This is a genomic window from Sphingomonas sp. R647, from assembly GCF_020177055.1.
Lineage (GTDB): Bacteria > Pseudomonadota > Alphaproteobacteria > Sphingomonadales > Sphingomonadaceae > Sphingomonas.
Genome location: NZ_JAIQXT010000003.1, coordinates 1 through 57671, shown reverse-complemented (window position 1 = coordinate 57671; position 57671 = coordinate 1). Strand labels below are relative to the sequence as shown.

The 57671-nt window shown below is 64.6% G+C and carries 46 protein-coding genes and 1 tRNA gene; 18 read left to right on the top strand and 29 right to left on the bottom strand.

Going from position 1 to position 57671, the window contains the following annotated elements:
- Nucleotides 1-679: 679 nt before the first annotated feature.
- On the top strand, nt 680-883 hold the full coding sequence (locus K9B35_RS07300; RefSeq protein ID WP_224921174.1) for a helix-turn-helix transcriptional regulator: 204 nt from the start codon (nt 680-682) through the stop codon (nt 881-883).
- Between the two features lie 12 nt (nt 884-895).
- On the opposite strand, the gene K9B35_RS07295 is transcribed toward K9B35_RS07300, so the two are convergent.
- Nucleotides 896-1198: a hypothetical protein gene (locus K9B35_RS07295; protein WP_224921173.1), complete on the bottom strand. Its 303-nt coding sequence runs from the start codon at nt 1196-1198 to the stop codon at nt 896-898.
- A gap of 783 nt (nt 1199-1981) precedes the next feature.
- Nucleotides 1982-3199: an MFS transporter gene (locus tag K9B35_RS07290; protein WP_224921172.1), complete on the bottom strand. Its 1218-nt coding sequence runs from the start codon at nt 3197-3199 to the stop codon at nt 1982-1984.
- A gap of 443 nt (nt 3200-3642) precedes the next feature.
- Here K9B35_RS07290 and K9B35_RS07285 point away from each other — a divergent pair, with 443 nt between their 5' ends.
- Together K9B35_RS07285 and K9B35_RS07280 are read left to right on the top strand one after the other, a co-directional pair.
- Entirely contained in the window at nt 3643-4641 is a 999-nt protein-coding gene (locus K9B35_RS07285) for a sugar phosphate isomerase/epimerase family protein (RefSeq protein WP_224921171.1), read from the top strand.
- Entirely contained in the window at nt 4641-5030 is a 390-nt protein-coding gene (locus K9B35_RS07280) for a DUF6379 domain-containing protein (protein ID WP_224921170.1), read from the top strand. Before K9B35_RS07285 ends, K9B35_RS07280 begins: the two co-directional genes overlap by 1 nt.
- Before the next feature lie 102 nt (nt 5031-5132).
- Here K9B35_RS07280 and K9B35_RS07275 read toward each other — a convergent pair whose 3' ends face one another.
- Together K9B35_RS07275 and K9B35_RS07270 are read right to left on the bottom strand one after the other, a co-directional pair.
- On the bottom strand, nt 5133-6590 hold the full coding sequence (locus K9B35_RS07275; RefSeq protein ID WP_224921169.1) for a GH39 family glycosyl hydrolase: 1458 nt from the start codon (nt 6588-6590) through the stop codon (nt 5133-5135).
- Entirely contained in the window at nt 6590-7753 is a 1164-nt protein-coding gene (locus K9B35_RS07270) for an FAD-dependent monooxygenase (protein WP_224921168.1), read from the bottom strand. The genes K9B35_RS07275 and K9B35_RS07270 overlap by 1 nt, the downstream gene beginning before the upstream one ends.
- A 176-nt stretch (nt 7754-7929) precedes the next feature.
- Between K9B35_RS07270 and K9B35_RS07265 the strand changes: the two genes are divergently transcribed.
- Nucleotides 7930-8601 carry a GntR family transcriptional regulator gene (locus K9B35_RS07265; RefSeq protein ID WP_224921167.1) on the top strand — a complete coding sequence of 224 codons (672 nt, stop codon included), beginning with the start codon at nt 7930-7932 and terminating at the stop codon, nt 8599-8601.
- An 85-nt stretch (nt 8602-8686) separates the two neighbouring features.
- Here K9B35_RS07265 and K9B35_RS07260 read toward each other — a convergent pair whose 3' ends face one another.
- The 3 genes from K9B35_RS07260 to K9B35_RS07250 all read right to left on the bottom strand — a co-directional run bounded on the left by K9B35_RS07260 (nt 8687) and on the right by K9B35_RS07250 (nt 11423).
- Nucleotides 8687-9610, bottom strand: a complete 924-nt coding sequence (locus K9B35_RS07260) for a sugar phosphate isomerase/epimerase family protein (RefSeq protein WP_224921166.1) — start codon at nt 9608-9610, stop codon at nt 8687-8689.
- A 19-nt stretch (nt 9611-9629) separates the two neighbouring features.
- Complete coding sequence (locus K9B35_RS07255) at nt 9630-10586, bottom strand: sugar phosphate isomerase/epimerase family protein (protein ID WP_224921165.1); 957 nt, start codon at nt 10584-10586, stop codon at nt 9630-9632.
- Nucleotides 10587-10649: 63 nt separating this feature from the next.
- Complete coding sequence (locus K9B35_RS07250) at nt 10650-11423, bottom strand: sugar phosphate isomerase/epimerase family protein (protein WP_224921164.1); 774 nt, start codon at nt 11421-11423, stop codon at nt 10650-10652.
- A gap of 358 nt (nt 11424-11781) precedes the next feature.
- Here K9B35_RS07250 and K9B35_RS07245 point away from each other — a divergent pair, with 358 nt between their 5' ends.
- Both K9B35_RS07245 and K9B35_RS07240 read left to right on the top strand, forming a co-directional pair.
- Nucleotides 11782-13350: a carboxylesterase/lipase family protein gene (locus K9B35_RS07245; protein ID WP_224921163.1), complete on the top strand. Its 1569-nt coding sequence runs from the start codon at nt 11782-11784 to the stop codon at nt 13348-13350.
- A 63-nt stretch (nt 13351-13413) separates the two neighbouring features.
- Nucleotides 13414-14382 (top strand): hypothetical protein, encoded by a 969-nt coding sequence (locus tag K9B35_RS07240; RefSeq protein ID WP_224921162.1) that lies wholly within the window; start codon nt 13414-13416, stop codon nt 14380-14382.
- 39 nt (nt 14383-14421) lie between these two features.
- On the opposite strand, the gene K9B35_RS07235 is transcribed toward K9B35_RS07240, so the two are convergent.
- Nucleotides 14422-15081: a nuclear transport factor 2 family protein gene (locus K9B35_RS07235; RefSeq protein WP_224921161.1), complete on the bottom strand. Its 660-nt coding sequence runs from the start codon at nt 15079-15081 to the stop codon at nt 14422-14424.
- Between the two features lie 189 nt (nt 15082-15270).
- Here K9B35_RS07235 and K9B35_RS07230 point away from each other — a divergent pair, with 189 nt between their 5' ends.
- Nucleotides 15271-16230 (top strand): helix-turn-helix domain-containing protein, encoded by a 960-nt coding sequence (locus tag K9B35_RS07230; RefSeq protein WP_224921160.1) that lies wholly within the window; start codon nt 15271-15273, stop codon nt 16228-16230.
- Between the two features lie 65 nt (nt 16231-16295).
- Here the strand turns inward: K9B35_RS07230 and K9B35_RS07225 are convergent, their stop codons facing one another.
- The 4 genes from K9B35_RS07225 to K9B35_RS07210 form a co-directional block, all read right to left on the bottom strand.
- Nucleotides 16296-17756 carry a carotenoid oxygenase family protein gene (locus tag K9B35_RS07225; RefSeq protein WP_224921159.1) on the bottom strand — a complete coding sequence of 487 codons (1461 nt, stop codon included), beginning with the start codon at nt 17754-17756 and terminating at the stop codon, nt 16296-16298.
- A gap of 38 nt (nt 17757-17794) precedes the next feature.
- Nucleotides 17795-18061: a hypothetical protein gene (locus K9B35_RS07220; RefSeq protein WP_224921158.1), complete on the bottom strand. Its 267-nt coding sequence runs from the start codon at nt 18059-18061 to the stop codon at nt 17795-17797.
- A gap of 14 nt (nt 18062-18075) precedes the next feature.
- Nucleotides 18076-20949: a TonB-dependent receptor plug domain-containing protein gene (locus K9B35_RS07215; RefSeq protein WP_224921157.1), complete on the bottom strand. Its 2874-nt coding sequence runs from the start codon at nt 20947-20949 to the stop codon at nt 18076-18078.
- 125 nt (nt 20950-21074) lie between these two features.
- Nucleotides 21075-22610, bottom strand: a complete 1536-nt coding sequence (locus K9B35_RS07210) for an MmgE/PrpD family protein (protein ID WP_224921156.1) — start codon at nt 22608-22610, stop codon at nt 21075-21077.
- A gap of 275 nt (nt 22611-22885) precedes the next feature.
- Here K9B35_RS07210 and K9B35_RS07205 point away from each other — a divergent pair, with 275 nt between their 5' ends.
- Nucleotides 22886-24358, top strand: a complete 1473-nt coding sequence (locus tag K9B35_RS07205; RefSeq protein WP_224921155.1) for an aldehyde dehydrogenase — start codon at nt 22886-22888, stop codon at nt 24356-24358.
- Nucleotides 24359-24515: 157 nt separating this feature from the next.
- Here K9B35_RS07205 and K9B35_RS07200 read toward each other — a convergent pair whose 3' ends face one another.
- A complete protein-coding gene (locus K9B35_RS07200) occupies nt 24516-25973 on the bottom strand; it encodes an MFS transporter (protein WP_224921154.1) in 1458 nt (485 codons plus the stop codon).
- 196 nt (nt 25974-26169) lie between these two features.
- Between K9B35_RS07200 and K9B35_RS07195 the strand changes: the two genes are divergently transcribed.
- A complete protein-coding gene (locus K9B35_RS07195) occupies nt 26170-27354 on the top strand; it encodes an MFS transporter (protein ID WP_224921153.1) in 1185 nt (394 codons plus the stop codon).
- Nucleotides 27355-27362: 8 nt separating this feature from the next.
- Nucleotides 27363-28268: an alpha/beta hydrolase gene (locus tag K9B35_RS07190; protein ID WP_224921152.1), complete on the top strand. Its 906-nt coding sequence runs from the start codon at nt 27363-27365 to the stop codon at nt 28266-28268.
- Nucleotides 28269-28285: 17 nt separating this feature from the next.
- Here K9B35_RS07190 and K9B35_RS07185 read toward each other — a convergent pair whose 3' ends face one another.
- Together K9B35_RS07185 and K9B35_RS07180 are read right to left on the bottom strand one after the other, a co-directional pair.
- Nucleotides 28286-29977 carry a GMC oxidoreductase gene (locus K9B35_RS07185; protein ID WP_224921151.1) on the bottom strand — a complete coding sequence of 564 codons (1692 nt, stop codon included), beginning with the start codon at nt 29975-29977 and terminating at the stop codon, nt 28286-28288.
- Nucleotides 29977-30597: a gluconate 2-dehydrogenase subunit 3 family protein gene (locus tag K9B35_RS07180; protein WP_224921150.1), complete on the bottom strand. Its 621-nt coding sequence runs from the start codon at nt 30595-30597 to the stop codon at nt 29977-29979. The genes K9B35_RS07185 and K9B35_RS07180 overlap by 1 nt, the downstream gene beginning before the upstream one ends.
- Nucleotides 30598-30684: 87 nt before the next feature.
- On the opposite strand from K9B35_RS07180, the gene K9B35_RS07175 reads away from it, so the two are divergent.
- Nucleotides 30685-31296, top strand: coding sequence for a thioredoxin family protein (locus K9B35_RS07175; RefSeq protein WP_224921149.1), 612 nt, complete (start codon nt 30685-30687; stop codon nt 31294-31296).
- Complete coding sequence (locus K9B35_RS07170) at nt 31287-31823, top strand: hypothetical protein (protein WP_224921148.1); 537 nt, start codon at nt 31287-31289, stop codon at nt 31821-31823. Before K9B35_RS07175 ends, K9B35_RS07170 begins: the two co-directional genes overlap by 10 nt.
- On the opposite strand, the gene K9B35_RS07165 is transcribed toward K9B35_RS07170, so the two are convergent.
- The 5 genes from K9B35_RS07165 to K9B35_RS07145 all read right to left on the bottom strand — a co-directional run bounded on the left by K9B35_RS07165 (nt 31820) and on the right by K9B35_RS07145 (nt 38426).
- A complete protein-coding gene (locus tag K9B35_RS07165) occupies nt 31820-33289 on the bottom strand; it encodes an MFS transporter (RefSeq protein ID WP_224921147.1) in 1470 nt (489 codons plus the stop codon). The two genes, K9B35_RS07170 and K9B35_RS07165, sit on opposite strands and share 4 nt — an antisense overlap.
- Nucleotides 33289-34344, bottom strand: a complete 1056-nt coding sequence (locus K9B35_RS07160) for a sugar phosphate isomerase/epimerase family protein (protein WP_224921146.1) — start codon at nt 34342-34344, stop codon at nt 33289-33291. Before K9B35_RS07160 ends, K9B35_RS07165 begins: the two co-directional genes overlap by 1 nt.
- A 10-nt stretch (nt 34345-34354) precedes the next feature.
- Nucleotides 34355-35467 (bottom strand): Gfo/Idh/MocA family protein, encoded by a 1113-nt coding sequence (locus K9B35_RS07155; protein WP_224921145.1) that lies wholly within the window; start codon nt 35465-35467, stop codon nt 34355-34357.
- Between the two features lie 13 nt (nt 35468-35480).
- Nucleotides 35481-37871 (bottom strand): glycoside hydrolase family 3 protein, encoded by a 2391-nt coding sequence (locus K9B35_RS07150; RefSeq protein ID WP_224921144.1) that lies wholly within the window; start codon nt 37869-37871, stop codon nt 35481-35483.
- Nucleotides 37872-37949: 78 nt separating this feature from the next.
- Nucleotides 37950-38426, bottom strand: a complete 477-nt coding sequence (locus K9B35_RS07145; RefSeq protein WP_224921143.1) for a DUF6379 domain-containing protein — start codon at nt 38424-38426, stop codon at nt 37950-37952.
- A 143-nt stretch (nt 38427-38569) separates the two neighbouring features.
- Here K9B35_RS07145 and K9B35_RS07140 point away from each other — a divergent pair, with 143 nt between their 5' ends.
- A complete protein-coding gene (locus K9B35_RS07140; protein ID WP_224921142.1) occupies nt 38570-38983 on the top strand; it encodes a DoxX family protein in 414 nt (137 codons plus the stop codon).
- 39 nt (nt 38984-39022) lie between these two features.
- On the opposite strand, the gene K9B35_RS07135 is transcribed toward K9B35_RS07140, so the two are convergent.
- The 6 genes from K9B35_RS07135 to K9B35_RS07110 form a co-directional block, all read right to left on the bottom strand.
- On the bottom strand, nt 39023-40636 hold the full coding sequence (locus tag K9B35_RS07135; RefSeq protein WP_224921141.1) for a family 43 glycosylhydrolase: 1614 nt from the start codon (nt 40634-40636) through the stop codon (nt 39023-39025).
- A 62-nt stretch (nt 40637-40698) separates the two neighbouring features.
- Nucleotides 40699-41118, bottom strand: coding sequence for a ThuA domain-containing protein (locus tag K9B35_RS07130; protein ID WP_224921140.1), 420 nt, complete (start codon nt 41116-41118; stop codon nt 40699-40701).
- Between the two features lie 19 nt (nt 41119-41137).
- Nucleotides 41138-42466, bottom strand: a complete 1329-nt coding sequence (locus K9B35_RS07125; RefSeq protein WP_224921139.1) for an MFS transporter — start codon at nt 42464-42466, stop codon at nt 41138-41140.
- A 121-nt stretch (nt 42467-42587) separates the two neighbouring features.
- The gene (locus K9B35_RS07120) at nt 42588-44945 is read right to left on the bottom strand and encodes a TonB-dependent receptor (protein WP_224921138.1); all 2358 of its coding nucleotides are present in this window, start codon (nt 44943-44945) and stop codon (nt 42588-42590) included.
- Between the two features lie 84 nt (nt 44946-45029).
- On the bottom strand, nt 45030-45596 hold the full coding sequence (locus tag K9B35_RS07115) for an NADPH-dependent FMN reductase (RefSeq protein ID WP_224921137.1): 567 nt from the start codon (nt 45594-45596) through the stop codon (nt 45030-45032).
- Nucleotides 45593-46705, bottom strand: a complete 1113-nt coding sequence (locus tag K9B35_RS07110; protein WP_224921136.1) for an LLM class flavin-dependent oxidoreductase — start codon at nt 46703-46705, stop codon at nt 45593-45595. Before K9B35_RS07110 ends, K9B35_RS07115 begins: the two co-directional genes overlap by 4 nt.
- An 82-nt stretch (nt 46706-46787) precedes the next feature.
- Between K9B35_RS07110 and K9B35_RS07105 the strand changes: the two genes are divergently transcribed.
- The gene (locus K9B35_RS07105) at nt 46788-47459 is read left to right on the top strand and encodes a TetR/AcrR family transcriptional regulator (RefSeq protein WP_224921135.1); all 672 of its coding nucleotides are present in this window, start codon (nt 46788-46790) and stop codon (nt 47457-47459) included.
- 124 nt (nt 47460-47583) lie between these two features.
- On the opposite strand, the gene K9B35_RS07100 is transcribed toward K9B35_RS07105, so the two are convergent.
- The 3 genes from K9B35_RS07100 to K9B35_RS07090 all read right to left on the bottom strand — a co-directional run bounded on the left by K9B35_RS07100 (nt 47584) and on the right by K9B35_RS07090 (nt 49869).
- Nucleotides 47584-47859: a hypothetical protein gene (locus tag K9B35_RS07100; protein ID WP_224921134.1), complete on the bottom strand. Its 276-nt coding sequence runs from the start codon at nt 47857-47859 to the stop codon at nt 47584-47586.
- A 566-nt stretch (nt 47860-48425) separates the two neighbouring features.
- The gene (locus tag K9B35_RS07095; protein ID WP_224921133.1) at nt 48426-49643 is read right to left on the bottom strand and encodes a tyrosine-type recombinase/integrase; all 1218 of its coding nucleotides are present in this window, start codon (nt 49641-49643) and stop codon (nt 48426-48428) included.
- A gap of 150 nt (nt 49644-49793) precedes the next feature.
- Nucleotides 49794-49869 (bottom strand) — tRNA-Thr (locus K9B35_RS07090).
- A 180-nt stretch (nt 49870-50049) separates the two neighbouring features.
- On the opposite strand from K9B35_RS07090, the gene K9B35_RS07085 reads away from it, so the two are divergent.
- From K9B35_RS07085 to K9B35_RS07070, 4 genes are all read left to right on the top strand, one after another.
- Nucleotides 50050-51336 carry a hypothetical protein gene (locus K9B35_RS07085; protein ID WP_412103456.1) on the top strand — a complete coding sequence of 429 codons (1287 nt, stop codon included), beginning with the start codon at nt 50050-50052 and terminating at the stop codon, nt 51334-51336.
- A 177-nt stretch (nt 51337-51513) separates the two neighbouring features.
- Nucleotides 51514-56130 carry an NAD-glutamate dehydrogenase domain-containing protein gene (locus K9B35_RS07080; protein WP_224921131.1) on the top strand — a complete coding sequence of 1539 codons (4617 nt, stop codon included), beginning with the start codon at nt 51514-51516 and terminating at the stop codon, nt 56128-56130.
- Between the two features lie 291 nt (nt 56131-56421).
- Complete coding sequence (locus K9B35_RS07075; RefSeq protein WP_224921130.1) at nt 56422-57069, top strand: PepSY-associated TM helix domain-containing protein; 648 nt, start codon at nt 56422-56424, stop codon at nt 57067-57069.
- A 15-nt stretch (nt 57070-57084) separates the two neighbouring features.
- Nucleotides 57085-57588, top strand: a complete 504-nt coding sequence (locus tag K9B35_RS07070) for a DUF2271 domain-containing protein (protein ID WP_224921129.1) — start codon at nt 57085-57087, stop codon at nt 57586-57588.
- The last annotated feature ends 83 nt before the right edge of the window (nt 57589-57671 follow it).

Genomic DNA, 57671 nt, shown 5'->3' with positions numbered 1-57671 from the left:
GACCGGCGATCCCGCCGACAAAGGCGGGCCGCACCCGGAGGGCCGAAACGAAGAGAAGGACCCCGGCACAGCCGGGGTTGCGGCACGCCGCGGCGGGTTCAAAGAGTAGCGACGCCCACCTCCGCCAGATCGCGCTCGGCGCGCCAACGCCACCGCGCCCAAGCGCGGTGACCGCAACAATCGGCGCGCAGCGCCGCCCAGCTCCAAAGAGCTGCACAAACACGCACTCTCGAATCCGGACGGCCGTCGCGGCGGCGTGCGCGCGCGACTGTGCGCCAGCCGCCGCCGCGCCCTCCGGCCGGATCGAGCGTGCCACGCGGAAAGCAAAGGGCACTGCGGACCCTGGCGGCTTCGCAGAAGTCCGCCAGCGCACGCTCATCGACAATCGCGTTCCGCTGCCGAGCAGCGCCCGGCCCGCGTCACGCGATCCTCACCCGAATGGGCCGAGACGCACAGCGACTCGGCGACGCGCCAGCGGTGTAGAGCGCGGTCACGCCACGCGTGAGACGCCCTGATACTTGCCCCCTCAAACGACCAACTTACGCCAGAGCTCGTGTTTGCACGCTGGCACCGCACAAGACCCTCCTGACACCAGAGAGGATCTGTTCAGAGGCGAGGATTCCCGCCCAAATTGCCTCGGGGGGCACCAGTCAGACGCAGACAGTGCAAGGAAATAGCAATGCAGACCGAAACCCCAGACCGCATCCTGCGGATCAACACCGTCCTAGATCGTACCGGGCTCAGCCGCTCCACAATGTACCGGAAGATGCAGAATGGCACATTCCCGAAGAACGTGCAGATCAGCACGCGCTGCGCCGGTTGGCGGGAGTCCGCGATCGACGCCTGGCTCCGCAACCCGATGTTCTATCGCGTCGAAGATTGAACGCCGGGCCTGTTAGTCAAAGAAGAATAGCAGCGCGATCGCGATCAGCCCAAAGATGGGCAGAGCGCGCTCAAACGGAAGCTGCACATCCGAACGCTTTGTGGCGGAGTCGGGAACACCCCCACCATTGCGCCGCTTCAATTCGTCGCGATGGATCTTCGCCAAGGAGATCCCAGGATCGCCATGTGGTGCAAGGCAGTCAGGCGCACCGTAAAGCTGCGGCACCTCGCTCAGCAGGTCCTTCTCGAGCCCCTTCGCTGCCTCCGCCCGTTGCTTCAGGCTCGCTCGAAACTCATCCGCATTCTTCGGCGACATCACAGCGCTCCCTCTCCGTACAGGCGCGCGATCTTCGAAAATGGCTCAAGGGTGATCGCCGCCCGCATCGCTTGATAAATAGGCTGGGGTGCTTATCGACCTGTGAACACGCGCCCCGCGAACACCCGGCAATCAGCGTTGTAGGACTTTCGGCCGCTTAGCGCCCTAGTACTGGTCATTACGGCCGCACGCCACTTTGCCCAAAACCGGTCACCAGAAACGCAGCTGTAATGTCGGCTTCGGGCATCAGCGAGCGGGCCGCTCTATGGCTGAATGTGAGTGGGAAAGGGTCCCGTCTCGTTTGGGGCGATGACATGGGATAAGCGGCCATTTGTTCACACTGGCCGGCGCCACCTAAATTGAACCGAGACTGTATACCGCCTTCGTTATGTGCAGCTTTCGCGAAATGACGCACTCGAGCAGCGTCGAAAATCAGATATTTGGCGAATACTGATGGGCGCCAATGAATTGTCAGACGATTAGAGGTCACGAGCGTTCAAAGCTGGGAAGCGCCCTAATCTTGGTGACCGACCCACTCTGGGGTCGTATCCGGAAGGGCAAGAAATCGCGGTGCTTGCGGAAAAGCGTCCCTTCAGGTTTCGACCCCTAGGCGGTCGTTCCCGACTAACCGGCAGCTCCCCGATTGCGGACATTCCGCGACCGCCGGTGCCCCAGAAAATTGGGGTTCGGTTTGCGTAAGCGCGCCTGCATTTGTTCGTTTTGCGCCCCTTTATCCGTCGGGTGCAAAGAACGCGAGGACCCGCGCGTTCGGCGGTACCGCAATTATTCCGACGCAAGTGCTTGGGGGGGCTTGCGCAAGGCTAGCGCGATCACAACCCCCACCGCGCCCGCCACGATCCCAACGATTCCAGCGGTCAGGAACGCGCCCTGCATTGATCCCGTGGACTGATCGAGAACGTGGACGAGCCTGGGAGACTGTGACTGCGCGAGGAAGAATGCGGCGGTCCAAATGCCCATGGCCCGGCCGCGATGCGCAAAGTCGAACTTCGAGTGGGTCCATGCCAGCAATGTCGGTACCGCCATGCCAGCCGCCGTCTGCTGGACGATGACGCCAGCTGCCATTGCACTCGGTGTTTCAGCCAGACCGATCGCCGCCAGCCCTGCCCCCAGCAGCGCGAAGAATACCGCAAGCTGGAGCGCATAGCTGCGATTAGCGAGGATACGGAACAGGACCGCGCCGACCAGAAAGAACAGAGTTGGCACGACGATTAGCTGCGCATAGCGATCGGGCTCCGTCACACCAACCTCGGCGAATGCAAGGGCGCCGTTGATGATGAACACGTAATAAAGCATCGCAGCAAAGAATGTGACGAGTGCCGTGAGAGCCGCACTCCGCCACGGAAAGGCCGTCTTCGCGACAGCCTGCTCGGCGGATTGTTCGTCAACCTCCGCTTTCTTGGGTTCGAACAACCACACCATCATTGCCGCCCAGATGGGGATGGCGGCGAGGTAGACGAAAAAGACCGCGTTCCACTGCAGCTTGCTCGCCTCGCCAACGCTCAGCCCGACGAGCCCGCCAAACACGGGGCCGATCAGGCTTTGGAGGAACAGCCAGTTCTTGCGGCCCTTGTCGTCCCAATAGTCTGCAATCAGGGTGTTCACGACGGTGAGGATGACGGCCTCAGAGATGCCGAGCAGCAGGCGGGATACGTAAATCTGGTCAAGGCTTTCGAGGAGCAGAGGGACTGTGCCGAACACGGCGTAGAACGCGGTCGCCACCAGTAGCAATTGCCTGCGCCCGAATTTGTCGACCAGCAGCCCGCTGAAGGGAGCAAGGACGGCCATGGTCAATCCGGGCGCCCCGATCAGCGCCGGAACCTGCGCACGGGCGTCGGGGTCGTTCGCAAAATGCGCGATGAGCGTGGGCACTGCCGGGCCCATCGCGACAATGGCGAGCATCGGCAGGAAGCCGGCAAGGACGACGACGATGCCCTGCGGTTTTAATGGAAGTCCGCGCCAATAGGCCGCCAAGTTCCACATCTCGGCCTCTCCCCAATATCGATCGGCGGGCTCTGTAATATATTAGTGCATCCAGTTCAATTCCGGATGTGAGGGTGCAGACCTTCGGATCCGATGTGACCGGAGTGCTGCGCGGCGTGTGAACCCCGAAGGCGGCGATGGAGCGCGCACAACGATAATTTGACAAAATCAGAATGATGATACTAGTTTCGGTTCATACGCGCTTTGCCGATGGCTTGCTTCGGTGGAAATGCCCGATTTTCGTGGTGCGCCGGTCAGGAGAGGCAGACCGTTGCATCATGGACGATCGAACGGGCTCGCCGTTTCGGAGCGTGGTTGAGCCGCTACGCAGCACGGCGACCGCACTTGCGTCGCGCGAATGCCGGCGACGTGACGGACGCCGATTGCAGCTTCGGCTCGCCAAGCCGACGTTGAGCAATAATATATCAGTGGAGTGAGATTAGATGGCTGCGAGAGTGAAACGGGGCGTCAGCCTCTACAGTTTCCAGGAAGAGATGTTCCTGGGACAGATGACGATCGAGGACTGCGTCGCATTCGCGGCGTCGATCGGCGCCAAGGGGATCGAAATCCTCCCCGAACAGAACATGCCGAGCTTCCCGAACATCGACGACCGGCAGGTCGCATGGTGGAAGGAACTGATGGCCAAGCATGGGACCGAACTCACCTGCTACGACATGTTCCTGGATACCAAGGCCCGCAAGGACCGGTTGATGACAGATGACGAGCAGGTCGCCTCTATTCGCCGCGACCTCGTGCTCTGCAACCGGCTCGGCATCCGCAACATGCGCGTACTGGTTTTCGTCCGTCCCGACATCCTCGAGCGGTGCGTGCCTTATGCCGAGGAGCTCGACGTGCACATGGGCGTGGAGGTTCATTCACCGTGGCACATGGAGCATGCATGGATCCTGCGTACCGTCGAGGTTGCGGACAGGCTTGGCACCAAGCATCTCGGCCTGCTGCCCGACATGGGCATTTTCATGAAGCACTACCCGCCGGTCTACCGCGACCGGTTCATTCGCCAGGGTGCTCGCCCGGAGGTCGCGCAGTTCATCGTCGACCAGCACGAGCAGAAGATCATGGCCGAGTACACGATCTACGAGGTAGCGGTGAAGATGAAGGGCAATCCCGCCGAGGTACGCATGGCCGAGACCCTGCGCCATCATCCTTACGCCAACCCGAAGCGGATCCGGGACTACATCCCCTATTTCCGGCATATCCAGGCCAAGTTCTACGAAATGACGGAAGATGACCGCGACCCCACCCACGCCTATGATGAAGTGATCCGGGAGCTAGTCGCCGGGGGATGGGACGGATACCTCTCCAGCGAATATGAAGGCAACCGCTGGATCCAGGACGTCCAGGTGGTCGACAGCCGAGAGCAGGTGCGACGGCAGCACCGCATGTTTGAACGACTGATTGCTCAAGTCGAGGGAGCCCGCTGATGTTCGACAAGTACCTGATCGTGGACGGCAGTCTGCGCAATGTCGGCCCGGCTGACGCGCCGAGCGGCTTCGCATTCGAGGCGAAGCTCGGCTATTATCGTGGCCTTGGCCTGTCGATGGTGGAAGCGCTGGATGTGACCGTCGACGGTGAGCCGATCCCGCCCGAAGCGATCCGCTTCGATGAAGGCAATGGACCGCTCAGCCTGGACGAAATGGAAACCGCGTTTGACCGGCGCTGGCCGTTTGGCGCTTCGGCGACGATCACCGTTGAGCGCAGTGGCGGCCTTGCGCCGGGAGAACATCAGCTGGGATTCTCTCAGCGGCTTCGCGTCTCCTACATGCCGTTCCCTTCGGTCAATTCGGACGCAAAGACGCTCTCGGTCGCGTGACCATAAGCGGCGGAGCGGGCACCATGACTAAATCTGGAAATGGTGCCCGCCCGTCTTCTAATCCGCTCAAACGCACGCTGTTTCGACGCGCTTTGCCTCGTCTTATGAGGGGATACGCGTTATCTCGATAAGCTCTACGCCGGGCGCCGGCAGACGGTTTTGAATGGTGACAGTGGCGCCCTCGCCCTCCTGCGATCCAAGCATGTCTCCATTGTGCTGTGCATCTGCGCGATAGCGGACCACCCTGTAGCGGCCCTGCCCCCAGGGCAGATCGCTGACATCGAGCGTGTAGCCGGTATATCCCGCACTCCTGGCGTCAACGCGCCTGGGGGGAACGTTCAGCGACATGTTCACCCGTTCAGTGCCGATTGGCACCTGGAACTCGAAGACATCGCGATCACGGGCGATCAGATAGGGGTCCGGGATGGCATAGTTGGCAATCAGGATTCGAACGGTGTTGCCGTCCTCAGTGTGGCCGGCCAGCACCGCAAATCCGTTTTCATCTCCACCCGAAACGGCGAGACGTTCCGTCGCGGCCAACGTTTGCCCGACCAAGCGAAACGCGCCCGTTCGCGCGTTCTCACTGCCATCGGGTTCGAAGATCCCGGCAGGATCCCTGAACTTATAGTGAAAATCAGCCCCGGTATCGGCGCGAAAGAAGATCGCTTGGTCAACCGCCGAGTCCTGCATGTAAACGGCGGCAACCGCGATAAAAGCCGCATTGTCAGCGTCCTCGAACTTCGCCGTCGGAATGCCCGTCATGCTCCAGTAGGAGAGCAGAAGCTTGGTATCGCTGAAGCCGTACTTGTCGGCGACCGCGCGGACCTCTGCTGCAATCGTCCGGAAGTCGAGTGGATCACGCGAGTTGTCGCCGTACCACATCCAGGACAGGAAATCCAAAGGCAGCGACTGTTGTTTGATGAAGTCCAGTAAACCTTCGCGGAACGGGCCTTCATTCAACGGAAATGCGATGCAAGGGCCGCCGAACTTCAGGTCCGCGTCGACACGCTTCACTGCCCGGGCGGCGGCCGCATACATTTGATAGAATTGATCGGACGTGCCGGAGAAGTGCAGGTTCCCGAAATCGGGCTGATCCCCAAATTCCCAATGCGTGACGGCGTTTTCGAAGCCATTGCCCCACCCACATACGTAGTGGCGCACGATATTCTCGACGACTTGGCCATATTTCTCCAGGTCACGGACCGGCTGCTTGTTCGCCGGGATCTCACTGGCGATGGTGAAAAGAATGTCCGCTCCGAGCGAACGCACTTGCCTCACCCAGGAATCGGTCCCGGCGAAATTGTAGTTCGCCGGATCGCTCGGGTCGGCCGACCAGTCGGGAAACAAGCTCGTTGGGTTGTCGACCGTGTCGAGCCTCGACACCCAGTCGTAAGACCGGACGAGCGTTACACAGGCAGCCTTCCACGCATCCAGAATATCGGGAACGCTGTCTGCGCCTGCTGCCGGTGCTGGGATGCCCGTAGTGCCGTGAAGCTTCCGCATGGCACCAATCGAAGCGCCCGCATGGACGGACAGCTTTGCAATATGATCTGCAGCCATCAGTAATCGCTTTCCAGAATGCGGTGGACGTAATCGAGCGCGGCGGGCTCCTCATTCACGAGATGCGCGAGACGTCGGTCGAGAGCATCGGGGGTCGCGGAATCGAATTCCTCGTGCATCATCTGCAGCGAGGTATCCCACACGGTTTTCACGCGCGGATACCGCCTGGCCATGAACTTGGTTTGCACGTCGTAGAGCGTGTCGTCGCTCCGGAGCAGCTGAGCAAACACCACCCCGTCTTCGATCGCCATCGCGGCACCCGATCCGAGATAGGGCGTCATGGCATGCGCGGCGTCGCCCATGATCATGACCCGCCCCCGGTGCCACGGATATGGCACCATGACGGTATCGAGCGGTGTGTAGGCGACGTTGGCGGCAGTGCGCAGCGATTCGATCTCCTCGGCCATGAACACGGAATCGCCCATCATCTCCCTCGCCCTTTGATGCATGAGCTCCGGGAACGCGGCGGGATCGTGACGCGGACGACCTAGCTCGTGATGCGTGACGATCACGTACATCATGCCGCCAGCCAGCGGGACGAAACCGACTTTGCCGCCGAAACCGTGACAGAATATTGCACCCTTCAGCGTTTCGGGGGCACGCACCGGAGCCCGCCAAGCCACGCCGCCGCTGCGCGTCGGGACGTACTTCTCTCCGAACAAATACCGTCGAATACTCGAATTGATGCCGTCAAAGCCGATCACGAGATCATAGCGGCGTGACGATCCGTCGCTCAACTCCACCGTCACGCCGTCGGCGTCTTGCTCGATGTCGACCGCCGTCGTCGACATCATGATCGTGCATCCAGCCTCCAGAGCGTGGGCACTGGCCATCTCCAGGAAGCCCAATCGCGGCAATTGAACGTTGCTGGGCATGCCGTCCAACTGGCGACCATATGGAATATCGACAACATGACGGCCATTCCGGTCGTAATAGGAAAGCGGCGGCGTCGGAAAGCCGAGGGCGAGCGTCGGTTCCAGCAACCCAATCTCGCGCAGAGCCCGCAGCCCATTGGTCCGCAAGCCCCATCCGACGCCAGGGACTGAATTGTCAGGCTTGATTTCAATGACATCGACCTCGACGCCGATCCGGGCAAGCGCGATCGCTGTGCACAGGCCGCCGATGCCCGCGCCGACAATGAGGATCTTTTTTGACCTTGGCATTTCGCCCCCTCCCAAATCTTCGAGGCGTGCAAACAAGGACTGTCAGCAACACCGAACCTTTCGTGATATATCACGGTTGCACGCAGACGCCGTTCCGGTCAAGCGTTGCGATCTTGTCAGTGCGCTCTGGCGGAGGCATGGGTTGCGACGGCACGGCGCCGATTTGGAGCAGCTTGATGACAGAGCGCAGTACGCAAAAACAGTCGCTCTCGGACCAGGCATATGCCATTCTTCGGCAACGGATCGTGTCGTTGAAAATGCCACCCCGAATGCGCTTCACCGAGCGAGAGATATCAGAGGAGACTGGTTTCGGAGCGATGCCCGTGCGTGAGGCATTGGATCGCCTGAACCACGATGGTCTCGTCGAAACGATCCCCCGCCGCGGCTACCGCGTGGCAGGACTTACACTGAAGTCGGTGGATGACTTTTTCACAGTCTGGAGCGCTGTGTCGCCGTTGATCATCCAGCTGGCCCAGGAACGGATGACACCGGAGCAAGCGACTGCATTAACTGCCATCCAGCAGGAGCATAGGCGGGCAGTCGGGAAAGCCAAACTCAACCCGGAAGACTGGATACGGCTCTCCCGGCACCGCTTTGATCTGCTTGCAGAGGCCACTCGCAATCCTCCGCTCCAAGCGATCTACCGTAACCTGTCGGCAGAGATGGACCGGATATTTCACTCGATCAGCCGCCACAAGGAGGACGTCCGCGCGATCTTTGACCTGGCGACGCGGTTCGACAGTGCGATCCCGTCGGTCGAGGACGCGAGTGAGTTCATCCGGATCAGCCGCGAGAAAATCGCGGAGATCATCATCGAGAAGGGATTTGACTACCCGCAGGCTGGCTGATCGCCTCGGCAATACAATGCCGACCAACGGTACGCCTCCGCCCCCCCGACGCCGACCCCTGTCATCGCGGCGCGGCGACCACCCCTCAATCGTAGATCGGGCGCAATTCCTTATCGAGGTGGTAGCGGGTCAGCGCCATCGAGGCGAGGAGATCGGGCGAGCCGTCATACTCGATCGACATCCAGCCCTTGAACCCGTGCTGCTTGAGCAGCCGGTACAGTCCCTTGAGGTCGAGCTCACCCAGCCCCGGCTCCCAGAACCAGCGCGTGCCATCGTCGGCAATCTCGGGATCGCACGCGTATCGGACACTGTCGGGTTGGCGCGCCGAGCCGGTATCCTTCAGGTGAAAAGTGCTGATCCGGTCATGATAGTCATTGTAGAAGGTCAGCAGGTCTTCGCCCATGATCGAAATCTGGGCCGTGTCGATGCAATAATGCACCAGCTTCGGGTCGGTCGATTCGATCAGCTCGCGGTGATTCTCGATATTGATCGCGCAGAAAAACTCATTGTGCAGGCCAATCTTGACGCCGTGATCGGTGGCATAGCGACCGATCTCGTTCATCACTTTCGCACATTGCTGAACCTCGTCGCGGCTCAACGGGCCAGTGCCGCAATAATTCTGTGTCGGACAGGTGTTCATGTACGTGCCGCCGAATTTGACGATCGTGTCCACCGCCTCGCGGCCGGCACGGACAGCTTCGTCGAAATGCCCCGCGTCATGCGAGGCATGGGCGCCATGAAACATGCCGATCACCTCGACCCCGCGCTCCTTGGCGAAGGCGGTGAAGTTCTCGGGCGAGCCGAACAGCGGCAGGATATCCGCCAGATCCCAGGGCGCGATCTCGATCCCGTCGAAACCCAGCGCCGACTGGTATTTTAGGATCGTGTCCCAGTCCGAGTAATAGGCGGTGTTGGTCTTATCCTCATAATAAAATTCGCGAAAATTGTCGATCTGCCGATACGGAATGGTCTTCCAGTGGCACATGTTGGCGTAGCGGATATTGGGCATGGCGAAGGCTCCGTCCGGCTTAGTTCTGTAGTTTGTTAAGAAGGGCACGGGTGCGCAGCAGCGCGCGGAAGGGATCGCGCGTCTGGCGGGCGCTGCACACGACCGGGCCGGCATAACCAAGGCGATCGAGCAGCCCAACGATGCTGGCCAGATCGACATTGCCCGTACCCGGATCGCAGAACACCTGCGTCGCGCGATGTGTCGGGAATTCGGGGTTCGCGCTTTTCCACACATCGCCCGTATCGACGAACTGCGTATCGGTGAGGTGCACACAGCCGATGCGGCTCTGCTGCGCTTTGATGAACGCCGCCGGATCGACACCGGCGATCGTCAGGCTCGCCACATCGACATCAAGCTTCACGCTGTCGGGCAGCGCGTCGAGCAAGGGCAGGATGTCCGCGCCGCGGAACAGGCTCCAATATTCGTTGCGCAGCACCAGCGCGACGCCCGCCGCGTCAGCCTGTTCCGCAAGGCCGCCCAGCAACTGGAGGGTCCGCTTGGTAAAGGTCGCGCGCTTCGCCTCGAGATCGGGGTGATAGTGCGCGACGCGCCCGTAATAGGGCGACGGGCTGATCGCGAAATAGTCCGCCCCCAGATCGGCGGCGTGCGCCAGCGCCTCGCCCGCGAAATGCCCGCTCGCGCCAAAATAGAAGTCGAGATTGTCGTTGCGCATGAACAGGTTGGGGTCGAACGTCACGCCGGTCACCTGTTCGATGCCGCTGTTGGCCAGCACTGCCCGGTAGTTGGCCGCCGACTCGTATTTCGTGATGATGCAATAGCGGTTCATCGGAACGCCGCTGCGCCCGCCGAACTGCCAGACGGGCTCATAGGGGATCTCGATCGCGCCAAACCCGCTCGCGCGGATCAGCGGATAGAGTTCTTCCCAGAAATACCGGCTCTCGAACCGGTTGCGGTTCGGCTCCTGATAGTGGCGGTTGATCAGGTCCAGACTGATCGCAATCCGATCGAGGTTCATCGCGTCATCCATCTCAATGATGCGCCGTCGGCGACGGCGGTTGCAGGCTCGGCCCGGCGGGCGTCAGTCGGCGAGAATCCGCTGCGACAAGGCCAGCGACTCGCCCATCGGCATGGTGGGGAAATACTCAAGGCCGATGGCGCCCGCGTAGCCAAGGTCGCGCAGAGTGCGTGTGACCCGGGGCCAGTCTAGGCTGCCGGTGCCAGGCTCGTTCCGGTCGGGCATGTCGGCGACCTGCACATGCGCGACGAGCTGGATGCGCCCCGCCAGCACCTCCGCCATATCCTCGCCCATCACGGCGCTGTGCCAGACATCGTATAGCAGGCGCAGGTTCGGGCTGCCCACCGCTTCGACCAGATCGAGTCCGAGCTTGGTGCTGACGAGATACATGGTCGCGAACAGCTGCGTGTTGAGCGGCTCGAGCAGCAGCATGACGCCCGCCTCCTCCGCCGCATCCGCCGCCGCGCGCAGGGCGGTGACGGCATTGGCAAAATGCTCTTCCTCACTCATGCCCTCGACCCGGAAGCCGGAGGCGACGATCAGATTTGGCTTGCCGAGGATCGCGGTCGCGGCAATCGTCTCGCGCACGGCGGTGACCATCGCCTCGCGTTCGGCCGGGTCGACGATCGAGCGGCGCGGATCGACGCACAGGCTGGTCAACCGCACGCCAGTTTCATGAAGCGCGGTGGCGAGTGCGTCGATCGGCTTATCGCGCCACAGGTGGAACTCGGCCAGCGCAAAGCCGGCCGCCTTGGCCGCCCGCACGCGCGCATCGAGTTCGCCAGCGTCGACAAACTGCCATTCGATACAGGAGGATAATTGATACGCCGCAGACATAGGATCCCTTCCCATTCCACGGCCCCGTGGTGCGTCACGCACTCGTATGCCTGGCGGGGTTGATCCCGCTATTTTGTAATTCCCCCGATACGGAACTCCGCAAAAAGATCAAGGTCAGAAAGCGGCATAGCCCTGCCGCCGCTTCGCAAGCGCGCCGTGGATATCGCAGATGCGCCCGATTGTGCTCGACCGGTCGAATGCTGGGGCGCGCTGCGACAACCCTTTCGGTTTCACGCCGCACATAATGGCGCAAACGAGCACCCATGATGGCGATGATATTCCTATGCCCGGCGACATTTCTCTCCACCCTACGCGACGTAGTCTGCTTGCTGCGGCGAGCGCGTCAGGCGTCCTGCTGATGGCGGGACAGGCCTTGGCGCAGTCGAGTGAACCGATTGCAGTAACCAGTCATGGACGGCTGCGCGGTCAGCGACTGGCAAATTGCATGGTGTTTCGCGGCATCCGCTACGCCGTCGCCGAACGGTTCCAGCCGCCGCGTGCGTCGGAACCGTGGAGTGGGATTCGCGACGCGCTGGCACCGGGGGCCAGCGCGCCCCAGACCAATGCCAACCCGCCACCCGGCCCACCCTATGTCATCCTCGCCCAGCTCCCGCGTCCGGCCGGCGCGAAGGCGCCGGCTCCGCTGCCGGAGAACGAAGACTGTCTGTTTCTCAACGTCTGGACGTCTGCGCTGAACGACGGTCGCAAGCGGCCGGTGATGGTGTGGTTGCACGGCGGGTTCTTCTACGGCGGAACAGGGTCCACGACGGACGGCAGCGGAATCGCCGGACGGGGCGATGCCGTCGTCGTCAGCCTCAATCACCGCCTTAACGCCTTTGGATATACGCATTTCGGTGATCTGGCCGGCGGCGAATTTGCCGAAGCAGGCAATGTCGGGATGCTCGATATCGTCGCAGCGCTGCGCTGGATTCGCGACAATATCGCAGCGTTCGGTGGCGATCCTGAACGCATCATGGTGTTCGGCACGTCCGGCGGCGGCATGAAGACCAGTTTCCTGATGGCCAGCCCCCCGGCACGCGGCCTGTTCAAGCGCGCCGGGGTGCAAAGCGGGCCCGGCCTGCGCTTTATGGAGCGCGATGCAGCAGCGGCCGTGACCGAAAGGTTGCTCCGCGAAGTGGGCCTGACGTCGGCCAACGCCGCGGATCTCGCCAAGTTGCCCATGGCCAGGTTGCTGGCCGGGTATCACAGCGTAGCCAAGGCGATGAAGCCCAGCCGCTTTATCGACCTGCCCTGCTTCGCCCCGGTCATCGATCCCAAATGGCTGCCGCATCATCCCTTCTCGCCCAAGGCGGCGGCGGGTGCGACTGATGTCGCGATGCTAATCGGCTGCAACGCGCAGGAGATGAGCTTCTTCTGGGGCAATGATCCCGAAGCCTTCACGCTTACGGACGCCGGCTATCGCGACCGCGTCCGCACCTTTGCAGGCCGTCGCACGGATCGGCTGCTGCGCAGCTATGCGCGCGCCTATCCGAATGCGACAGCGGCGCGGCGCTATCTCCAGGCATTTTCCGACTATTCGCTCGCGCTGCCCGTCACGGCGCAGGCCGATCGGCACGCTCATGCTGGCGGAACGACCTATGCCTATCGGCTAGACCTGCAGAGCCCAGCCTTGGGCGGCAAGCTTGGCGCGCTACACACACTCGAAAGCTCACTCCTGTTCAACACGCCGGAGGCGGGTCGAGCGCTGCTCGGGCCGGGCGATACGCCGGTGCGGCTGGCGCGCCAGATGAGCGAGGCTTGGGTACGCTTTGCCGCGACCGGCGACCCCAACGGGACCGACCTCCCACACTGGCCGCGCTACGATGCCAAATCACGGGCGACGATGCTGTTCGATCGCGAGACACGTCTTGCGTATGATCCCAATGCACTGGCGCGACGGAAGATGGCACCGCTGCTCGGCGCTTGAGGAAGCGGCGACAGCACTACGCCGCGATGCATCCGACAGCGAACAAATCATAAGGAGAGAGCGATGAATTTGATGCTGAAGGCTGTACTGGTGCCCCTTGCGGTGGCGAGTCTGACCGGCGCACCGTCCGCGCAGCACCGCGACGCCGGTGCCGGATGCGATCGCGTGTGCCTCGAAAAGATCGGCGACCAGTATCGTGCCGCCTTTCTGGCGCATGATCCGTCCAAGGCTCCGATCTCGCGCCGGGTGCGCTTTGTCGAGAATTTCGTCGAAATGCCGTTCCCAGACGCGACCTGGGACACGGTCACCCAAGAGGTCGGCCCGGCACTCACGCTGTCCGACCCGACCACCGGCAACGTCGGCATCTACACGCGGATCGTCCAGAACGACACACCCGGCTATCTCGCCGTGCGGCTGAAGGTCGAAGGCGAGCAGATCACCGAGATCGAACATCTGATCTCGACCAAGCGCAACCTGTCGGCACCGCCGACTCCAATCGCCGATTTCGACAAGTTCCAGCGGTCGCCACATCTCGACAAGGCAGTGCCGAAAGCGAAGTGCCGGCCGCGTGCGGAACTGGTCCGCCTCGCCGACGGCTATTTCGAGACGTTGGAAAACAATAACGGCGAGATCCGCGGAACGCGGTTTTCACCCGATGCGACGCGCACAGAAAACGGGCTGAACTTCCCCGAGATCGAGAAGGGCTTCAAATCGGGCCGCTATCTGTTCAACGAGCGCGTGCGTGATCGCGATCATTTCCTTGTCGACGAATATCGCTGCATCGTGATGGCGCGGGGGTTCATCGACCACAAGGGCGTGCTGGATCAGTATACGCTGACCGATGGTACGCCTGCGCGCTCCATCTTCCGTGAGCCGCACAGCTGGGGCCTGCTCGAGACTTTCAAGCTGGAGGACGGGATGATCACGGGGGTCGAGGCGGTGTTCATCGCAACGCCTTATAACATGCGGTCGCCTTATACCCAGAACCCCGACGTAATCCGCAATCGCGAGGCGAAATATTCCAAGAAGTGACGCGTTCCGCCCCGGGTCGTACCGGGGCGGCGCAGTGTTTCAGGGCTTGGGCTTGCGCGGGTCGATCTCCCCCAGTTCGGGATAATAGACCGAGCGGTTGGACAGCGATTCGTTATAGACTTCACGCTTGGAATACAGCCACTTGCCGTCTTCCTTGACGTAATATTCGACGACGTGGCCGAAATAGAGCGGCTGCACGTCCTTTTGCGGCGTGCGATTGGTCAAGGCGAACCAGTAAACAATACCCTTCCCCGTCTTGCCGCCCTTGTCGATCGTGACGTTGTGGTTCAGCACGAAATGGTGCGTGCGCTGCCGCGAGGTGGCGTCCGGTGCGATGTTGCTATCGCTCATCCGCACACGCCATGCGGTCAATGCCTTGCGGATCGCCTCACGGCCGTTTTCGACGCCGCCGATCCAGTTCAGCGTCGCATCCGTGGCAAAGCAGTCGGCGTAAGTGTCGGCGTCCAGCGCGTCGAACGCGATCATCAGCCGGCTGGAAAGATTGACGATCTCGGCCCGCGCTACGGCGTATTCCTCCGGGCTGACCTGCGCGGCTGCCGGGGTGGCGATGCAAAGCGCGAAGGCGCTGCTCGCGACAGCGGTGATTTTCATGTCTCTCCCTTTCATCTGACCCGTGTGACCGGCCTGGCATCGGTGCGGCGCTGGCAATGAAACGTGGATGTCCGCCGGTCCGTTCAAGCGGCTGAACCTAAATCGTCGCAGCGCAATCGACCCATCCAGCAGCGCATGGTCATTTGGCTAGCCACGCACCGCGGCAAAGTAAAATTGTGATTACAATTTTATTGACAGGATACCTCTCAGGGTCTTCATAATCGGCCCCAAGCACCCGGCCAAAGCAGCAGGGTGCATTGTCGAGAGGGATGCACGATGGCGGGGCTTAGGGAACACTCGACAGATGTCGTGCGCAAGGCTGAGAGAGCAGCCTATTGGCGCGAACATATTTGGGCGAGCCTCGGCGACTTCGACATCAAACCGAGCGACGAGCAGTTTCGGGCTTCGACGACCATGCGCCACGTCGGCGAATTTACCGTCGCCCGTGTTACCGCACCCGCACATGCGCTGAGCCGCAATCACCAGCAGGCGCGCGGCGATGACCGCCGCCTGTTCAAGCTCGTCGTCCAGCATGAAGGAACAATTTTCCTGGAGCAGCGCGATAAGAGGGTGGCGCTGAAGCCGGGCGACTGGACGCTCTACGACATGACGCGGCCGTTCAAGTTTCATTCGACCGAACTGACGCGCCAGTCCGCCGTGCTGGTTCGCGCCGAGGATCTGAACCTCGCCGATCTCACGCCCTACTCGCTGCGCCTCTATTCCGGTGCCAGCGGCTATTCGAGCATGCTGCGGTCGGCATTGACCACTGCAGCGTCCGATAATAGCCGCGCTTGTAGCGAGGGCGATATCGGGGTGATGATCGCGCGTCTCGCACGGCTTGCGCTGCTCGAACATGGCAGCCACGAAGTGCGTCGGACGAGCCGGGAGGTGATGCGCGAGCGGATCGAGGGATATCTTGACCTCCATCTGCGCCGCTACGATCTGTCGATCGACACGGTGGCGCGGGGTCTGAATTGTTCGAAGCGCTACTTGCACAAGATCTTTCTCGATAGCGGGTGCACGCTATCCGAGCATATCCTTCAGCGCAGGCTGGAGGCGTGTCGGCGCGATCTGACCGATCCGGACAAGGCCGAGCAGTCAGTGACCGATATCGCCTATGCGTGCGGTTTTAGCAGCCTCGCCTATTTCAGCCGGGTCTTTAAACTGGCCTATGGCGAGAGTCCGCGCGACTATCGCGCCATTCACGGCGGGATGCCGATCAGAACCGTTCAGTAGAACGAATGACAAAAAAAGGAGCCGCGGCGACACGGGTGTCGCCGCGGCCCCTTTCCCCCTTTTTTTTAGGCGAACGGCAGCTCGCCGTTTTCGACCCAGGTGCCGTGAACCTGTGGCGCGGCGCGGAAGGGCAGCAGCACCCGCCCGATCGGCCCGTCGGCCAGGCGCTCCGCATCGGCGATGAGCAACTCAGACCGCATTTCGGCAAAGTTCGACGCGACACCGATCAGCCAGCCTGACCCTTCGTCACCGCCCTTGCGCGGAATGAAACACGCTTCGGCGAGGCTGTGCGTTTCGCCGGCAAACATCGATACCATCTGGCCCGCCTTGACGTCGAACCGCCCATAGCAGTTCGTAACACGTCCTTGCAGGTTACCGCCCTGCGCGACGTTGAACGGCTTGGACGGGTCCGTGAAGCCGGTGAAGACATAACGCTGGTCCCGGGTGAGATAGCGACGGTCGATCGCGCCGATGTCCATAATCGGCGTCGGGAACAGGATTTCCTCGGTCCACCCGTCATGCTTGGACGAAAGGTCGAACGTCAGGCGGCGGAGATAACCCTTGGCTTTAGTGCGGTCCCACGGGCTGTTGTCGACATTGGTGAAGAACGGGAAGAAGTTGCCGTCGTAGAACGGCGCTTCCATGATCACCTTGTTTCCAACAGTGCGCGCGTGGAACGTGTGCATCATGCATCGCAGCGGTCCGCGGAACCAGCGAATGTCCTTGCCCTCCGCGCCGCGCGGAAGGATGCCGATGTAGCTTTCCTTGCTGTTGTCCCAACCCCAGTGGATCTTGCCGGCCTTCAGCCTTTCCGGACTGGTGACATAGCCAGCGAACGGGAAGATGATGTGCTTCTCGGTCAACGCGATGTCGTGCATGATGCTGACATAGGGCACCGTGAAGCGGGTATCGTGGGTCACGCGGCCCTTTTTGTCGATCGTCGCGACGTAGACCTCGTCGCCGGCCAGCCCGTTCGCCTCATTGCCATAGGCGATCATCTCGCCGGTGTCGGAATCGACCTTGGGATGTGCGGTGAAATGCGGCCCCTTGTACTTGCCGCCGAAGTTCCAGCGGCCGACTGTCGCCAGCGTGTTGGGATCGATCAGGTGAGGCAGCCCGTCTTCCTTAAGTGCCATCAGACGCCCGGCAAAGGCGAAGGGCGTGGTGTTGGCGACGGTCCGGTCGAGCCCCTGCACGGCGGGGTCGTCGGTATAGGGGTTGCGGTAAAAGCCGAACTGCTGGCCGCCCGCCTTCAGGTTCGCCTCGAACCGGGGGGTGCGCACGAAGCGGCTCTTGTAGCTGACCCGGCCATTCTTGAACCGGAAGCTGCTGATATGGCCATCGCTGTTGAGAATCGCGTCATTGTCGAACTTCGGCGGATAATACCATTCACCGCCCAGTCGGACAAAAGCGCCGTCGAGTTCCGTCGGGATCGATCCCGACGTTTCGCAGTCGAGGACATCGGCCTCGAAGCGTTGCGGGGCAAAGAAGCCCTGCGCGGCCTTCATCTTGGAAAAATCAACCATGGTGAACTCCTAGCCCGCCCGACGGGGACGGCGATCCGTCAAAGGAAATGGCCCAGCCGCATCAGGCTTTCCGTGTCGGGCGCGAAGCGTCCGGTTGCGGTTGGGGGGTGGTAGGGCTTGTCGCGCCCGGTCGGATCGAGCCAGGGCGCGTCGGCGTGAAAGCCCACCACAGGCGCGCCGCCGAGACGCGGGAGCGCCGCGGCCTTCACCGGGAGCGCAAGGGCGGCGGCGCCCCCCATCGCCGCGTGGGCGAGCGCGCGGCGGGAGATTGGCAGAGCGCCAACAGGTGCATTGGGATCGTTCATCACTATCCTCCTTGTCAGAACCGTACGCGCGCGCCGAAGCGATAGCTGCGCCCGATCATGTCATAGAATGCTGGCACCGTGGGGTAGCCGAAATTCTGCGGGATCAGCGGCGGATCGCGATCGGTGAGGTTGTTGACGACGCCGAAGAATTCGAAGCGATCGGTCGCGCGGATGGTTGCCGACAAGTTGAAATACTGGCGCGCGGGCACGTCGTTATCGTTGATCTGCACCCCTTCGACGAACAGGTTGTTGTAGTTGGCCTTGCTGATCGTGCGCATCTGCAGCTGAAGCGTCAGAAGCGAGTCATCGTAGGTCAGCGAGCTGTTCGTCAGGAAGCGCGGGGTGCCGATGACGTCGCCGGCACGCTCGATGAAGCCAGTCCCGGTGATATCCTCACCGAACTTATCATACAGCGTTCCCGAGAAGCGCGCGGTGAGCGACCCGCCCAGCTTGCCCGACAGCTTGTCGAGCGGCAGCCGGTACGAAGCCTCGAAGTCGAAGCCCCGGCGCTCGACATAGCCCAGATTCAAATAGGGATTGTCCACCGTATAGACCGTGGTGCCCCCAGCGGGCGTACGTGTGATGAACGAGCAATAATATGCCTGATCCGGCGTTGGCGTCGTCCCGGTGCAGAAGTTGATGACCAGATTGGCGTCGATGAACGCGATCGCGTCGTCGACGCGAATGTCGAAATAATCGACCGACAGTTTCAGCCCGGGGATGAACGGCGGGGCGTAGGATACGCCGAGCGTCTTGGTCTCCGACGTTTCGGCCTGAAGGCCCGCATTGCCGCGCACCAGATTGGCCGTTGCCACCTGGCCGGTCGGACCGCCGGCGACCCCGGCGGAGAAGTTGCGGGTCTGCACCGTGGTGACGGCGGGGGTGAACAACTCGAAAATGTTGGGCGCGCGAATGTCGCGGGACAAGGTCCCACGCACCATCAGCCCTTCAATCGGTTCCCAGGTTCCGCCGAGCTTCCACGTCGTCACCCCGCCGCTGGAGCTATAGTCGGTGAAGCGCACCGCGCCCTGCAGATCGAGCGCGCGCAGCAGGGGCAGGTCGCGCGCCAGCGGCACGACCGCTTCGAGATACGCTTCCTTGACGTCGAAGCTGCCGCGCAGCGCACGGGCGTTCGAGCTTTCATAGCCGGCCGCTTCGGCAATCGCGTCGACCGAGGTGTTCTGGTCTTCGCGACGATACTCGGCGCCCAGCGCGACCGAGACCGGGCCGGCCCAGGTGCTGAACGGCTCACCCGACAGGTTCAGGTTGGTGGCGAATTGCTTGTAGAAGGTCTGGGTGAGGGTGGTCCCGGTGACATAGGCAATTGCCGCCGCCGAAGGCGAACCTTCACCGAATACGTTGAGCGGGACACACCCGGCCGCAGCCGCATTCCCCGCGACGACGGCGCGGCACGCCGGGCCATTTGCGGTCTGTACCACGTCCGCAGCAAAGCGGAAATTGGCCTGGATGCGGTTACCGTATACCTGCTGGGTGTAGAGATTTTCGCCATAGGTAGCCGCGCCGTTCAGCTTCCACGACCCGCCCAGGCGCGCGTCGAACCCGACGACGCCGCGCTTCGTCTCGACCTCGACCCGCGTGCGCTGATAACCGATATCCACGCTGTTGCGGCCCAGGTTGAAGCTGGTGATCTGGTTGGCGGCGTTCGCGGGCAGCGCGTTGAGCCGGTCGATTTCGGCCCGCAGTGCGGCCGGGATGAACGGGTTCTGCGTCGAAATGACGATCGGCGTCGCTTGTTCGTTGCGCGGCGGCAGCGTCTGTCCGCGCCCAACAGTGTCGGCGTAGGACGCCTCGGCATAAAACGTGACGTCGTCCGCCACTTCATAGCTGGCACGGCCGTAGCCGGTCCAGCGGCGGACCTTTGGCGCCACCGAGACGCCGGTGTTGAAGTTGATGCCGGCATTGCTGCCGCCGCCCTGCATGAAGCTGGACCCGACGAAATTGCCGTACTGGAAACGCCCGATCGACCCGTCGGGATTGATGAAGATGCCGCGCAGCTGCGCCGCGGGCCCGGTGGTGCTGTTGATCAGGCCGCCATTGGTCATGGTGGAATAGCGCACGTCCGGCAGCAACAACTGTGAGGCGAGGCCGTTGGTGGCGCGGCTGGGGTTGGCAACGAGGCCATAGCCCAGCCTGCCCCAGTCGCGTGTGAAGACGTCGCCCATGCCGTCATTCGTGACATGATCGAACGCGAGGGTGATATGCCCGCGCTCGCCGAGCTTCAGGCCGCCGACCGCACCGATGCGATATTCGGCATTGTCGCCCTGTTCGGATACGCCGGCCTGCGCCTCGGCACGTAGCCCTTCGAAGTCCTTGCGCAGGATCAGGTTGACGACCCCGGCGACCGCGTCGGAGCCCCATTGTGCCGACGCACCGCCCGTAACGACTTCGGCCCGTTCGAGCAGCAGTGCGGGAATTTGGTTGAGATCGACCTGATAGGTGCCGATGCCGGTCACGATCTGGGGCACGAACCGGTTGCCATCGACGAGCACGAGCGTACGCGACGGCCCAAGGCCACGCAGATCGGCGAAATAGGAGCCGGCAAACGCCGCGCGCACGCCGGTCGTGGTCGGCGATTGGGAAGCCTTGAACGCGGGAATTTCGTTGAGCACGGTCGCAACGTTGGTCGCGCCGCGTGCTTCCAGCGCCTCGGTGCCGACGATGGTGGTAGGGGTCGGCGCGGTGAAGCCGTCGCGCTGAACGCGGCTGGCGGTCACGACGACTTCGTCGGCGGCCTTTGCCTCAGTCTCGCCGGCGGTCTTATCCTCCTGTGCCGCGGCGATCGCCGGAAAGGCAAGGCTCAGCGCGATGGCGGCGGTCGTCGTGGCGCTGCGCATGAGTCGGCTGATCGAATGCGTTGAGCGGTTCATCTGTTTCTCCCCTCCTGTATCGGTACCCTTCCCGGGCATTCCATGAGCGTCCTGATAGGCGACCCGCGCGCCAGCCGTTTATGCAGGGACGCATGCGGCTTTACCCGGCAGTGCACGCGCCGGAGTCAGCCTGCGAACAGACGACCGACCGCCGCCATGTCGGTCGCCCGGTCGAGCGAGCGCACCGCATCCAGTGCGCGTCGCGCCGCCGCCGCCGACATCCGGGTGCGCGCATTGTCGATGAACTTCGCGTCGAGTGCGGCATCGTCGAGGCGCATGTCGGGGACCGACCCCATTCCGCGCACATACATGACCTCATGCGTGTAGCGCTGCCCTGATGCGGTCACTTCGACGCTGGCGATGAAGCTGCGCGGATCGGCGCGCTTGGTTTCCACTGTGCGCGGATGGGTGGACCATTGGATTCGGGCCATCATCGCCTTCACCGCCGGATCGGCAAGCTGCTCGGCCGACTGGCAGCGCGCGTCGAGCGGCCGACCGAGCGCGACCAGCGCCAGCATATAAGGGACGCTGAACTGCGCATCCTCTTGCGTGCGCACGTTCATTGGGTCCGGGTTGGCGCCGAAGGGCGGCCCCCAGGATTGAATTCGCTCGATCGCGGCGGGGTCGAACCGCTGGCGCGCCAGTAGGGCCACCAGCGCGTCGATCCGGCTGTGGACGTAGCGGCAGCAGGCATAGGGCTTGTAATCGGCGTTGACGATCGTCCAGCGCTCGCCCAGCCCACGCGTTGCGGCGGGGATGTCCCATTTGCTGAAGCCATAGAAACGGGCAAAGCCCGCCGGGCCGTCCAGCACGCGGGGATTGCCGGTGAACCCGCTTTCGGCAAGCAGTGCCGCCGTCACGGCACCCTGATTCACCCAGCCGACCGGCGTGTATTTCACGTTCGATTTGGGACTGCCCGTTTCCCAGTCATGCGCGGCCTGTGGCGGGCAGTAATAGCCGGCCAGCCCGATCGCGTTCGCCGTTGCCGCTGTTGGCAATCCCAGCAGTCGCGCCGCGCCAGCAGCGGCGGCGAGCATCGATTCCTGATTGATCGCGAACACCTCTGGCGTGGTGCCCGTCTCGAGGATCGCGGCACCCATCGGGCTGGTGGCCGAACTCAACCGCGCGGCCAGCTCATAGGCAACGACCAACGCCAGAATGAAATCGCGCCCGGATGTCCGGCGCGCTTCCGCCAAAGCCATCAAAGCGGGAACCACCACCGGCGGGATATGCGGGATCGCGTCGTAATCCAGGCCATTCATCAGCTCGGCATTGGCAAACGCGGCGTTGGTGGTCGCGAGGCGCGCCTTGCCACCCCAAAGTTGCGCCTCGCCAGCTCCCCCAAGCTTGGCCATCGCGGTCGCGGCGAGGCGGCCCTTGTTGCTTTCCCAACCGGCAACGCCGCACCCCAGCGCATCGACCATGCAGCGTTTCGCGGCATCGATTACGGCAGGCGGCAGATCCTCATAGCGCAGCGTGCTCGCGAAATTGACCAGCGTGGCGGTCGTGGTGCCGTCAGGGTCCGTGGTCGCGCGCCCTTCGGCGGCGGCGGGATGGCGGGGCGCGACCGGCGCCGTTTGGGGGCTGGCTGGCCGCGCAGAGGCCATGCCGGAAATGGGCAAGGCCGCGCTTCCGATGAGCAGATGACGACGATCGACCATGGTGCGCCCTCTCCCGGTCCTTGTGAGTCTTCCGCGCAGACACCGGCTCGGGTCGGGCGCTGCGATGCTAGCTTGATCGGGTAGCCCCTTGGGCTGCACCCCGCCATGTCCCGCCGCGCTCGACCGCTTTGGCGCGAGCGCACTGAATTGCGTAAGCTTTTGTTTGTAATAGGTTAGTTCCGCGTCGGGGTCGCTTGCATCACCGCCATGGGTCACCCTACGCGTGCCGAATGCGGTCGCGCGCCGCACGACAACAAGATGTGGAGATAAGCCAGGTGGAAGCGCTGAGAGCAACATTGGTAGGCATCGAAGCACGCGCCAACGCACCATTCTTTATCGGTGGCAACTGGCAGGAAGGCGCGCAGGCCGCCACGCTCGACGTGATCGCGCCGCACAGCGAGGAACTGCTGATGCGCCATGCCGAGGCAACGCATGGGGAAGTCGATCGGGCGGTGACCGCGGCGCGCCGGGCGTTCGATCACGGCCCATGGCCGCGCATAGCACCGGCAGAACGCGGCGCTGCGCTGAAACGGGTGGCGGCGTTACTCGCCGAACGGCTTCCCGAACTGGCCGAGGCATGGACCGGGCAGGTCGGCGCCATCATTGGATTCACCCGCAATGCCTCGCGCCAGGTGCCGGGTCTGTTCGACTTTTACGGCGACCTTGCGACCCGTTATCCGTTTGTCGATCATCGCACGCGCTCGTCGGGTGGACGGGTGCAGGTGATCAGCGAGCCGGCGGGCGTGTGCGCCGCGATCACGCCGTGGAACGCGCCGCTGGTCCTGTTGTGCTACAAAGTGGCGGCTGGATTGGCCGCGGGCTGCACCTTCGTCGTTAAGCCGTCGCCGGAGACGCCGATCGACGCGCATATCCTGGCCGAATGCATCGCGGGCGCGGGGCTACCGGACGGGGTGTTCAACATGATCCAGGGCGGGCGGGAGATCGGCGACTATCTCGTCCGCCACCCGGGGATCGACAAGGTCAGCTTCACCGGCTCGACCGTCGCGGGCAAGGCGATTGCATCGGCCTGCGCCGCGCGCCTGACGCGCTTCAGCCTTGAACTGGGCGGCAAGTCGGCCGCGATCATTCTCGATGATGCGGACCTGTCCAAGGTGCTGCCCACGCTTGTTCCCTACTCGATGCCGATCACCGGTCAGGTGTGCTTTTCGTTGACGCGCATACTCGTGCCCGCCGCACGCTATGACGAGGTACTCGACGGCTATGTGTCGGCGGTCCGCAAGGTGAACGTAGGAAATCCCTTCGAAGACGGCGTGCAGATGGGACCGCTCAGCCTGTCGCGCCAGCGCGACCGGGTTGAACGCTATGTTGCACAGGGGATTGCGGAAGGGGCGCGTCTGGTGACCGGCGGCGGGCGGCCCACCGTCCAGAAGCGCGGATGGTTTTTCGAGCCCACCGTGTTTGGCGATGTGACCCAGGATATGACGATCGCGCGCGAGGAGATCTTCGGACCGGTGGTCTCGCTGATCCGCTATGACGACGAAACCGAACTGATCGCACTGGCCAACGCCACCGATTATGGACTGCATGGCGCAGTCTATTCGGCCGACGAACATCGCGCACTGGCGATCGCGCGGCGGGTCGACGCTGGCTCCCTCGCCATCAACGGTATGGCCGTCGATATCGAGATGCCGTTTGGGGGATTCAAACAGTCCGGCATCGGTCGAGAAGGCGGACTGGAAGGGCTGCAAAACTATCTCGAGCTGAAGACGATTTATCTGCCCGGCTGACGGTTGCGGGTGGCGCACCACTGAACAGCTTTGCGATCGCGCGCGCGATGGGCGGCACGGCGCCTGATTTTCAATCGTCTGCCAGACCGGAGTACCCGCAGATAGCGGCAATCCGCATTCCCGTTCTCGTCCAAATGATCAAACTGGGCACTGTCGATCAGCGGACCTGGCCGCCGCGCACCCCGAAGATGTCCGCCGGCAATCGCCACGCCGCGAGGATGGCGAGCAGGAGCAGCGCGATGAATAGCGCGCCTGCCACCGGCAAGCCCGCAAGCGCGCCACTCGTCCGGGCCGCAGCCGCGAAATAGGCAGAGCCGATCACCGCAATGCCGATCGCGCCGCCCAGCTGCTGTGCGGTACGCAGCGTCGCGCTGGCCGTCCCCGCGAACGCGCGGTCGACATCGGCGACCACGATCGGGGGTAGTGGCCCGGCCAGCATCCCCATGCCGACCCCTGCCAGCGCAAGCAGCGCAAAGAATCCGACACCGCCGCCGGTTCCGCCCGCGATCAGCGTCAAGGCACCGCTGGCACCCGTCATCATCACCAGCGCGCCACCGATCAGCAGCCAGCGACCGAGGCGCGGCAGATACTTTTTCCCGATAAAGCTGATGCCCGCCATCACGCCCATGCCAAAGGGGACATGCGCCAGCGCGGTATCGAGCGGGGACTTGCCCAGCCCCTGTTGCAACGCGACCGCGAGCACCAGCAGGAAGCCCGCCGCGCCGGCCGAGAAGGCCAGCACCGCGACCAGTCCCCAGCGGAAGGTCGCCAGGCGGAACAACGCAGGTTCGATGATCGCTGCCCGCCCCGCGCGCCGCCGTGCCAATGCCCGGATCCAGCCCACGATGACCAAGGCGACTCCGACGAGCGCGCACGGAATCGCCCAGGCGGGCCAGCCCCGCTCCGACCCGTCGATCAGCGCGAACAGCAGCGCCGCAAAGCCCGCCGCAAACAGCGCCGCGCCGAACAGATCGATCTGCAGCGGGCGTCCGGCGTCGCGCTGCGGAATCGTCCGCAACCCCAGCCACAGCGCGATCAACCCGATCGGCAGGTTGATCAGGAAGATCAGCCGCCAGCCAAGGCCAAACCAGTTCCATTCGATCAGCAAGCCACCCAGGATCGGTCCCAGGATCGCGGCGAGCCCCCCGATCACGCCGAACCAGGCGAGCCGCGCAACGCGTTCGAGCGGGGAGAACAGCGTCTGCACGATCGCCATCACCTGCGGCCCCATCATCGCGCCGGCGGCCCCTTGGAGCAGGCGGCCGATGACCAGCTGCTCGGGCGTTTGCGCCAGCCCGCACAGGGCCGAGGTCGCGATGAAGCCCGCAACCCCGATCAGAAACATGCGGCGATAGCCAAACGCGTCGCCCAGCCGTCCGCCCAGCAGCAACAGCGCACCCAGCACGAGCAAATAGCCCGCAACGATCCACTGCATCGCCGCCGACGAGGCATCCAGCGCGCGGCGGATCTCGGGCAAGGCGGTGTTGACGATGGTTGTATCGGCGACTTCGAGCACGAAGGCGATCAGCACAGTGAGGAAGGCGAGCGTGCGCTGACGATCAGTCAACTGCTGTGCCGCGCCGCCGTCGTGCGGCGCGCCTGCCCCTCGATCCATATGACTGCCGCCCCGAAAATTCCGGGCATTGCACCCGCGGCACAGCCCTAATTAAAATGATGCTTCTATTATGAGCCTGTTTCGCTTAGCGTCAAGCCAATGCGGCGATTCACGACCGCGATGTTGAGGTGGCGGATGTGGTCGCGCGTCCGTCCGGAGGGGAGTGAAGGCGTTGCACAAGTCAGACTCGTCGCGGGTGCCCGGGCCCGCCCAAGGGTTCACCGTCATCATCGCGGGGTTCCTGCCGATCATGGCAATCGTGTCGATGTTCCCGGCGGTGCCGGCGATGATCGCGCATTTCGGTGCAGACCCCAATGCCAGCTGGAAGGTGCCGGCGATGGTGTCGGCCCCCGGCCTGACCATTGCGATCACCGCGCTGTTCGTCGGCCTGATGGTCGATCGCTTCGGGCGCCGTCGCCTGCTGCTCGGATCGACCCTGCTCTACGGGATCTTCGGCTCCGCACCGTTCCTGCTCGAATCGCTCGACGCCATTTATGCCTCGCGCCTGCTGCTCGGCCTGAGTGAGGCCGCGATCCTGACGACGCTCAACACGCTGATCGCCGATTATTGGGACGAAAAGAGCCGCCGCAACTGGCTGACGATGCAGGGCTTGATCGGCCCGGCGCTGTCGTCGGTGATGATCTTCTTTGCCGGGGCGCTGACCGCGTGGCGCTGGAACGGCATCTTCTTGCTCTATCTGGTCGCCTTCCCGATCTTCCTCGCCATGCTGCGCTACATGTACGAGCCGCAGCGTGAGGTCGCACCCGCGCGGGTCGAGGGCGAGACCGCCGATGGCGGCATCCCCTGGACCGTCCTCGCAACGATCGGCAGCGTGACCCTGTTCGTTTCGGTCCTCTATTATGTCTTCATCATCAATGGTGGACTGGTCTGGCAGGAGCTGGGGGTCAAGGATCCGGGCAAGATCGGTCGGATCACGGCATTGCCCAGCCTGTTCATCCTGGTCGGCGCGGGCGTGTTCTGGCTGCTCGGCCGCTGGCAGGTCAGCTCGCGCGCCCAGCTCTTCGCTCTGCTCGCCACGCTCGGCACCGGCCTCGCCATCATCGGCCTCGCCAGCGACTGGCGGATGATGATCCTCGGCATGATGGTGCAACAGACGGGCGCGGGCATGGGGGTGGTCACGCTGATCGCCTGGGCACAGCGCAAGCTGCCCTATGCCCATCGCGGACGCGGCATGGGCTTGTGGACCGCCTGCTTTTTCTTCGGCCAGTTCGTCTCGCCGCTGCTGGTCAGCCTGGTGCGCGCGCAGGTGGGTTCGATGCAGGCCGCGTTCCTGGTCGCGGGGATCGTCGGGATCGTCGGGGCAGTCGTCGTCTGGCTGGTGGTCGACCGCCGCCCGACGCTTCAGCCCGCTGCAGCATGAGACTTGCGATGATCCGCGCTTGTCTGAGCGCCATTGCCGCGCTCCTCGCCCTCTCGTCGGCCACCGCGCAGGAGCCGCCGCGCTTCCGCTACGACGTGATCGAAGCACCGCTCCAACCGGGCGCGGTTACGCTGCCGACTGCGCCGAAGGACGCGCCGGATCGCGAGCAATGGATGACTCAGAACGGGTCGATCGGGGTGCGCAACGTCTCGCACGCCACGCTGATTCCGGTGCTGCCCGCCGGCCCATCGACCGGCGCCGCGGTGATCGTCGCGCCCGGCGGCGGTTTCCTCGGTCTGTCGATGGATGCCGAGGGGTGGCAGGTCGCGCGCTGGCTCGCCAACCACGGCATCGCCGCCTTTGTCCTCAAATATCACGTGCTGCCCACCCCGCGCGACAATGCGGAGTGGCAGGACAAGTTCAACCGGATGATCGGGGGCGAAAGCGTCGGCTTCGCGCCGCCCAAGGATACCCCGCCCGAAGCGCTTGCCGACGGCCTCGCCGCGCTGGCGCATGTCCGCGACAACGCCGCGCGCTATGGCGTCGACGCGAAGCGGATCGGGTTCATGGGCTTCTCCGCCGGTGGCTTCCTGACCCGGTCCGTGATCGAAAAAGGCGGCGCGGCGATGCCGGCCTTTGCCGCGCCGATCTATCCCAACATGGCGGCGATGAGCGTACCCGCGAACGCACCGCCGATGTTCGTCACGATCGCGGCGGACGATTTCCTGCTGACCCGCGAAACGGGCCTGCCGCTGCTCGAAAGCTACCGCGTGGCGGGCAAGCCGATCGAGTTTCACCTACTCGCCAATGGCGGCCATGGCTTCGGCTTGGGGCGCGAGGGCACCGCGTCGGCGGGGTGGATTGAGACGTTCCACCGCTGGCTGGGCGCGATCGGGATGCTCAAGGCTAGGTAAGGTCTGATGGGGGTGACCTAAATCACCCCCTCCTTCAACAGCTCGACCGCATGTCCCGCCGCGCGTGCGGTCAGCGCCATATAGGTCAGCGACGGATTCTGGCAGGCGGACGAGCTCATCTGGGCGCCATCGGTGACGAACAGATTGGCGACGCCATGCGCCTGGCTCCATTTGTTGAGCACCGAGGTCGCTGGGTCCGCGCCCATCCGCGCACCGCCCATTTCGTGGATCGCGCTGCCGCCCGGGTTGGGTCGGTCGAAGCCCATGATGACCTTGCCACCCGCATGGCCCAGCATCTCGGCGGCATCCGCCTTGGCCTGCGCCAGCGCGGCATGCTCCTCCGCGCCGAACGCGAATTCGACCTTGAGGATCGGAAGGCCATTGGCGTCGGTCCGCTTGGGGTCGAGCGTGATCCGGTTCGATGCGCGCGGCACACAATCGGCAAAGGCGACCAGCACCATCCGCCACATGCCGGGCGGCTGCAGCGCCTCCTTGTACGCAGCACCGATCCCCGGCTCGCGCTTGCCGCGCGTCCAGCCCGATTGCAGCGCGCCGCCCTGGAACGAAAAGCCGCGATCGTGCCCCGCGCCGTCGATCGCGTCGAGATTGCGGAAGCGCGGGATGACGATGCCGGTCGGGCGATTGCCGAAGGTGGTCCATTGCTCGAAGCCCGGGAACAGCGCGATCGCCGACAGGGTGCTGGCGTGGTCCATGATGTGCGTGCCGAGTACACCGCTGGCGTTGGCGAGGCCGTTCGGCAGTGCGTCGCTGCCCGAATTGAGCAGCAGATGCACCGAGTTGAATGCCCCGGCATTGAGGAACACCATCCGCGCCGTTGCCTGCCCGCGCGCGCGCGTCTTGCCGTCGATCCAGCGCACGCCGGTGACGCGGCGCGTCGCGGGGTCATAGTCGATCTTCTCGACCACCGCGTCGGTGACCAGGGTCAGATTGCCGGTCTTTTGCGCCGCGGGCAGAGTGGAGGACTGGGTCGAGAAATAGGCGCCATAGGAGCAGCCGCGGGCGCAGATCGACCGGCGCTGGCATTCGCCGCGCCCGTCTTTGGCCTCGGTCAGATTGGCGGTGCGGCCGATCGTCAGTCGCCGCTCGGGCCAGCGCGCGGAGATTTTCTCGCGCACCGCCTGTTCGACGACGTTCAGCGCCATCGGCGGCTGGAAGCGCCCGTCGGGCAGCTGCGCCAGCCCCTCGGCCGCGCCGGAAACGCCGATAAACTCCTCGACCTTGTCATACCACGGGGCGAGGTCGGCATAGCGGATCGGCCAGTCGGTGCCGTTGCCATCACGCCGGTTGGCGTCGAAGTCGTAGTCCGACCAGCGATAGGATTGCCGCCCCCAGGTCAGCGAGCGCCCACCCAGATTATAGCTGCGAAACCAGTTGAACGCGGTGCCGTCTTCCGTCGCATAAGGGTTTTCGGCATCGTTGACGAAATGCGGCTCGGTGAATTCGGTGAAATGGCGGTTGCCGCGCTGCACCGGATAGTCGCGCGCATATTTCTCGGCATCGCCGACCCCCCGGAACGGCATGTCCCACGGCGCCTTGGTCTCGTTCACATATCCGGTCTGGTGCACGATCATCGGCCCGCGCTCGAGCATAAGGACCTTTAGCCCCGCCTCGGTCAGCTCCTTCGCCGCCCAGCCGCCCGTGATGCCGGAGCCGACCACGATTGCGTCGAAGATCATCGCATCTGCCATCAGCCGAATTCCACCGCGGTCCAGTCACTGGAGAAGGCACGTTCGCCCGGCTTGACCGCGACCGCGGGGTCAAAGCGTCCCGGCGTCAGTTCGTAGCGCAGCTCCTGCGCGCCGCCGGTTTGCGAGGTGTAATAGCCGGTCAGGATCAACCCCTTCACCGTCTTCCACGGATGATCCTTCGCGGCGTACGCATCGGCGTCCAGCCGCGTCAGGATCGCGGCTCGGCGCGGCTCGGGCTTGCCCATCCAGTCGCCATTCGCCGCGCGATCGAGTTCGGCTTCCAGCCAGTCGAGGTGGCGCAGACTGCCGTCGCTACGCAGGTACCCGCTGGCGGCTGCCGGAGCCGTGTCGCGCACGAGCGGTGCACGGCTCTTGTCCAAGCCATGGGCGAGCGCGAGGATTACGAAGTCCCCCACCCCCACGTCCCCGGCGCCGGGGGTAGCCGTGCGCGGGATCACCAGCTGGCTGATGTCGCGGATCATCGTGCGCTGGCGGTCGCTCGGTGCGTCAGCATCATCCTGTTTCGACAATGTCGCAACGACCGCGGGCATCCCCACGACCGCCGCGAGCAACGCCACACCCCCGCCAAATTCGCGCCGCGTCCAGCCCGCCTGACCCATGCTCTACCCTCTCCGCGCCGGTTCTTGCCGGCTCCGATTTCGCCTGATATCAGAATGTGTATTCTATTTCTAGCGGGAGAGGCACGGATGCTCAGACTATCGCGCATGATGGAACTGGGCACGCCCGCGCCCGATTTCGCGCTGCCCGATACCGAAGGGCGAACGGTCCGGCTGGCGGATGTCGCCGGTCCCAACGGGCTGATCGTCGCCTTCATCTGCAACCACTGCCCGTTCGTGCTCCACCTGATCGACGCGTTTGTGGACTTCGCACGCGACTATCAGGCGCGCGGCATCGGCGTCGTCGCGATCTCGTCCAACGACATCGTTGAGTTTCCCGAGGACGATTATGCGCACATGAAGCTGTTCGCGGCGGAGCGCGGTTTCCCCTTCCCGTATCTCCATGATGCGGACCAGCAGGTCGCGATCGCCTACGAAGCGATCTGCACGCCGGACTTCTTCATGTTCGATTCCGATCTGCGCCTGTTTTACGCGGGGCAGTTCGATGCCAGCCGCCCCAAGATCAATCGTCCGCCCGTGCCGGGCCTTCCGCCACTGCGCACCGACCTGCCGGTGACGGGCGAAGATATGCGCCGTGCCGCCGACGCGCTGCTGGCTGGCGATCCTCCGCCCCAGCCGCAGCGGCCGAGCGCGGGCTGCTCGATCAAATGGCTCGAGGGGAACGCCCCGACATGGGCGTGATTGCGAACCGCATCTGGCTGCCCGCTGCCGCCGTGGTGCCGCAGGAGCGCGGGACCGACTATTTCGCGCCGGTCGATGGCGCGGACTGGTCGGACGGGTTCGGCTGGCATCGCGGCTTCTTCTCCAGCTTTCGTCTGCGCGCCGGGCGTGAGGCGTGGTTCCACTTTCCTTTGCCCACCTCGATCCTGCGCGATGGGCGGCAACAGGCACTGGCCGAGGTCTCACTGCTGTGGGAGGTCACCGATGGCGCACGCATCCACTGGCTGGTGCTGCAGCATGGCGGGATGGACCGCATTCCCCTGACCGAGCGCGAGACCGAGCCGGATAGCGTGGCTGTGCCGTTCGACCCGCCCGAGCAATGGCGGCAATACTATCCGGCGTCGGCGCGGCGATTGACGACGATCGCGTTCGCCCCCCTGCTGCCGCTGCGCTTCGGGGTGCAGCTGTGCGTCGGGGTCACTGCGCCGGAGCGCGACGGGACGATCCGCTTCTACGGCGCTGGGGCTGGCTTCGCTGACTTGGACTAGTCACGCCCCGACCGCAGTGCGGCGAGCTTCTCGCGAATCGCCGACTGCTTTTCCGCCGACACGTCGAACCGCCCGACCAGCCACGCCATCGCCGCGCCCGCGATCACGATCAGCGCGGTAACGAACCAGGCGAGCGCGCGCACCTTGTCCTGCGGCATCTGATCGACCGGCAGCCCGGCGGGAAAGTCGATGATGCCGAGGAACGACCCGGCGAACAGCGCGACCAGCCCGCTGCCGACCTGAAGTCCGATGAACATGAAGCTCGCGACCAGCCCCTGTTGCGGCTTGCCGGTATTCGCCTCATGCTCGTCGCCGATATCATAGGTTACGGCGTTGAACGGCACGACATACAGGCCGTAGGCGACCCCGCCGAGCACGCGAAACGCGAACACGAACGCCCCGATCGCGGCGGTCGCGGGTAGTGGTGACAGGCCGAGCAGCGGCAGCAGCACCGCACCCGCCTGCAGCACGAAGAACACCGCCAGGCCCGAGATCATCGCCGTGCGCGTACCGACCAGCTTCATCCAGGCGGGCGCGAGGAACATGGCGACGAGCGAACCGATCACCCCGGCGATCAGCAGGCGCGGCGTCCAGTTGCCGTCGAGCTGCCAGAAATAGGTGGCGAGGTGCAACGTCAGCTGGTTCACCACCGAATTTGTGAACAGCACCAGCAAGGCGACCAGCAGCAACAGCCCGACATTGGGCGTGGTGCGGATCGCCGCGACCAGCCGCCGGAACAATTGCGGCAACGTTTCGGGCGCTTCGCTCGCCACGCTGCGGTCCAGCTGCTCCACCGCCCGCATCCGCGCGCGCGTGCCGAGCAGGCCGATGATCATCAGCGCCGCGCCGCAAATGGCAATGAACAAGCAAAAATCTGGATAGGGCGCAGGATTGAGCTGCGGCTTGCTGAACCCGCCGCCTGGGACGAAGAACCAGGCGAACGCGGCATAGGGAACGGTCAGGATCGCCAGCTGATTGCCCATGTTGCGCATGACCGCGACGATGTTGCGCTCCCCGCTCTCGCGCGTCAGCTCGCCGCCCATCGCGTAGGCGGGCACGGTCCAGAACGAAATGCCTACGCGCGCGAGCAGCCCGAAGCCGAGCAGCCAGGCAAAGATCTGCCATTGCTCAAGTCCGCCCGGCACGCGGAACACCATCGCAATGCCCACGGCGAACGGCACCACCGCGGCGGCCATCAAGGTGTGGCGACGCCCGAGCGGGGCGCTGTCCATCCGGTCGGACAGCGCGCCAATATAGGGATCGGCGACCGCATCGAAGACGAGGATGATCGCCAGCGCGGCACCCAGCAACATGCCGTCGAGCCCGACGACCTGCGCATAGAAGAACAATACGAAGGCGTCCCATGCGAAGCTCTTGATCAGCTCCGGCATGGCACACGCCATGAAGGCGAAGCGGGTCGGCCAGCCGAGCGGCGGCAAGGTCCCTGCACGCTCGGCCACCGTCATCAGCTGATCCCCATGATGCGCTTGTTCAGGTCGCGATCCGCCCCACCTGCGGCGAAATCGTCGAACGCATGTTCAGTGACGCGGATGATGTGGCGGTCGATGAACGGCGCCCCTTCGGCTGCGCCCTGTTCCGGATGCTTGAGCGCGCACTCCCATTCGAGCACCGCCCAGCCGTTGAAATCATTCGCCGCCATCTTGGAAAAGATCGCTGTGAAATCGACCTGCCCATCGCCGAGCGAGCGGAAGCGGCCCGGACGGTCGACCCAGCTCTGGTATCCGCCGTAGACCCCTGCCCGCCCGGTCGGCCGGAATTCGGCATCCTTGACGTGGAAGCATTTGATGCGGTCGCGATAGATGTCGATGAACGCCAGATAATCGAGCTGTTGCAGCACGAAATGGCTGGGGTCGTAGAGGATGTTGGCGCGCGCATGATTGCCGACACGCTCGAGGAACATCTCGAACGTCACGCCGTCGTGCAGGTCCTCGCCCGGGTGGATCTCATAGCCGATATCGACGCCCTCATGGTCGAAATGGTCGAGGATCGGTTTCCACCGGCGCGCCAGTTCGTCGAACGCATCCTCGATCAGGCCGGCCGGGCGCTGCGGCCAGGGATAGACATAGGGCCAGGCCAGCGCGCCCGAGAAGCTGGCGTGGGCGGTGAGGCCAAGGCGCCGGCTGGCAGTCGCCGCCTTCTTCACCTGATCCACCGCCCATTCTTGCCGCGCCACCGGATTGCCGCGCACATGCTCGGCCGCGAACCCGTCAAACTGGGCGTCATAGGCTGGGTGGACCGCAACCAGCTGACCCTGAAGATGCGTCGACAGCTCGGTGATGGCTAGGCCGTGCGCCGCAGCGATGCCCGTCACTTCGTCGCAATAATCCTGGCTCTCCGCTGCGCGATCCAGATCGAACAGGCGCTTGTCCCAGCTCGGAATCTGGATGCCCTTGTAGCCGAGCGAGGCGACCCAGGCCGCGATGCTGTCGAGCGAATTGAACGGCGCGGCATCGCCCGCAAATTGGGCGAGGAAGATGCCCGGCCCCTTCAACGTCTTCATCGCGCTCTCCTCAAATCGTCAGATCGACCCAGCCAGCTTCATCGCGGCTGGCGGTCACGGCGGCCTCGATGAACGCCATGCCGCGCAGTCCTTCGGCCGCGTCGGGCAGCAGCGGCGCGGCCTCGCCACGCAACTGCGCCGCAAAGTCGCGGTACAAATTGGCGAAGGCCTCCAGATACCCCTCGGGATGCCCGCCCGGGGTGCGGCTGCGCGCGCGGGCATCGGCACCGAGCGCGGCATCGCCGGCGCGGACGATCTCGGTCCGCCCGTCAATGCCGTGCAGCGTCAGATCGTTGGGCGTCTCCTGCCGCCACACCAGCCCGCCCTTGTCGCCATAGACGCGGATGCGCAGCCCGTTGAGCTCCCCCACCTCGATCTGCGACGCGAGCAGCACGCCGCGCGCGCCATTGTCGAAGCGCAGCAGGATCGAGCAGTCGTCGTCCAGCGCACGTCCCGGCACCACCGCCGCCAGATCGGCGAGCAGCCGCGTGACGCGTAGCCCTGTGACGAACTCGGCGAGCTGAAAGGCGTGAACCCCGATATCGCCGATGCATCCGCCCGCGCCCGAGCGCGCCGGATCGACGCGCCATTCGGCCTGTTTTCCCTCTGCGGGACCGGCGAGCCAGCCCTGCGGATACTCCACGACCACCTTGCGCACCGTGCCGATCGTACCCGCGGCGACCCGCGCCCGCGCCTCCCGCACCAAAGGATAGCCCGAATAGGTATAGGTCAGCGCATAGGGCCGCCCCGCCTGAGCGACGAGATCGGCGAGCTCGCGTGCCTCGGCGAGCGATGCGGTCATCGGCTTGTCGCTCATTACCGCGACGCCAGCCGCGAGCGCGGCGCGCGCGGCGGGCAGATGGTGATGGTTGGGGCTCACGATCGACACGAAATCGATTCCGTCCGGGCGGGCAGCCTCGGCGGCGAACATCGTGGCGAGATCGGGATAGGCGCGATCCGGATCAATCCGATAATCCGCTGCAGCCGCGCGCGAGCGACCGGCATCGCTGCTGAACACCCCCGCGACCAGCTCGATCTCGCGGTCCAGCTCGGCCGCGATACGGTGGATCGGGCCGATAAACGCCCCCGGCCCGCCGCCGATCATTCCCATCCGCAGCCGCATTCGCCCCCTCCCGTTACAGACCGGTGCCAGCTATCGCGGCGACGTCCACCGTCAGCGCCAACCCGGCGTCTTCGGCTGTCCGCGCAACGCGAACCGCCACCGCATCGCCGATATCGGCCCACCCGCCGTCGCCCCAGCGCTGGAACCGTCGTCGGACCAGCGGAATGCGCACGCGTTGCGATTCGCCAGGTTGCAGCATGACCTTGGCAAAGCCGACCAGCGCAACCTCGGGCGTATTGCGATACAGCTGGACCACATCGCTCCCGGCGCGTTCGGCGATGTTGCGCACGGTGACGACAATCGCGCCATCCTCGACCGCCGCATCGCTCCACGCGAACCGGGCATAGCCCATGCCCTCACCCAGCGTATGCCGTGCGCGCAGCCCGGCTGCGATGATGCCGCGATGGCCGAAGCGGACCCCGTCGCGATACGGCAATTGCCCATCGGCATCAGGCTTCAGCGCATAGCCGGGATAGTCGCCCTCATTGCGCGCAATCACCACCGGCATTCGACCGCCCGGCTCGCGATCGCCGGCGAGCACCTGCGCGATCGCCTCGGCAAAACCCTCGCCCGGATACCAGGCACTGATCAGCGCGGCGGCGCGCTCTTCCCACGCAGTGTCGTAGGCATGGCCGACATTGGCGACGATGACGGTGCGCGGATTGGCCGCGGTCACGCGCTCGATCAGCTCGATCTGGTCGGCGGCAAGCTTCGTGTCAGGACGGTCCTTGCTCTCCACGCTGGAGTCAGACGTTTCGCCGACCATCAGCACCACCGCATCGGCGCGCCGCGCGGCGGCTTCTGCGGCGGCGAGCAGTCCCTCGCGGCTGCCCGGCGCGCGGATGCCGTACCACAGGCCGTGGACGCGCGCGGGGTCGAAGCTGAATTCGACCACGACCTCCACCGGTTTTCCGGCGATCAGCGCGCGTTCGGCGATCACCGAATCCCCGGCCTTGAGCACGCCCATCACGTCACCCGGCGGGCATTCGGTCGTCGCAACAATCTCTTCACCGTCAACCCGCATGCGCGAGACGCCGGTGGCACCGAGATGGAAGCGGTGGACGCCGTCGCGGGTCGGCGTGAACACGCCGCTCGCACGGATCGATCCGCCTGCCGCAAAGCGCGCCTGGTCATGCACGCCGACGAACCACACCAGCGAATTGGTGTCGCGCGTCTCGCGCGACAGCGGCGTGCCGCTGCAATCGCGACTCTCGAAATACTCGACCGTCATGCCGCGCGTCGCGCCATCGCCCAGATCGCGCGCAGGGCGCACCGGCATGCCCGGCAGGCGCGGCGCGGGATCGACGCCCGGCTCGAACAGGATTTCGCGGGCGCCGCCAAAGCGCCTGCGGATCGCATCGACCGGTGATGCCAAATCGGGCGAGACCGAAATCTTGGCGAAGGTGCCACCCTGGAAACAGGGTGCCGCGGCATTGGGGCCGATCACCGCCAGCGTGCCGATCGCTTCCGGTACGAGCGGGAGCAGATCGCCTTCATTGCGCAGCAGGACAAAGCCCGCCGCCGCCGCCTCGACCAGCAGCGCGTCGATATCGGCATCGCTCAGCGGCGATTGTTTCGCGCCGGTCGCGCGGCGTGCGAGTCCGGTGACCCGTGCCGCCGCATCGTCGATCCGCGCGCGCGCAACCTTCCCCGCCGCGACCGCTGCCTCCGACTTTGCTCCCAGAAAGCGTGCGGGGCCGGGCATTTCGAGGTCGAGGCCGGCATTTAGCGTCGGCTCGGTCGAATGCGTGCCGAACCAGTCGCTCATGATCGCGCCGCGATAGCCCCACTCGCCCTTCACCACTGTCGTCAGCACATGATGCTGCTCGGCGCAGTGCAATCCATTCACGCGGTTATAGGCGGCGAGCATGCCCGCGCACCCGGCCTCCGCCGCGAATTCGAACGGCAGCAGATAGACTTCGCGCAACGTCCGCTCGTCGACGCGGACATCGACCGTGTCGCGGTCGGTCTCGCTGTCGTTGCAGACGAGATGCTTGGCGACCGATGCGGTGCCGGTGGATTGCAGCCCGGTGATCCAGCTTGCACCGAGAATGCCGGCCAGCAGCGGGTCTTCGGAGAAATATTCGAACGCGCGCCCGGCCAGCGGACTGCGCGCCAGATTGATGTTGGGGGCGAGCACCGCATCGACACCGCGCCCGACCGCCTCCTGCCCAACCAGCGTGCCGATGCGCCGCGCAAGATCGACGTCCCAGCTCGCGCCCAGCGCGGTGGCGCAGGGAGACAGGCGCGCAATGTCGCGCTCGTCGACCTTGCCGCTCGCGATGCCCATCGGGCCGTCGCTCATCGTGAAGCTTGGGATCCCCGCTGCGGGGATCGCCACCGACGACCACATGGCACCACCAGCAGTCAGCGAAGCGGCCTGATCGAGAGTCAGATCTGTCATGAATGCAATCCGTTGCGCCGCGCGCGGACGCACGGCAGGCGGGCGGCGGGGCGCGATGCCGCCACCGCCCGCATGGGGTCAGGCGGCAAGCGCTAGTTCCTTGCTGTCCTTGGTCGTCGGGACGAAGGGCAGATAGGACACGCGCATCCGCACGGCGAACTCGATCCGATGGTTGCCCGGAGCGCGGCCGCCCGGCTTCAGCGCGATGATCCGCGCCTTCTCGCCGAAATTCCAGCGGTCGTCATAGACGGTTTCCATCTCGTCGAGCGCATAAGTCTTGCCGCGGACGGAGAAGCGCACATCCTCGCGCGCGATCTTCTCGCCGTCCACGCTAGGCACGCAGTCATATTTGGCGATCAGTTGGTGCCAGTTGTCGATCGCGGCATCCTCGACCCCGACCTCGGGCCAGCCCCAGAAGCTCTGCTCGCCGATGATCTCGATCCCGTGCGCGCCGAATTCGGCGCTGGTGCGGATACAATCCTCCAGGGTCATTTTCCCCTGAAACGTCTCGTTCTGATAGCTGTAGAGGCTCACGCCCCGCTTGATCTTGCCCATCGACCCTCTCGCATTGTTTGCGTGCGGCCTGGCCGCTCTCATCTTCGGCGCGGCGCTTGCGGCCACCGCCCTTCTTAATTAGAACCTTCATTCTATAAAGAGCCAAACGGGTCAAGTTCGAAAGTGTGAGGAGAGTGATTGTCATGGCGTCCGGGCGTCGGATTCTCGCACGTAGTGCCGCGCTGCTGCTGGCCGCCGCATTCGGATTCTTCGGCTATTTCAAAAGCTTTGCCGCGCGCGCCGTGCTTGAGCAGCACCACGCCTGGATAACCGCCCTGCCCGACCTGCTAGGACGCGCGGTCGGGCTCAGCGAACTGCTGGCCGCTGCGCTGCTGTTGATCTTCGGCGCGATCCGGCCCGCGCGGGGCCGGGTCGCTGCTGGTGCCGCGCTCTATGCCATCATCAATCAGGCGTGCGCCGCACTGGTTCATATCGCGCGCGGGGAAAGCGCCGCGCTGCCCCAGAACGCCATGCTGGCGGGGCTGGCACTGCTGATCATCCTCGCGGCGCGCTCGCATCGCGCCAAGCCAGAGGAGACAATGGGACGGCAGTTCTGAAGCAGCCGTCGATCCGAGCCGTGACGCCCCTGCTGACCGTCAGATGGCGCGGTACCGGTAATTGCGAAACCGGACCGCGCCTTCGCCCGACGCGAACAGCGCCGGTCGCAGGCTTTCGCCCTGTCCGGGCACCGAAGTGTTGAGGTTATAGCCCGAGCTTTCCAGCCGCAATCCATGCCGGATCCAGTTCTTCCCGTCGAGGCTGTAGTGGAAGGTGACGATGTGCTCGCGGTTTTCGAGCCGCAGATACATACGCCGCGCGGGCGGCACCTTTTCCCGCCAATGATGCTGCCCTCCGCCGCCATAGGTGATCATGCGATCGCCATCGATGGCTATGCCCAGAAAGAGTCGGCTCGACAGGAACAGCAACAGCCCGCCCGTCGCCGTACCCTCCAGCTCGACATCGACCTGCACCTCATAGCTGCGATCGCCAGCGCCGCCCGTCAGCGGCGACCCGTCATGCGGACCGCTTCCCCGCGCTGTGAGCAACAGTCCATCGGGACCGAAGGCGGCGCGCTTTGCCTCGTCCTTCTGCGGCGCGTGGAAGGTCCAGCGGGTGCCGAGCGCGGAGACGCTGAATTCATCGGAGCGGGGCAGGCCGTGCGGCTGGGCACGGCCCCCGCGGGGCTTCGCCATTGGTCGTGACAGATCGCGCCCCACGGCGCGAAACCAGCCGTCCGGGGTCCATTCCACGCGATCGAGCAAGGTCTGCCGCCCCAGGGTGCGGAAGCCGTTTTCGAACCCGTGATACACCATCCACCAGTCATTCGCCGGCCCCTGCACTAAACTGGCATGGCCACGCGACCACCACGCTTCGGTCGCGGATTTGGTGCGCACGATCGGATTGTGCGGACAGTTTTCCCAGGGGCCATGGATCGATCGCGATCGTGCAGCAATGACCATATGGCCGGTCGGCGGACCCGCCGTTCCCCCGACCGCGCTGACCAGATAAAAATAGTCCCCGCGGCGGAAGATCTTTGGCCCTTCGAGCGCATAGGCTTCGACCACCCAGTCATCGGGATAGCGCCACCCGTCATAAACCTTCTCGACCGGCCCGACCGCCTTGAGTCCGTCGTTCGACAGCGTAACCCGGTGGCCCGCAGACAGGAACAGGTAGCGGCGTCCGTCTTCACCGACGGCGTGGCCCGGATCGATATAACCCCGAATTCCGGTGTCCACCGGCGCGCTCCACGGCCCATCGATCCGATCGGCATGGATGACGTAGATTGCCGCGCTGCCGCGCACGCTGGTCGACCAGGCGGTCGGAATGAAGGGAATATAGATGTAGTAGCGACCCTGATGCTTGATCAGGTCCACCGCAAAGACCGAGCCGAGCGGCGCGGGCAACGCGACGGAAAAGGGTCGCCAGTTCACCAGATCGCGCGAATGCCAGATCATCAGGCCCGGATCGGCCTCGAACGAGGAAAAGGTCAGATAATAATCCTCGCCATCGCGCAGGATCGACGGATCGGGATATGAGCCGGCCAGGATCGGGTTCAGAAAGGTGCCGTCGCCGCGATCCGCGCACCGCTGCCCTTCAAACCCGACGCCCCGATCGCCGCGCGTGGCAAGCGGCGCGGACGTGGCGATTGCGGGGGCCAGCATAGCCGCTCCAGCACCGCCGAACAGATTGCGTCGCGAGATTCGATCCATGCACTGTTTCCTAGAAAGCTTGGCAAGCCGCGGGCGCGCGTGTGTGCGCTCCAGCGATCCCGTTATGGATGTGTGAAATCCGCTGCCTTGTCATAAGGCTTGATCGTCACCTTCCCCGTCGCCGCCCATTCGGTGCCGCGCGCGAAGAGCGTCCTGAAGCCGTCATACTGGATCGTGTCCGGCCCATGGCCCAGCGTGATCGAGAAGACGCGACCTTTGCCATAGTCCTGCACCCAGATTTGCGGGTCCGGCCTGCCCATATTCTGCATCTTGGCGAGGTTTTCGGCAGAGTAGGCCTTCGGGTCGTATTTCGGCCCGGCGCGCTCGGGATCGTAATCCGCCGGATCGTCGAGCGCGGTCGCCAGCACGCGCACCTTGGCGGCAGGATCGAACGTCACCGGGATGTCGGCGACCGGCACGGTCTGTGCAGATACGGCGGCGGCGATCAGAGCGGTGCAGAACAAGGCCATCGTGACTCGCATCGATAGGTCTCCGGGACGATCAGGCGGTGGCAGGCCGGCTCGCGCGCTCCATCGGCCAAGCGAGGACAACCACCGCCTGCAGCGCGAGCAGCACGACCGGCCAGCCATAATATGACCAGCGGATCGTCTCGCGCGCGGCGTCGCTTACGCCGGTCGGGACATAGCCCACCGCGCCCAGCGAATAGGCGATGGCCGCCGATCCGACCGCCATGCCGACCTTCGTCGCCAGGCTGATCCCGGCCGACAACAGGCCTTCATTGCGCGTGCCGAAGCGTCCCTCGTGATAGTCGACCGTCTCCGCCGCCATCGTAAAAATGCCGGTGATGGTGACCGAGGTGACGACCGATGCGGCGATGTAGAGCGCGAGGAACGCCGGCGGGCTTGCCTCGGTCAGCGGCAGCAACAGGAACAGCGCGACCGCGATCAGACATGCGGCAAAGCACCCTTTGCGGATACCGGTACGCGCGAGGATGGGCGGCGCAATGAACGCGGCGATCAGCAATGTGCCCGAAATGGCGGGCAGCAGGATCGAGATCATCCAGGGATGCCCGAGTACATCGATCGCAAAGAAGGCGGTGAGCGAGATCATCGTCCCGAACCGCACGAAATAGAGCAGGGTAAAGCCGAAGCACACCAGCCAGGCGCGGTTGCGCAGCATCTCCCCGATTGCGGGCAGGACCGCGAAGCTGGGCGAGGCGTGATCTTCGTACCGTTCCTTGCAATTGCGGAAGAGCAGGAACAGCGCGATCAGCGACAGGCCGGCGAACAGGATCGCGGTGGCGAGAAATCCGCGCTGCATATCGCCGCCGCCGAACAGCCCGACCAAAGGCATCGTCGCGGCGGTACCGAGGATGACCGAGATCGACGTGCCGATCGACCGCATCCCACCGAGCTTCAGTCGCTCGCCGGTATCCGTCGTCATCATCGGCATCAGCGCGGTATAGGGGATCGACCCCAGCGACATCAGGATGCCGAGCGCCTTGAAGGTCAGGAAGGCGTAGATCAGCTTCGCATTCTGCGACCAGTCGGGCACGGTGAAGACGAGGATGAACACCAGCGCATAGGGAATGGCGGTAAACAGGAAATAGGGCCGCGTGCGCCCCCAGCGCGTGCGCGTCTTGTCGACCGCAATGCCGACGAAGATGTCAATGACCGCATCGAGCAGCCGCGCGGCGAGGAAAATCGTCCCCACTGCGGCCGCAGGCAGCATCGCCACATTGGTGTAGTAGAAGAGCAGGAACGCGCCCGCCATGTTGTAGGCGAGGCTGAAGCCGAAATCGCCCGCGCCATAGCTCAGCCGCTCGGTAAGCGAGAGGGGCGCCCCGCCTCGCTGCGTCTCAGGCGCCAAGGGACGTCACCGTCGGGTCATGCAGGTCGGCGACGATCCGTTCGCCACAAGGGGAAAGCGTCACGACACGTCCTTGAAAAGGAAGGGGCGACCGTTTCCGGTCGCCCCAAGGAGGGTTGTATCAGAAGTCGAGGCTGAGCCGGACGCCGTAGGTACGCGGCGTGCCGAATTGCCAGACATAGATGTCGTCGTTGCCCGCAGCGGTGAAGCCCGCATAGGTCAGTGGCTGGTTGTCTTCGAGATTGCGGACGAATGCCTGCACCCCGAACTTGTCGTCCGCAGAGCGCCACTCGATGTTGGCATCGGTCTGGAAGAACGCCTTCTGGCGCGAGTCATTATAGTTGAAGATGTCGACGAAGTACGAGCTCTTGTAGCGCGAGAAGACGCTCGGCGTGATGCTGCCGGAGCCGCCCAGATCGAAGCGATGCTCATAACCTGCAGCGATCACCCAGCGCGGCGACTGCGGCGGGCGATTGCCAGCCAGGTTGGGCTGCACGATTGGCGCCGCCGTCGCATTGCTATCGATGTCGCCAAGGCCAGTGACGCAGCCGCTGGGCAAGGTCGAGGAGGCGCAGAACACCGCGTACGAAGCCAGGAAGTCCTGATACTTCGAGTCGAGATAGTTCACGCTGGCAGTGAAGCGGCCGTTCTCAAGCACCTTGAACGACGCGTCGAGCTCGATGCCCCAGATCCGCGCCTTGCCGGCGTTGAACACCTGGCCGCCGATCGAGTTGTCGAGCAGCACCGATGCCTGCAGGTCCTTGTAGTCGTAATAGAAGCCGGAGAGGTTGACGAAGTTCGCCCCGCCGCCGCCGAAGCTGCGCTTGATCCCGGCTTCATAGGCGGTGTTGCTCTCCGGCGCGTACGATCCAACGGAGTCGAAGCCACCGGCCTTGAAGCCCGTCGACACCTTGGCATAGACGAGCGTGTCGGCGTCTGGCTGGTAGTTGAGCCCGGCCAGCCAGGTGAACTTCTCCGCGCTCGCGCTCGGCCGCTGTACCGACAGCGGTGCCGCCGTGATCCGAACCGGGCCGGTGTTGTTCAGCGGCGAGGTGGGGTTGGCGATGCCGCTGCCATAGACGTTGAACACCGCGCTGCGATCGTCCCACGTGTACCGTCCGCCGACGACTGCGGTGAGCGTCTCGGTGATCGGGATATCGGTCTGGGCGAACACGGCCCAGCTCGAGCTGCTTACCTGACGGTCGAAATAGTTGATGTAGCCGCCATTGGCGCCCAGCAGGAACGCCGGCAGGAACGGCGGGCCGTTGAACAGGCCGCGTTCGATATCAAGCTCTTCCTTGAAGTGGAACGCGCCAGCCTGCCACTGGATACCGCCGGCCTTGCCGCCATTGATCCGCAGCTCATGGCTCTGCGTGTCCACATCGTTGGCAAAGTTCTTGAAGGTGTAGGCCGGAGCGAGCCCGGCGTCGAAGCTCTCGTCCGTCGTACGATAGCCACCCGTATAGGTCAGGGTAGCACCGCCGAAATCATAGGAAACGCGCCCGCGAATAGCCGTCGTCCGCTGCTCCTGAATGCTCGGGCTACGCGCCGGTGCGAGGTAGTTGCCCCGATCGACCGCGGCGAGCGCGTTGGTGTTCTGCGGAATGCAGACGACCAGACGAGTATCCGCACCCACGCGCACAAAGCCATTCTGGTTGCACGTCGCACCCGGCGCGTTGGCTGCGTTATAGCCCAGGCCCGAATTGAAGTTGGCAAAAGCCTGCGCCGCCAGATGGCGGTCTGACGCCACATGCTCGACAGCGGCGTCGATCGTGAGCGCATCGGTCGGGCGAAGGACCAGGCTGACACGGCCGCCACGGGTATAGTCGTCACCCGTGCTGATGGTGAGGTTGGGATGCGAGAAATACCCATCCCGCTTCGAATAGGTCCCGGCAACGCGAATGCCGCCGATATCGCCGAACGGGAGATCGATCCCGCCCTGCACCAGCACATGATCGAAATTGCCGTAGGATGCCGTGAGGTTGAAACCCAGTTCCGCGCCCGGCTTTCGGGTGATGAAGTTGATCGCGCCGCCGGTGGCGTTCCGGCCGTACAGCGTGCCCTGCGGCCCGCGCAGCACCTCGACCCGGGCGAGGTCGAACAGGCCCGCATTCAGGACCGTCGGGCGGTTGATATACTCACCGTCGATATTGACCGCGATCGACGTGTCCTGTGTTTCGGCATTATCGTTGGTGCCGACGCCACGGACGGTCACGCGCGTCAGATTGGTGTCCTGAACAATCTGCACCGCAGGAGCGACCTGCTGGATGCCGCTGAGGTCGGAGATGCCCGCCTTCTCAAGGGTTTCACCCGAAACTACCTGAATGGCGATAGGCACGTCCTGGACGTTCTCGACCCGGTTCTGCGCGGTAACGACGATTTCTTCTTCTTCGGCCTGCGATGTTTGCGCCAGTGCAGGCGACCCTGCGATCATGGCAGCACTGGCAAACAGGCACGACTTCAACATGAGCTTACGCATCATATCCCCTCCCTCACTTCAGCGCGGGTTCTCCCGCATCTGGATTTAAGTAGAATTGGTATTCTAATTCATTTGAAACCCGAGTCAAGCGCGGGCAAGCGCTCCCACCGGTGCCACCAACTGGGCCGCAAGCATGTCGATCTGCGCCGCGATCGCGGGATCGGCGAGCGCGCCCGATCCGTCGAACGGACGCTGTTCGACCGAGTTGACCGCGATGCCGAGCGGCGTCGGCCAACCCCGCATCGCATGCACCACACCGCGCAGCGCGGTCAGCGTCACGCCCGTAGCCTGCCACCCCGCCGCCGACACGATCAATCCTACCGGCCGTCCATCGAAATAGGGCCGGGCGTCCCGCGCCAGCTCTTCAAGCAGATCAATCGCATTTTTCACCAACCCGGAAATACCACCGTGATAACCCGGTGATGCGATCACCAGCGCATCGGCGGCGCGGACCGCTTCGACCAGGTCGCGCTCCGCCGCGCAGCGGACCGGGGCGGCGGGGTCATAATGAGGCAGCTGCGCCAGAAACGGCCCGTCGAACATCTGTGCCGAGGCCCCGCGCGCCACGCAGCGGTCGAGCGTTGCCCGCACCAGCCGCTCGCTGGATGACCCCTCGCGCAGCGTGCCACCGATTCCCACGACATGCGTCATGCGCGACGACCGCCACCGAATGCCGGCATCACCTTGCGCGACAACAGATCGAGCGTCTGATTGCCGAGCCGCATCCGCTCTTCGGTCAGCGGCCCGGTCAGGGTCCCGCACAGGATGTTGCCGATGCCCAACTGCTCATAGGGCTTGAGATGCTCGATCACCGTCTCGGGCGATCCATAGAGGCACCAGGTGCCGATCCAGTCATCGGTCAGCGCGTTGGGCGTGCGATCGGTCTTGCGATTGGCATCGTCCGATTCGGCGCGTGCGTTGAACTCCGCCTCGCGCTCGATCGCGTCCTGATAGTGGCGCAGTATCACCATGAGTTCGTCGCGCGCCTGTTCGTCGGTCTCCGCGACATGCACCGCCTGATAGGTGTGCGTCGTCCAGTCGAGCGCCGATGCGATCGTTGCCGCGTCGTGACCCGCCTCTTCCAGCATGGCGCGATAGGTGTCGAAATACTTCTTCACATGGACGAACGGCTCGGTCCCGCCGATCTGGGGCGGGGTGAAGGCCGGGATGAAGGCGGGCCAGCCATGGGTCGCAGCGCGACGTGCGCTCGATTCCTTGAGCGCCACGGGCATCAGCCGCGCATGGCCTGGGGTATAGGCCGCCGGCGCGATCCGCTGCAGTACCCGCCCCTGATGCGGGCCATTGGCGATCTCGACTGCCGGATCCTCCATGCGCTTGGCCCAGAGTTGCTCGGCCAGCGCCAGATTGCGTTCGGCAACCGCACCGGCGTCCTTGTAGTTGACGCCAAAGCCGATCATCTCCTCCGGCGTCGTGCCACTACCGACCCCGACAAGCAGTTTCCCGTCGGTCAGCTGATCGAGCAGGTTGATCCGCTCAACGAAACGGACCGGATGGTGCAGCGGCACCGACACGACTGAAAAGCCGAAATGCAGTTCGGGCAGTTTCGCGGCGAGATAGGCGGCGAAGATGAAGCTGTCGCTCGCCAGCGGCATGTACCCGTTGAAATGGTGGTCGGGCATGAACACCGCGTCGAAGTTCAGATCCCGGGCGAGCGTCGCGTGCCGCTCCAGATCTTGCATCAACGCGCGGTCGTCCTCGGGACGCATCGAACGAGCATTGAGAAAAACCGAGAACCGCATGACCTCTCCCCCGCGAATCAGAATCTTCGCTGTTGTCTAAATTAGAATTGACGTTCCTATTTTGATATCCCTTATGCTCCGCATGTCAAGTGTCGCTCCGTCGCCCACCGAGGCCCTCGCCGCCAGCGCGCTGAGCCGTAAGCCCCGCCAAGGCCGCAGCCTTGCTTCGTTTCGCCGCATGCTCGATGCGACCAAGGCGCTCATGCTCGAACGGGGGAGCGAGGAATTCACGCTGCAGGACGTGAGCGAGCGCGGCGCGGTATCGATCGGTTCGATCTATCTGCGTTTCGAGAGCAAGGACCGGCTGCTCCACGCCGTGATCGCGGAGGAGTTGCAGTCGATCGTCGAGAAGGAGGGCGAGATGATCGCCGGGCTCCTCAGCGAATCCAGCTCGCTTGCCCAATTTCTGCCGCGCTATGTGGATGGATACAGCAATTTCCTCTCGACCCATTCGCAACTGCTGCGGACGATCATGCAGCGCGCGTCGATCGACCCCGCCGTTTCGGCCCCCGGGCGTGAGACCGCGCAGCGCTCGGCCGATCTTTCGGCCAAGGCGATCCTGACGTTCCGCGACGAAATCCGGTCCAAGGATCCCGAGCGCGCCGCCCATTCGGTGTTCCGCATCGTGTTCGCCACGGCAGCCCGCCAATTCGGCCTGGGATCGACCGCTGAATCGGCTGACGACGAGATCTGGGCCACGCTCAAGTCGGAACTTTCGACCATGGCGCTCGCCTATCTGCAGTATGAAGGCTGAGAGGTATCCCGGTGCGCCGATGACGGGCGGGAGGGTCTCCATGCGCCATGGGCATCGATCCGCGGGACTGCGGTAAGGGGCACCACCTCCGACCAGAACATCGGCATGGCGGGTTCTCGAACCTCTACGTCTCCACAGTACGCAATGTCTGCTCGCCCGCCCCCGCGACCGCCTGAAGCCGTTCGCACAGCGAGGCGAGGCCGCGGTCCATCTTTAGGGCGCTGTGCAACTGCATCATCTCCCGCATCACCGGGAGCGGGAATGGCGGCTCATGGATCAACAGGCCGAGCCGGGGGGCCAGTTCGCGCGCAAGGCGTTCATGCATCAGCGCGAGGCGGGTCGGTCCGGCCACCATCCACGGCACCTGCGAGAATGCCGCAAACACCACCTCGATCGGCACCTAAAGGGCGGCTTTTCTGCAACCCCCGCGATTTCCTGCCATTCAGGTGCCGACCCCATTGCGGACGTTCGGGCCTTTGCGCAGAATAGAAGTATGACGGACTACGGTGTTCAGCCGACGACCGGGTTGGTGGGAGGCGCTACGATCCAGTTTGCCGAGGGCGTCTACCCCGACATTGGTACTGGTATCGCCGTTTGCGAAGATGCCTTCTTTTCTGTTGAGCCGTGCCTCCGCAATGCGTGGGGTGGCTGGACTAATTCGTCGCGGTATGGGGTATCAGAGTTGCCGGGTTCAGTGAGAAGCGCTCTCGTGCGATGCCTTCGTTCGCAAGCCGCCGACTTGCGCGCAGCTGACGCAGATGACCAAGCCGTATTTTTGGATAAGATTGCTGATTGGCTAGCTCAGCGCTGTGACGAGCGCCTGTCGGTGTCGATCCTCGGCGTTTAGCGTCCGCTTTCCACCCAGTTTTCGCCGCTAGAGGCCGTCCCGGAGCCGCCCGAAAGCCGACCTGCCGCTATCACGAGTTCCTACCCAAGACCTGCCACGCAGCAACCGGCCCATAGCGGCTATGCGCGTTTGCGGAACTTCCCCTTGATCACCGCTCCGCCAACGCGAAGCTGGTCGAGATAATCTGACCACCACTGCGCCATCCGCACCCTCTCCGCCCAATGAGCGCCGCGATGGTAAGCAGCGCGCACCTTGTCCTTCTGGCCATGGGCCAAGGCGCGCTCGATGGCGTCGGGATGCCAGAGCCCGGATTCATTTAGTAGGGTGCTAGCCATCGCTCGGAAGCCATGGCTGGTCATTTCGTCGTGCTCGAACCCCAGGCGGCGTAGCGCGACATTCAGAGTGTTATCTGAAAGAGGCCGCTTGGTTGTGTGAAGCGCTGGGAACAGATACTCGCTTTCCCGGGCGAGCGAACGGAGATCCTGGAGAAGGTATAGCACCTGCCGAGATAGCGGCACCGCATGGGCCTGTTTCATCTTCATCCGCTCAGCTGGCACGCGCCAGACCTTCTCCGCGAAATCGATCTCGCTCCACTTCGCTTGCCTCAATTCACCCGGCCGCAGAAACACGTGAGGCGCGATCCTCAACGCGTGAAGGGTCTCGGGTCGGCCTTTATAGCCATCGATTGCGCGCAGCAATTCGCCCACCTTCTTTGGCTCGACGATCGCGGCATGGTGTTTTACGCGCGGGACTGTGAGCGCCCCGCGCAAAATGTCCGCCGGATTGCGCTCGGTTCGCAGCGTAGCGAAACCATAGCGGAAGACGCGTCCTGCGAACGACCGTAGCCTGAGCGCGGTTTCGTGATGCCCGCGACGCTCGACACGCTTCAAAACGTCGAGAAGCTCGTGGGGCGTCACTGAAGCAATTGGACGCTTGGCGATGCCTGCCAGGAGTTCGAGGAACCAGCGGGCCTTTTTGAGGGTCGCTGGTGATTTTCCCTCCCGCTCCATCTTCTGAATATATTCCTCGGCCACGAGCCCAAAGGTCGTCTGGGCCGCAAGCTCAGCTTTCAGGCGACGCTGCCGCTTCTCCTCAACGGGGTCGATGCCGTCGTCCAGCTCGGCCTTGGCCTCATCGCGCTTTCGACGGGCCTGGGGCAAGGAGACATCGGGGAAACTTCCCAGCGAGAGCTTACTCTCGATGCCGCAGCAGCGGTAGCGAAAACGCCAAAGCAGAGCTCCCGATGGCTGCACCAGCAAATACAAACCATCGGTGTCGGCAACCTTATACGGGCGCTCAGCCGGTTTGAGCGATCGAATCTGCATCACCGTAAGCATGGGGCCACGCCTCCTGCACCGTTCGTGGCCCCATGATTCGTGGCCCCTTTTGAGTGGGCCACGGCGGAACATAATGAGATTTCGCGGGACCGCCGATAGCCAGTTTACCGCAGATTTCTGCGGTTTTCTAGCCTTGTTCACGGTATGGACTGGTGCCGCTTACAGGACTCGAACCTGTGACCCCCGCATTACGAATGCGATGCTCTACCAACTGAGCTAAAGCGGCGTGCCCGGCGTGCGCAGCCGGGGAAGGTGGCGGCGCTTATCAGCCTTGTTGGTAGCTGACAAGCGTTGCCGAAGCGTTATCCGCGCGGGATTTGACGATTGGGCGCCTTTACGCGGTGTTTACCACATGCGGCGCAGAGTCGGTGCGATCGAGGGTTACTTCCCTCTGTGGAGCATGCGCATGGACACCGCCCGCGGACTCGATGACCGCCCCGACACCGATCATGGCGACACCGGCGTCAGTGATTCGGCGCACGACGCGCATCGCCTTTCGATCGGCTCGGACGAGCGGCGCATGCATGTGCGCGCCTATAATCACTGGGTTTCGCTGCTGCACGGTCGCGCCTATCCGTCGATCGAGGATCTCGATCCGGGCAATATCGCCGATTTCGGACCGCACAGCGTGCTGCTCGATTTCAGCAAGGGCGTCGAAAATCCGGCGATTCGCTATCTCGGCATGTCGCTGCGCGGAGAATGCGGGGTCACCAGCGACATCACCCATGTCGGCGAAGTGCCCAGCCGCTCGCTGCTCTCGCGCCTGACCGACCATTATCTCCAGATCATCGCCAACCGCGCGCCGATCGGCTTCGAAGCCGAGTTCGTGGGCCAGCGCGGCCACAATACGCTGTATCGCGGTATCCTGATGCCGTTCTCGTCCGACGAGGACACGATCGACTTCATCTATGGCGTGATCAACTGGAAGGAACTGGTCGACGCCGAAACCCAGGCGCGGCTGGAGCGCGAGGTCGAGGAAGCGCGTCGCACCGCGCCCGCCCCGGCCGCATCCGCCCCGGTCTGGGCCGATGGTCCCAGCGCCGGCTTTGGCGAAAGCGCGGAGCCAGAGCCCGAGCACGTGCTCGACACCGTCGACCTGCCCGCCCCCGAATCGCTGGCCGATCGCCTGCTGATCGCGCGCGAGACCGCTGCGGCGGCGCGCGCAGCCGATACGCGCAGCCGCTCGTCGCTCTACCGCGCCTTGTCACGCGCCTATGATTTCGCTCGCGCCTCGGAAACCGAAGCGGAGGACTATGCCGAACTGCTTGCCGATGCGGGGATCGCGGTACAGGCGCGCGCGCCGATGACCGCCGCCGCCAAGCTCGTCTTCGGCGCTGATTACGACAAGACCCGCCTGACCGAATTCGCCGCAGTGATGAGCCACGCGCGCCGCCACGACATCGTCGAGGGCGGGCTCGACGCGTTCATCAGCGCCACCGAGGGCGGCATCAAGGGGATCGTCAAGGCCGAGCGCGCGCTGCGCAAGCCCGCGCCCCAGCCCGACCTGTTCGATCAGGTCCGCGCCGAGCTGCGCGCGCGCCCCGCGATCGCGCATGTCCAGATGGCCGCCGGCGCGGAGGAATTCGTCCTGCTGCTCGCGCGTGCGGGCGCCGATGGCGAACTCGATATCGTCGCGCGGATCGAGGACGACGCCGCGCTGTCCAACCGTGCGCTGCGCAAGGCCGCCGCATGAAGCCCTGATCCTTCCTGAAGCCTTCTCCCAAGCTGCGCGCGAACACGGTCAAAATGACCGGTTCGCGCGCATTTTTTTGTGCTTCGGTACCGCTATCCCGGCAATTTAGTCTCAAATGTTACTGTGCGGTGCAGCAAGTCTTGAGCCGCGCCGCACACGGGCGCATAGCGCGGAGCCATGAGCAAGACGCCGATCAAGTCGCTCGCCGAGGCGCTGCATGCGCGCCTCACCGATGGGGCCCTGCCGGGGGAGCTGGAGGGGTTCGACGACACCGCCCGCGCCGCGGCCGCAAGGTTCGTGGCGGAGGCCGCGGCGACGCGCGCGCCCGGCACGCCGGGGGTGGCGCTCGAAACTGGCCTGGGTGAGGACAGCCGCGCGATGCGGCTCGCAGTCGTCAATGACGACATGCCCTTCCTGGTCGATTCGATCGCGGCGACGATCGCCGCACACGACATCGCGATCCGGCGGATCATCCATCCGGTCGTCGCAGTCGAACGCGCGGGCGATGGCACGCTGGCCGGGATCGGCAGCGGCGGCTCGCGCGAATCGATGGTCTATATCGAGATGGAGCGCGCCGATGCGCGCGACCGCACCGGCCTGGTCCGCGATCTCGAACGCAACCTTGCCCATGTCCGCGCGGCCGTAACCGACTGGACCGAGTTGCGCCGCGCGATGAACGACGACGCCAACCGTGTTCCCGATGCGGAAGGGGCGGCGCTGCTGCGTTGGTTCCAGGGCGGCAGCATGACGCTGGTTGGGCATGAGACCTGGCATCGCGACGGCAGCGTCACCGATGCGGCGGGCATCTGCCGCGTCGATCTCGACACGCCGCTGCTGGCCGAAGCGTCGCGCCAGCTGGCGGTCGAATGGTTCGAACAGGGCGGACAGCCGCCCTTGCTGCTCAAATCGAACTTCATTTCGACCGTGCATCGCCGTGCGCCGCTCGATCTGGTGCTGGTGCCGTTGCGGGATGGGCCGAAGGTTACCGGCCTGTCGGTCCATGCCGGCCTGTGGACCAGCGCCGCGCTGCATTCGACCCCGGATGAGGTGCCGATCCTGCGCTCGCGCATCGCCAGCCTCGAGACCAAGTTCGGCTTCGACCCGCGCGGCCATACCGGCAAGGCGCTGGCGCACGCGTTGAGCGGGCTGCCGCATGACCTGACCACCGCCTTCCCCAGCGCAGCGCTGGAGGAAATCGCGCTCACAGCGATGTCGGTGACCGATCGCCCACGGCCCAAGCTGGTGCTGATCTGCAGCGCGCTGGGCCGCCATCTCTTCGCGTTCGTGTGGCTGCCGCGCGACGACGTCTCGACCGGCCGCCGCGTCGCGATTGGCGAGATGCTGGAGGCGCGCGCCAATGCCTCGCTGCTCAGCTGGTCGATCGCGCTGGAAGACGGGCCGGTCGCGCTGCTGCGCTACACGCTCGATCTGCGCAATGACGGGCGCATGCCCGATGCCGCCGCGCTCGATGTCGAGCTGGAGCGGATGGTGCGCGGCTGGCTGCCTGCAGTCGAGCATGCCTTGCGTGAGGATGGCGCGACCCCGGCGCGCGCGGCACGGCTGGCGCTGCGTTATGCCCCCTGTTTCCCGTTCGGCTATCGCAACGGCAATGCGCCCGAAGAGGCGGCGCGCGACATCGTGCCGATCGCCGGGCTGGCCAATGCCGATGCCCGTTCGGTGCGAATCTATCCGCAGGACGGCAAGCTGCGGATCAAGCTGTATCGCCTCGGCGGGCCGCTGCCGCTGTCCGACGCGGTGCCGGTGTTCGAGAATTTCGGGTTCCGCGTGATCGAGGAACTGCCGACCGCGCTGGCGGGCGATGCCGACGCCTATATCCATGATTTCGAGGTCGAGCTGCCCGGTGGCGGGACGCTGAAGGGTGACACGGCGACGGTCGAGGGCGCGATTGCCGCCGTGCTCGAAATGCGTGCGGAGAATGACGCGTTCAACCGGCTGATCGTCGAGGCGGGGCTGGCCCCGGCATCGGTGGTACTGCTGCGCGCGTGGTTCCGTTACCTGCGCCAGACCGGCCTGTCCTATGGCCTCGTCACCGTGGTCGAGGCGCTGCGCCGCGCGCCTGCGGTCGCGACCGCGCTGGTCGATCGCTTTGCCGCCGCGCATGATCCGGCGCGCGCGAAGGACAGTGCGGCAGCCATCGCCGCCGCCGATGCAGCGATCGCGGCGGGCCTCGACGCGGTCAGTGCGATCGACGACGACCGCATCCTGCGTGCGATTTCCGGAGTGATCCGCGCGACGCTGCGCACCAATGCCTTTGCCCCGGCCGCCGCTGAAGCGCTGGCGTTCAAGATGGACAGCAGCCGCGTGCCAAACCTGCCCGCGCCGCTGCCATGGCGCGAGATCTGGGTGTACAGCCCCCGCGTCGAGGGCATCCATCTGCGCGCAGGCCCGGTCGCGCGCGGCGGCCTGCGCTGGTCCGACCGGCGCGACGATTTCCGCACCGAGATCCTCGGCTTGATGAAGGCGCAGCGCGTCAAGAACGCGGTGATCGTGCCGACCGGCGCCAAGGGCGGCTTTTATCCCAAGCAGCTCCCCTCCCCCACCATCGACCGCGATGCGTGGTTCGAAGAAGGCAAGGAAAGCTACCGCATCTTCATCCGCTCGCTGCTGTCGATCACCGACAACATCGTCAGCGGCGCGGTGGTGCATCCCGACAGCGTCGTGATCCATGACGGGGAAGACCCCTATTTCGTGGTCGCCGCGGACAAGGGCACCGCGACCTTCAGCGACGTTGCCAACGCGATCGCGATCGAACGCGGCTTCTGGCTGGGCGATGCTTTCGCCAGCGGCGGGTCAGTCGGGTACGACCACAAGGCGATGGGCATCACCGCCAAGGGCGCGTGGATCAGCGTCCAGCGCCATTTCCTGGAGATGGGCACCGACGTCCAGACCGACACGATCCGCGTCGCGGGTTGCGGCGATATGTCGGGCGACGTGTTCGGCAACGGCATGCTGTTGTCCAAGGCGATCAAGCTGGTCGCGGCGTTCGACCATCGCCACATCTTCCTCGACCCCGATCCCGATCCGGCGGCAAGCTGGGCCGAGCGTGAGCGGATGTTCAACCTGCCCCGGTCGAGCTGGGCGGACTATGATCCTGCGCTGATCTCCAGCGGCGGCGGCGTGTTCGCGCGGTCGGAGAAGTCGATCAAGCTGACCCCGCAGGTGCGCGAGGCGCTCGGCATCGAGGCGGAAGAGATGGAGCCGAACGCGCTGATCTCCGCGATCCTCAAGGCACCGGTCGATCTGGTCTGGTTCGGCGGCATCGGCACCTATGTGAAGGCTGCCGCCGAGGCGCATATCGAGGTGGGTGATCCCGCCAACGATCGCCTGCGCGTCAATGCCGAGGACATGCGCGCGCGTGCAATCGGCGAGGGTGCGAATCTGGGCGTCACGCAGGCGGCGCGCATCGCCTTTTCGATGCGCGGCGGGCGGATCAACACCGACTTCATCGACAATTCGGCGGGCGTCGATTGTTCGGATAATGAGGTCAACATCAAGATCGCGCTCAACCGTGAGGTGATCGAGGGTCGGCTCGACATCGCCGATCGCAACATCCTGTTGCCGGCGATGACCGACGATGTCGCACATCTGGTGCTGGAGGATAACCGCCTGCAAACGCTGGCTTTGTCGTTCCTCGAGAATGACGGGCCGGTCGCGGTGCCGAGCTTTGTGCGGCTGACCGAAATCCTTGAGGCCGGCGGTCGGCTCGACCGCGCGGTCGAGGGGCTGGCGACCAATGAGGAATATCTGCGCCGGGCGCAGGACGGCGCGGGGCTGACCCGGCCCGAACTCGCGGTGCTGCTCGCGACCAGCAAGCTAGCGCTACAGGATGCGATCGAAACCGGCGGGCTGGGCCTCGACCCGGCACTGGAGAGCGACCTGATCACCGCCTTCCCGACGGCGATGCAGGAGCGGTTCAAGACCGCGATCCTCGAACATCGCCTGCGCGGCGAGATCGTCGCGACCAAGCTCGCCAACCGCATCGTCAACCGGCTCGGCGTGCTGCACCCGTTTGAGCTGGCCGAGGAAGAAGGCGCATCGCTGCGCGACATCGCGATGATGTTCGTGGTGACCGAGCGGCTGTTCGGCCTGCAGCCGCTATGGGAAGAGATCGAGACGGCGGCGATGAGCGAGAGCGCGCGGATCGCCGCGTTCGACGAGATCGCGGTCGCCACCCGATCGCAGATCGCCGACCTGTTGCGCGTGTGCCGTCCGGGCGAGGATATCAGCGCGGTGCTCCACCGCCTGAAGCCGGGCATCGACAGCCTCGACCGCCAGGCCAAGACGCTTCTGAAGGAAGAGGCGCTGGCGCAATCGGGCCGCATCGCCGCGCAGCTGGAGGCGGCGGGCGCGCCGACGGCTTTGGTGGCGAAGATCGTCCGCATCTTCGAACTCGACGGCGCGGTCGGCCTGGCCGATCTGGGCCAGCGGCGCGGGATCGGCGAGACCGAGCTGACGCATGCGTTCACCCATCTCGGGCAGGCGCTGGGGCTGGACTGGGCACAGGCCAACGCCGCGCGGATCGTCGCGGGCGATCCGTGGGAACGGCTGCTGATCGCGGGCCTTGCGCGCGATTTCCAGCAATTGCGGCTCGAGTTCCTCGCGCGCGGCACCGGCACGGATCCACGCGCCGAGGTCGAGACCTGGCTGGCGGAACATGCGGCACGGGTCGGGCAGTTCGTGGCGCTGGTCGAGCGCGCGAAAAAGGCACCGGCACCGAATGCGGCGATGCTGGCGCAGATCGCCGGGCAGGCGCGGGTGTTGCTGGGTCGGTAATGCTCAGCTGGTTACAACCGGGCGCTGCACCGCGATCCCTCGTACGTCCACTGTCGTCACCCCCGCGAAAGCGGGGGCCCATCTCCTGCAAGATCGGCACACCGCACCGGCGCATTGAGCGGATAGCTGGGGAGATGGGCCCCCGCTTTCGCGGGGGTGACGATTAGGGCGCAGCCAGCTGAGCGCAGATTTGCAGAAGATCACCAGCGCAAAGGCTCTGCGCCCGATTGTAATTGCGAATCACTCTCGCTAATGCTGCGAACGAATCGCAATTAGGCCATCTCCAACCCGATGCACGGAACCACCACGACCGCGCGCGCCAAGCGCAGCCGCAAGGCCTTTTGGCTGAAGCAGCTGCATACGTGGCACTGGATCAGTTCAGCGATCAGCCTGGTCGGGCTGCTGCTGTTCGCGGTTACCGGGTTCACGCTCAACCATGCCGCCGAGATCGAGGGATCGCCGCAGACGGTCGAGCGTGCCGCGCAGCTGCCCGCGCCGCTGCTGCCCGCGATCAAGCCTGACGACGCAGCCGACACCAAGAAGCCGCTACCCGCGCCGGTTGCGGAGTGGGTCGAGGGCAATCTCGACATCAAACACGCCCGCGCCGACGCCGAATGGTCGGCGGACGAAATCTACCTCGCCCTCCCCCGCCCCGGCGGCGATGGCTGGGTCGCGATCGATCGGGCGAGCGGCGCGGTGACGACCGAGAGCACCAATCGCGGCTGGATCGCGTGGCTCAACGACCTGCACAAGGGCCGCAACAGCGGCACGGTGTGGAAGTGGTTCATCGACATCTTCGTGCTCGCCTGCATCGTGTTTTCGCTGACCGGGCTGGTGCTGCTGCAAATGCATTCGAAGAACCGCCCGAGCACCTGGCCGCTGGTCGGGGCGGGCCTCGTCATTCCCGCGATCCTCGCGATCTTCTTCATTCATATCTAAAGGGAGCCGCCGCTCATGCAGTTTCGCGTAACCGGATTGACCGCCACCGCGCTCGGCGCGGGCCTGTTCGCGCCGGGGATGGCGGCCGCCCAGACGCTCGACGTCTCGGTCACGATCCCGCGCCTGACGGTTGCCGAATATCACCGCCCCTATGTCGCGATGTGGATCGAGAAGGAGGGCGGCCCGGCCCAGACCTTGTCGGTGTGGTATGACGTCGACCTCAAGAACAATGAGGGCACCAAGTGGCTGCGCGACGTGCGCCAGTGGTGGCGCGCATCGGGCCGCACGATGCGCTTTCCCGCCGCCGGCGTGACCGGCGCGACCAAGGCTCCAGGCACGCACAAGGTCAGCTTCAAGCCGCAACTGGGTGCCGGCAACTACACGCTGGTGGTCGAGGCCGCGCGTGAAGTGGGCGGACGCGAGCTGGTCCGCATCCCCTTCTCGCTGCCCAAGGGCGGCACCGCCCGCGCCAGCGGCAAGACCGAGCTGGGCGCAGTAGTTTTGAATGTGAGGCGCTGACGCGCCCGGCACCGGCCCGCTCCCCCACCCGGCCACCCATAGAATACACTGTCGTTGGGTGGCCGGGTGGGGGAGCGGGCCGG

What these genes read in the sequence shown, in the direction of transcription:
- K9B35_RS07160 (WP_224921146.1), bottom strand. Translation starts at nt 34,344, where the DNA reads ATGAAGACGTTGAAGGGGCCGGGCATCTTCCTCGCCCAATTTGCGGGC.
- K9B35_RS07200 (WP_224921154.1), bottom strand. Translation starts at nt 25,973, where the DNA reads ATGGATCGAGGGGCAGGCGCGCCGCACGACGGCGGCGCGGCACAGCAG.
- K9B35_RS07165 (WP_224921147.1), bottom strand. Translation starts at nt 33,289, where the DNA reads ATGACGGTGGCCGAGCGTGCAGGGACCTTGCCGCCGCTCGGCTGGCCG.
- K9B35_RS07080 (WP_224921131.1), top strand. Translation starts at nt 51,514, where the DNA reads ATGAGCAAGACGCCGATCAAGTCGCTCGCCGAGGCGCTGCATGCGCGC.
- K9B35_RS07210 (WP_224921156.1), bottom strand. Translation starts at nt 22,610, where the DNA reads ATGGTCGATCGTCGTCATCTGCTCATCGGAAGCGCGGCCTTGCCCATT.
- K9B35_RS07085 (WP_412103456.1), top strand. Translation starts at nt 50,050, where the DNA reads ATGGACACCGCCCGCGGACTCGATGACCGCCCCGACACCGATCATGGC.
- K9B35_RS07180 (WP_224921150.1), bottom strand. Translation starts at nt 30,597, where the DNA reads ATGGGTCAGGCGGGCTGGACGCGGCGCGAATTTGGCGGGGGTGTGGCG.
- K9B35_RS07190 (WP_224921152.1), top strand. Translation starts at nt 27,363, where the DNA reads ATGATCCGCGCTTGTCTGAGCGCCATTGCCGCGCTCCTCGCCCTCTCG.
- K9B35_RS07215 (WP_224921157.1), bottom strand. Translation starts at nt 20,949, where the DNA reads ATGAACCGCTCAACGCATTCGATCAGCCGACTCATGCGCAGCGCCACG.
- K9B35_RS07175 (WP_224921149.1), top strand. Translation starts at nt 30,685, where the DNA reads ATGCTCAGACTATCGCGCATGATGGAACTGGGCACGCCCGCGCCCGAT.
- K9B35_RS07145 (WP_224921143.1), bottom strand. Translation starts at nt 38,426, where the DNA reads ATGGGCAAGATCAAGCGGGGCGTGAGCCTCTACAGCTATCAGAACGAG.
- K9B35_RS07220 (WP_224921158.1), bottom strand. Translation starts at nt 18,061, where the DNA reads ATGAACGATCCCAATGCACCTGTTGGCGCTCTGCCAATCTCCCGCCGC.
- K9B35_RS07255 (WP_224921165.1), bottom strand. Translation starts at nt 10,586, where the DNA reads ATGAACCTCGATCGGATTGCGATCAGTCTGGACCTGATCAACCGCCAC.
- K9B35_RS07070 (WP_224921129.1), top strand. Translation starts at nt 57,085, where the DNA reads ATGCAGTTTCGCGTAACCGGATTGACCGCCACCGCGCTCGGCGCGGGC.
- K9B35_RS07225 (WP_224921159.1), bottom strand. Translation starts at nt 17,756, where the DNA reads ATGGTTGATTTTTCCAAGATGAAGGCCGCGCAGGGCTTCTTTGCCCCG.
- K9B35_RS07280 (WP_224921170.1), top strand. Translation starts at nt 4,641, where the DNA reads ATGTTCGACAAGTACCTGATCGTGGACGGCAGTCTGCGCAATGTCGGC.
- K9B35_RS07230 (WP_224921160.1), top strand. Translation starts at nt 15,271, where the DNA reads ATGGCGGGGCTTAGGGAACACTCGACAGATGTCGTGCGCAAGGCTGAG.
- K9B35_RS07185 (WP_224921151.1), bottom strand. Translation starts at nt 29,977, where the DNA reads ATGGCAGATGCGATGATCTTCGACGCAATCGTGGTCGGCTCCGGCATC.
- K9B35_RS07140 (WP_224921142.1), top strand. Translation starts at nt 38,570, where the DNA reads ATGGCGTCCGGGCGTCGGATTCTCGCACGTAGTGCCGCGCTGCTGCTG.
- K9B35_RS07275 (WP_224921169.1), bottom strand. Translation starts at nt 6,590, where the DNA reads ATGGCTGCAGATCATATTGCAAAGCTGTCCGTCCATGCGGGCGCTTCG.
- K9B35_RS07170 (WP_224921148.1), top strand. Translation starts at nt 31,287, where the DNA reads ATGGGCGTGATTGCGAACCGCATCTGGCTGCCCGCTGCCGCCGTGGTG.
- K9B35_RS07265 (WP_224921167.1), top strand. Translation starts at nt 7,930, where the DNA reads ATGACAGAGCGCAGTACGCAAAAACAGTCGCTCTCGGACCAGGCATAT.
- K9B35_RS07120 (WP_224921138.1), bottom strand. Translation starts at nt 44,945, where the DNA reads ATGCGTAAGCTCATGTTGAAGTCGTGCCTGTTTGCCAGTGCTGCCATG.
- K9B35_RS07105 (WP_224921135.1), top strand. Translation starts at nt 46,788, where the DNA reads ATGTCAAGTGTCGCTCCGTCGCCCACCGAGGCCCTCGCCGCCAGCGCG.
- K9B35_RS07250 (WP_224921164.1), bottom strand. Translation starts at nt 11,423, where the DNA reads ATGTCTGCGGCGTATCAATTATCCTCCTGTATCGAATGGCAGTTTGTC.
- K9B35_RS07115 (WP_224921137.1), bottom strand. Translation starts at nt 45,596, where the DNA reads ATGACGCATGTCGTGGGAATCGGTGGCACGCTGCGCGAGGGGTCATCC.
- K9B35_RS07290 (WP_224921172.1), bottom strand. Translation starts at nt 3,199, where the DNA reads ATGTGGAACTTGGCGGCCTATTGGCGCGGACTTCCATTAAAACCGCAG.
- K9B35_RS07240 (WP_224921162.1), top strand. Translation starts at nt 13,414, where the DNA reads ATGAATTTGATGCTGAAGGCTGTACTGGTGCCCCTTGCGGTGGCGAGT.
- K9B35_RS07245 (WP_224921163.1), top strand. Translation starts at nt 11,782, where the DNA reads ATGGCGGGACAGGCCTTGGCGCAGTCGAGTGAACCGATTGCAGTAACC.
- K9B35_RS07155 (WP_224921145.1), bottom strand. Translation starts at nt 35,467, where the DNA reads ATGCGGCTGCGGATGGGAATGATCGGCGGCGGGCCGGGGGCGTTTATC.
- K9B35_RS07130 (WP_224921140.1), bottom strand. Translation starts at nt 41,118, where the DNA reads ATGCGAGTCACGATGGCCTTGTTCTGCACCGCTCTGATCGCCGCCGCC.
- K9B35_RS07110 (WP_224921136.1), bottom strand. Translation starts at nt 46,705, where the DNA reads ATGCGGTTCTCGGTTTTTCTCAATGCTCGTTCGATGCGTCCCGAGGAC.
- K9B35_RS07300 (WP_224921174.1), top strand. Translation starts at nt 680, where the DNA reads ATGCAGACCGAAACCCCAGACCGCATCCTGCGGATCAACACCGTCCTA.
- K9B35_RS07095 (WP_224921133.1), bottom strand. Translation starts at nt 49,643, where the DNA reads ATGCTTACGGTGATGCAGATTCGATCGCTCAAACCGGCTGAGCGCCCG.
- K9B35_RS07295 (WP_224921173.1), bottom strand. Translation starts at nt 1,198, where the DNA reads ATGTCGCCGAAGAATGCGGATGAGTTTCGAGCGAGCCTGAAGCAACGG.
- K9B35_RS07260 (WP_224921166.1), bottom strand. Translation starts at nt 9,610, where the DNA reads ATGCCCAATATCCGCTACGCCAACATGTGCCACTGGAAGACCATTCCG.
- K9B35_RS07150 (WP_224921144.1), bottom strand. Translation starts at nt 37,871, where the DNA reads ATGACAGATCTGACTCTCGATCAGGCCGCTTCGCTGACTGCTGGTGGT.
- K9B35_RS07285 (WP_224921171.1), top strand. Translation starts at nt 3,643, where the DNA reads ATGGCTGCGAGAGTGAAACGGGGCGTCAGCCTCTACAGTTTCCAGGAA.
- K9B35_RS07270 (WP_224921168.1), bottom strand. Translation starts at nt 7,753, where the DNA reads ATGCCAAGGTCAAAAAAGATCCTCATTGTCGGCGCGGGCATCGGCGGC.
- K9B35_RS07075 (WP_224921130.1), top strand. Translation starts at nt 56,422, where the DNA reads ATGCACGGAACCACCACGACCGCGCGCGCCAAGCGCAGCCGCAAGGCC.
- K9B35_RS07135 (WP_224921141.1), bottom strand. Translation starts at nt 40,636, where the DNA reads ATGGATCGAATCTCGCGACGCAATCTGTTCGGCGGTGCTGGAGCGGCT.